Annotated in this window: 52 protein-coding genes and 2 pseudogenes (2 of these 54 cut by a window edge); 31 read left to right on the top strand and 23 right to left on the bottom strand. The window is 68.1% G+C overall.

All coding sequences use genetic code 11. The features are described from left to right. The 5 genes from amt to RT456_RS03030 all read left to right on the top strand — a co-directional run. Window positions 1-1427, top strand: the 3' portion of a protein-coding gene (gene amt, locus RT456_RS03050) for an ammonium transporter (RefSeq protein ID WP_313342314.1). The gene continues 7 nt to the left of window position 1, outside the view; the window shows 1427 of its 1434 coding nt (coding positions 8-1434); its start codon lies off the left edge, out of view; its stop codon occupies window positions 1425-1427. 198 nt (window positions 1428-1625) lie between these two features. Next, a complete protein-coding gene (locus RT456_RS03045; protein ID WP_313342311.1) occupies window positions 1626-2366 on the top strand; it encodes an N-acetylmuramoyl-L-alanine amidase in 741 nt (246 codons plus the stop codon). Between the two features lie 315 nt (window positions 2367-2681). Beyond that, the gene (locus tag RT456_RS03040; RefSeq protein WP_313342308.1) at window positions 2682-3842 is read left to right on the top strand and encodes an MltA domain-containing protein; all 1161 of its coding nucleotides are present in this window, start codon (window positions 2682-2684) and stop codon (window positions 3840-3842) included. 204 nt (window positions 3843-4046) lie between these two features. Beyond that, entirely contained in the window at window positions 4047-4982 is a 936-nt protein-coding gene (locus RT456_RS03035; RefSeq protein WP_313342305.1) for an HAD family hydrolase, read from the top strand. A 60-nt stretch (window positions 4983-5042) separates the two neighbouring features. Continuing rightward, window positions 5043-6056 (top strand): tetratricopeptide repeat protein, encoded by a 1014-nt coding sequence (locus RT456_RS03030; RefSeq protein ID WP_313342302.1) that lies wholly within the window; start codon window positions 5043-5045, stop codon window positions 6054-6056. 42 nt (window positions 6057-6098) lie between these two features. On the opposite strand, the gene RT456_RS03025 is transcribed toward RT456_RS03030, so the two are convergent. From RT456_RS03025 to RT456_RS03015, 3 genes are all read right to left on the bottom strand, one after another. Continuing rightward, window positions 6099-6518, bottom strand: a complete 420-nt coding sequence (locus RT456_RS03025) for an SDR family NAD(P)-dependent oxidoreductase (RefSeq protein WP_313342464.1) — start codon at window positions 6516-6518, stop codon at window positions 6099-6101. A gap of 119 nt (window positions 6519-6637) precedes the next feature. After that, complete coding sequence (locus tag RT456_RS03020; RefSeq protein ID WP_313342299.1) at window positions 6638-7906, bottom strand: DUF1214 domain-containing protein; 1269 nt, start codon at window positions 7904-7906, stop codon at window positions 6638-6640. Between the two features lie 234 nt (window positions 7907-8140). After that, window positions 8141-8665: a hypothetical protein gene (locus RT456_RS03015; protein ID WP_313342296.1), complete on the bottom strand. Its 525-nt coding sequence runs from the start codon at window positions 8663-8665 to the stop codon at window positions 8141-8143. A gap of 234 nt (window positions 8666-8899) precedes the next feature. Between RT456_RS03015 and RT456_RS03010 the strand changes: the two genes are divergently transcribed. The 4 genes from RT456_RS03010 (at window position 8900) to RT456_RS02995 (ending at window position 12741) form a co-directional block, all read left to right on the top strand. Beyond that, the gene (locus RT456_RS03010) at window positions 8900-9961 is read left to right on the top strand and encodes an ATP-binding protein (protein ID WP_313342293.1); all 1062 of its coding nucleotides are present in this window, start codon (window positions 8900-8902) and stop codon (window positions 9959-9961) included. Beyond that, window positions 9951-11399, top strand: coding sequence for a nitrogen regulation protein NR(I) (ntrC, locus tag RT456_RS03005; RefSeq protein ID WP_313342290.1), 1449 nt, complete (start codon window positions 9951-9953; stop codon window positions 11397-11399). Before RT456_RS03010 ends, ntrC begins: the two co-directional genes overlap by 11 nt. 92 nt (window positions 11400-11491) lie before the next feature. Continuing rightward, window positions 11492-12061 (top strand): superoxide dismutase family protein, encoded by a 570-nt coding sequence (locus RT456_RS03000; RefSeq protein WP_313342288.1) that lies wholly within the window; start codon window positions 11492-11494, stop codon window positions 12059-12061. A 53-nt stretch (window positions 12062-12114) separates the two neighbouring features. Beyond that, window positions 12115-12741, top strand: coding sequence for a superoxide dismutase family protein (locus tag RT456_RS02995; protein ID WP_313342285.1), 627 nt, complete (start codon window positions 12115-12117; stop codon window positions 12739-12741). A 121-nt stretch (window positions 12742-12862) separates the two neighbouring features. On the opposite strand, the gene RT456_RS02990 is transcribed toward RT456_RS02995, so the two are convergent. After that, the gene (locus RT456_RS02990) at window positions 12863-13750 is read right to left on the bottom strand and encodes a hypothetical protein (protein WP_313342282.1); all 888 of its coding nucleotides are present in this window, start codon (window positions 13748-13750) and stop codon (window positions 12863-12865) included. 92 nt (window positions 13751-13842) lie between these two features. On the opposite strand from RT456_RS02990, the gene RT456_RS02985 reads away from it, so the two are divergent. Then, entirely contained in the window at window positions 13843-15138 is a 1296-nt protein-coding gene (locus RT456_RS02985) for an acetyl-CoA C-acetyltransferase (RefSeq protein ID WP_313342279.1), read from the top strand. Window positions 15139-15265: 127 nt separating this feature from the next. Here RT456_RS02985 and RT456_RS02980 read toward each other — a convergent pair whose 3' ends face one another. The 3 genes from RT456_RS02980 to RT456_RS02970 all read right to left on the bottom strand — a co-directional run bounded on the left by RT456_RS02980 (window position 15266) and on the right by RT456_RS02970 (window position 18441). Continuing rightward, window positions 15266-16579 (bottom strand): heme biosynthesis HemY N-terminal domain-containing protein, encoded by a 1314-nt coding sequence (locus RT456_RS02980; protein ID WP_313342276.1) that lies wholly within the window; start codon window positions 16577-16579, stop codon window positions 15266-15268. 3 nt (window positions 16580-16582) lie between these two features. After that, the gene (locus RT456_RS02975) at window positions 16583-17557 is read right to left on the bottom strand and encodes a uroporphyrinogen-III C-methyltransferase (RefSeq protein WP_313342273.1); all 975 of its coding nucleotides are present in this window, start codon (window positions 17555-17557) and stop codon (window positions 16583-16585) included. 107 nt (window positions 17558-17664) lie between these two features. Then, window positions 17665-18441 (bottom strand): uroporphyrinogen-III synthase, encoded by a 777-nt coding sequence (locus RT456_RS02970; protein WP_313342270.1) that lies wholly within the window; start codon window positions 18439-18441, stop codon window positions 17665-17667. A 43-nt stretch (window positions 18442-18484) separates the two neighbouring features. On the opposite strand from RT456_RS02970, the gene RT456_RS02965 reads away from it, so the two are divergent. The 5 genes from RT456_RS02965 to RT456_RS02945 all read left to right on the top strand — a co-directional run bounded on the left by RT456_RS02965 (window position 18485) and on the right by RT456_RS02945 (window position 21608). Next, a complete protein-coding gene (locus tag RT456_RS02965) occupies window positions 18485-18955 on the top strand; it encodes a YiiD C-terminal domain-containing protein (protein ID WP_313342267.1) in 471 nt (156 codons plus the stop codon). 30 nt (window positions 18956-18985) lie between these two features. Then, window positions 18986-19420 carry a hypothetical protein gene (locus tag RT456_RS02960; protein WP_313342265.1) on the top strand — a complete coding sequence of 145 codons (435 nt, stop codon included), beginning with the start codon at window positions 18986-18988 and terminating at the stop codon, window positions 19418-19420. A 76-nt stretch (window positions 19421-19496) separates the two neighbouring features. Beyond that, the gene (locus RT456_RS02955) at window positions 19497-19934 is read left to right on the top strand and encodes a rhodanese-like domain-containing protein (RefSeq protein WP_313342462.1); all 438 of its coding nucleotides are present in this window, start codon (window positions 19497-19499) and stop codon (window positions 19932-19934) included. Window positions 19935-20046: 112 nt separating this feature from the next. Then, window positions 20047-20562, top strand: coding sequence for a protein-export chaperone SecB (gene secB / locus RT456_RS02950; protein ID WP_313342263.1), 516 nt, complete (start codon window positions 20047-20049; stop codon window positions 20560-20562). Window positions 20563-20582: 20 nt separating this feature from the next. After that, a complete protein-coding gene (locus tag RT456_RS02945) occupies window positions 20583-21608 on the top strand; it encodes an NAD(P)H-dependent glycerol-3-phosphate dehydrogenase (protein ID WP_313342260.1) in 1026 nt (341 codons plus the stop codon). 261 nt (window positions 21609-21869) lie between these two features. On the opposite strand, the gene RT456_RS02940 is transcribed toward RT456_RS02945, so the two are convergent. Next, window positions 21870-22442, bottom strand: coding sequence for an Ax21 family protein (locus RT456_RS02940; RefSeq protein ID WP_313342459.1), 573 nt, complete (start codon window positions 22440-22442; stop codon window positions 21870-21872). 303 nt (window positions 22443-22745) lie between these two features. Between RT456_RS02940 and RT456_RS02935 the strand changes: the two genes are divergently transcribed. Next, window positions 22746-23156 carry an XVIPCD domain-containing protein gene (locus RT456_RS02935; RefSeq protein WP_313342257.1) on the top strand — a complete coding sequence of 137 codons (411 nt, stop codon included), beginning with the start codon at window positions 22746-22748 and terminating at the stop codon, window positions 23154-23156. A gap of 9 nt (window positions 23157-23165) precedes the next feature. On the opposite strand, the gene RT456_RS02930 is transcribed toward RT456_RS02935, so the two are convergent. Beyond that, on the bottom strand, window positions 23166-23747 hold the full coding sequence (locus RT456_RS02930) for a TetR family transcriptional regulator (protein WP_313342254.1): 582 nt from the start codon (window positions 23745-23747) through the stop codon (window positions 23166-23168). Window positions 23748-23928: 181 nt separating this feature from the next. Between RT456_RS02930 and RT456_RS02925 the strand changes: the two genes are divergently transcribed. From RT456_RS02925 to RT456_RS02910, 4 genes are all read left to right on the top strand, one after another. Next, window positions 23929-25026 carry an alkene reductase gene (locus RT456_RS02925; RefSeq protein WP_313342251.1) on the top strand — a complete coding sequence of 366 codons (1098 nt, stop codon included), beginning with the start codon at window positions 23929-23931 and terminating at the stop codon, window positions 25024-25026. Window positions 25027-25081: 55 nt separating this feature from the next. Then, window positions 25082-25870, top strand: coding sequence for an SDR family oxidoreductase (locus RT456_RS02920; RefSeq protein WP_313342248.1), 789 nt, complete (start codon window positions 25082-25084; stop codon window positions 25868-25870). Window positions 25871-25931: 61 nt separating this feature from the next. Then, window positions 25932-26933 (top strand): NADP-dependent oxidoreductase, encoded by a 1002-nt coding sequence (locus tag RT456_RS02915; RefSeq protein ID WP_313342245.1) that lies wholly within the window; start codon window positions 25932-25934, stop codon window positions 26931-26933. A 137-nt stretch (window positions 26934-27070) separates the two neighbouring features. After that, the gene (locus RT456_RS02910; RefSeq protein WP_313342242.1) at window positions 27071-27481 is read left to right on the top strand and encodes a hypothetical protein; all 411 of its coding nucleotides are present in this window, start codon (window positions 27071-27073) and stop codon (window positions 27479-27481) included. Window positions 27482-27516: 35 nt separating this feature from the next. Here RT456_RS02910 and RT456_RS02905 read toward each other — a convergent pair whose 3' ends face one another. The 3 genes from RT456_RS02905 to RT456_RS02895 are packed head-to-tail and all read right to left on the bottom strand — an operon-like array spanning window position 27517 to window position 30427. Then, a complete protein-coding gene (locus tag RT456_RS02905) occupies window positions 27517-28902 on the bottom strand; it encodes an ATP-binding protein (protein ID WP_313342240.1) in 1386 nt (461 codons plus the stop codon). Next, window positions 28889-29602: a response regulator transcription factor gene (locus RT456_RS02900; protein WP_313342237.1), complete on the bottom strand. Its 714-nt coding sequence runs from the start codon at window positions 29600-29602 to the stop codon at window positions 28889-28891. The genes RT456_RS02905 and RT456_RS02900 overlap by 14 nt, the downstream gene beginning before the upstream one ends. Before the next feature lie 24 nt (window positions 29603-29626). Beyond that, the gene (locus RT456_RS02895) at window positions 29627-30427 is read right to left on the bottom strand and encodes a MipA/OmpV family protein (RefSeq protein ID WP_313342234.1); all 801 of its coding nucleotides are present in this window, start codon (window positions 30425-30427) and stop codon (window positions 29627-29629) included. A 232-nt stretch (window positions 30428-30659) separates the two neighbouring features. Here RT456_RS02895 and RT456_RS02890 point away from each other — a divergent pair, with 232 nt between their 5' ends. Both RT456_RS02890 and RT456_RS02885 read left to right on the top strand, forming a co-directional pair. Beyond that, window positions 30660-31892 (top strand): efflux RND transporter periplasmic adaptor subunit, encoded by a 1233-nt coding sequence (locus RT456_RS02890; protein ID WP_313342231.1) that lies wholly within the window; start codon window positions 30660-30662, stop codon window positions 31890-31892. Beyond that, a complete protein-coding gene (locus tag RT456_RS02885; protein ID WP_313342229.1) occupies window positions 31889-34939 on the top strand; it encodes an efflux RND transporter permease subunit in 3051 nt (1016 codons plus the stop codon). Before RT456_RS02890 ends, RT456_RS02885 begins: the two co-directional genes overlap by 4 nt. 10 nt (window positions 34940-34949) lie before the next feature. On the opposite strand, the gene RT456_RS02880 is transcribed toward RT456_RS02885, so the two are convergent. Together RT456_RS02880 and RT456_RS02875 are read right to left on the bottom strand one after the other, a co-directional pair. Further along, the gene (locus tag RT456_RS02880) at window positions 34950-35204 is read right to left on the bottom strand and encodes a hypothetical protein (RefSeq protein ID WP_313342227.1); all 255 of its coding nucleotides are present in this window, start codon (window positions 35202-35204) and stop codon (window positions 34950-34952) included. 80 nt (window positions 35205-35284) lie between these two features. Next, window positions 35285-35821, bottom strand: a complete 537-nt coding sequence (locus RT456_RS02875; RefSeq protein ID WP_313342224.1) for a carboxymuconolactone decarboxylase family protein — start codon at window positions 35819-35821, stop codon at window positions 35285-35287. Window positions 35822-35904: 83 nt separating this feature from the next. Between RT456_RS02875 and RT456_RS02870 the strand changes: the two genes are divergently transcribed. Then, window positions 35905-36789 carry an AraC family transcriptional regulator gene (locus tag RT456_RS02870; RefSeq protein WP_313342221.1) on the top strand — a complete coding sequence of 295 codons (885 nt, stop codon included), beginning with the start codon at window positions 35905-35907 and terminating at the stop codon, window positions 36787-36789. 10 nt (window positions 36790-36799) lie between these two features. Here RT456_RS02870 and RT456_RS02865 read toward each other — a convergent pair whose 3' ends face one another. From RT456_RS02865 to RT456_RS02855, 3 genes are all read right to left on the bottom strand, one after another. Further along, complete coding sequence (locus tag RT456_RS02865) at window positions 36800-37726, bottom strand: alpha/beta hydrolase (RefSeq protein ID WP_313342218.1); 927 nt, start codon at window positions 37724-37726, stop codon at window positions 36800-36802. A gap of 16 nt (window positions 37727-37742) precedes the next feature. Next, on the bottom strand, window positions 37743-38645 hold the full coding sequence (locus tag RT456_RS02860) for an alpha/beta hydrolase (RefSeq protein WP_313342215.1): 903 nt from the start codon (window positions 38643-38645) through the stop codon (window positions 37743-37745). A 67-nt stretch (window positions 38646-38712) separates the two neighbouring features. Continuing rightward, window positions 38713-39639, bottom strand: a complete 927-nt coding sequence (locus RT456_RS02855; RefSeq protein ID WP_313342456.1) for an alpha/beta hydrolase — start codon at window positions 39637-39639, stop codon at window positions 38713-38715. Between the two features lie 152 nt (window positions 39640-39791). Between RT456_RS02855 and RT456_RS02850 the strand changes: the two genes are divergently transcribed. Beyond that, on the top strand, window positions 39792-40325 hold the full coding sequence (locus RT456_RS02850) for a hypothetical protein (protein WP_313342213.1): 534 nt from the start codon (window positions 39792-39794) through the stop codon (window positions 40323-40325). Between the two features lie 12 nt (window positions 40326-40337). Here the strand turns inward: RT456_RS02850 and RT456_RS02845 are convergent, their stop codons facing one another. Next, a complete protein-coding gene (locus tag RT456_RS02845) occupies window positions 40338-40961 on the bottom strand; it encodes a response regulator transcription factor (protein ID WP_313342211.1) in 624 nt (207 codons plus the stop codon). Between the two features lie 208 nt (window positions 40962-41169). On the opposite strand from RT456_RS02845, the gene RT456_RS02840 reads away from it, so the two are divergent. Further along, window positions 41170-41811: an isochorismatase family cysteine hydrolase gene (locus RT456_RS02840; protein ID WP_313342208.1), complete on the top strand. Its 642-nt coding sequence runs from the start codon at window positions 41170-41172 to the stop codon at window positions 41809-41811. A gap of 26 nt (window positions 41812-41837) precedes the next feature. On the opposite strand, the gene RT456_RS02835 is transcribed toward RT456_RS02840, so the two are convergent. Next, window positions 41838-44885: a two-component regulator propeller domain-containing protein gene (locus RT456_RS02835; protein ID WP_313342206.1), complete on the bottom strand. Its 3048-nt coding sequence runs from the start codon at window positions 44883-44885 to the stop codon at window positions 41838-41840. A gap of 143 nt (window positions 44886-45028) precedes the next feature. Here RT456_RS02835 and RT456_RS02830 point away from each other — a divergent pair, with 143 nt between their 5' ends. From RT456_RS02830 to RT456_RS02805, 6 genes are all read left to right on the top strand, one after another. Continuing rightward, entirely contained in the window at window positions 45029-45604 is a 576-nt protein-coding gene (locus RT456_RS02830) for a hypothetical protein (protein ID WP_313342203.1), read from the top strand. 158 nt (window positions 45605-45762) lie between these two features. Continuing rightward, window positions 45763-46395, top strand: a complete 633-nt coding sequence (locus RT456_RS02825) for a TetR/AcrR family transcriptional regulator C-terminal domain-containing protein (RefSeq protein WP_313342200.1) — start codon at window positions 45763-45765, stop codon at window positions 46393-46395. A 50-nt stretch (window positions 46396-46445) separates the two neighbouring features. Continuing rightward, on the top strand, window positions 46446-47543 hold the full coding sequence (locus RT456_RS02820; protein ID WP_313342197.1) for an efflux RND transporter periplasmic adaptor subunit: 1098 nt from the start codon (window positions 46446-46448) through the stop codon (window positions 47541-47543). After that, window positions 47540-50605 carry an efflux RND transporter permease subunit gene (locus tag RT456_RS02815; protein ID WP_313342195.1) on the top strand — a complete coding sequence of 1022 codons (3066 nt, stop codon included), beginning with the start codon at window positions 47540-47542 and terminating at the stop codon, window positions 50603-50605. The genes RT456_RS02820 and RT456_RS02815 overlap by 4 nt, the downstream gene beginning before the upstream one ends. Window positions 50606-50890: 285 nt before the next feature. Continuing rightward, the gene (locus tag RT456_RS02810) at window positions 50891-53206 is read left to right on the top strand and encodes a TonB-dependent receptor (RefSeq protein ID WP_313342192.1); all 2316 of its coding nucleotides are present in this window, start codon (window positions 50891-50893) and stop codon (window positions 53204-53206) included. Window positions 53207-53223: 17 nt separating this feature from the next. After that, on the top strand, window positions 53224-55347 hold the full coding sequence (locus RT456_RS02805) for a phospholipase C, phosphocholine-specific (protein WP_313342454.1): 2124 nt from the start codon (window positions 53224-53226) through the stop codon (window positions 55345-55347). Window positions 55348-55354: 7 nt separating this feature from the next. Here the strand turns inward: RT456_RS02805 and RT456_RS02800 are convergent. The 4 genes and pseudogenes from RT456_RS02800 to RT456_RS02785 form a co-directional block, all read right to left on the bottom strand. Beyond that, window positions 55355-55477: pseudogene (locus tag RT456_RS02800) on the bottom strand (VOC family protein); the annotation flags it as partial. Further along, window positions 55475-55582 (bottom strand): annotated as a pseudogene (locus RT456_RS02795) (AraC family transcriptional regulator); the annotation flags it as partial. The pseudogenes RT456_RS02800 and RT456_RS02795, both read right to left, overlap by 3 nt. A 9-nt stretch (window positions 55583-55591) precedes the next feature. After that, window positions 55592-56176: a nicotinamide riboside transporter PnuC gene (gene pnuC, locus RT456_RS02790; RefSeq protein WP_313342190.1), complete on the bottom strand. Its 585-nt coding sequence runs from the start codon at window positions 56174-56176 to the stop codon at window positions 55592-55594. After that, window positions 56173-56216: the 3' portion of a TonB-dependent siderophore receptor gene (locus RT456_RS02785; protein WP_313342188.1), read on the bottom strand. Its footprint extends 2128 nt past the window's final position; the window shows 44 of its 2172 coding nt (coding positions 2129-2172); the start codon falls outside the window, past its right edge — the gene reads right to left on this strand; it ends in the stop codon at window positions 56173-56175. Before RT456_RS02785 ends, pnuC begins: the two co-directional genes overlap by 4 nt.

The raw sequence follows: 56216 nt of genomic DNA, 5'->3' as shown, positions 1-56216 counted from the left end.
CTTCCTTGTTCACCGGGTGGCAAGCCCGGTTCCACGCTGTGTGCCTGTTGATGCTGATCAGCGCCCTCGCCGTTGGCGCCTTCTCCGGCACGGCGCACGCGCAGGCCCAGGTCACCCCCGCACCCACCGAAAGCGTGGCCGTCGAACCGTTGCCCGCTCCAGATGCCGCACCGGCAGCCGCCGTTGAAGCCGCCGCTGCAGCCCCCAGCTTCGACCACGGTGACGTGGCCTGGATGCTCACCTCCACCCTGCTGGTGCTGTTGATGGTGGTGCCGGGCCTGGCGCTGTTCTATGGCGGCCTGGTGCGCTCCAAGAACGTGCTGTCCATTCTCAGCCAGATCCTGGTGGTGTTCTCGCTGGTGCTGATGCTGTGGGTAGCCTATGGCTACAGCGCGGTGTTCAGTGAAGGCAACGCCTTCTTCGGCTCGTTCACCGAATTCGCCTTCCTCAAGGGCTTCGCCCCCGACTCGGTCGGCAACACCCCGATCAAGGGCCTGCCGGATTACCTGTTCGTGGCCTTCCAGTCCACCTTCGCCGGCATCACCACCGCGCTGATCGTCGGTGCGTTCGCCGAGCGCATCAAGTTCAAGGCCGTGCTGCTGTTCTCGGCCCTGTGGTTCACGTTGAGCTACATCCCGATGGCGCACATCGTCTGGGGTGGCGGTTATCTGGGTGCGATGGGCGCGATCGACTTCGCCGGTGGCACCGTGGTGCACATCAATGCGGGTGTGGCCGGCCTGGTGGCGGCGTACTTCGTCGGCAAGCGCATCGGCTACGGCCAGACCGCACTCAAGCCGCACAACGTACCGTTCACCTACATCGGCGCGATGTTGCTGTGGGTGGGCTGGTTCGGCTTCAACGCCGGTTCGGCCGCCGCGGCCGACACCGTTGCCTCGCTGGCCTTCATCAACACCATCCTCGCCACCGCGGCTGCGGTGCTGGGCTGGACCTTGGTGGAAGCGGTCAGCAAGGGCAAGCCGTCCGCCCTCGGCGCAGCGTCCGGCGCGGTGGCCGGCCTTGTCGGCATCACCCCCGCGTGCGGCACGGTCGGCCCGTTGGGCGCCATCGTGATCGGCCTGGTCACCGGCGTGGTCTGCGTGTGGGGCGTTACCGGCCTCAAGCGCCTGCTCAAGGTGGATGACACCGCCGACGTGTTCGGCGTGCATGGTGTCGGCGGTATCGTCGGCGCGCTGCTCACCGGCGTGTTCAGCGCGCAGTCGCTGGGCGGCACCAAGGCCGACCTCGATATCGGCCACCAGGTCTGGGTACAGCTGGTCAGCGTGGGCTTCACCATCGTCTGGTGCGCGGTCGTCACCGTCGCGATCCTGCTGGTGGTGCGCCTGGTCTTCGGCCTGCGCGTGACCGAGGAAGCCGAGCGTACCGGCCTGGATGTCACCTCGCACGGCGAATCCGCATACGAGGCCTGATGCAGCAACGCCGACCTGCAATGCGGACCTGTAGTGCCGACTGTTAGTCGGCAACGGATAGACGGTAGTGCCGACTGTTAGTCGGCAGCCCCACCAACAAGAAACGAGAGAGAGCGTAGTAATTGGCCGGCAACCGCAAGGTTCGCCGGCCATTTTTTTGCGTTCGCACCCCGCGCCCCGATCGGCCACAATCCCCCCATGCGCCGAATCCACCCCCCGCTCGTGCTGCTCGCCACCCTCCTGCTCGCCGCCTGCGCCAGCACCGACGTGCGCAGCCCGCTCGCCACCTGGGTGCCCTCGCCGAACCACAACGCACGCAGCCCGGTCATCATCGTTCTGCACCACACCGACCAGGACAACGTGCAGCAGAGCCTGCACACCCTGCGGACCGCCAACAGCGGCGGCAAGGTGAGCTCGCATTACCTGGTCGGCTCGGATGGCCACATCTACCAGCTCGTCGCCGACAACCGCCGCGCCTGGCATGCCGGTGGCGGCCGCTGGGGCACGATCACCGACCTCAACTCCACCTCCATCGGCATCGAGATCGACAATGACGGCAACAGCCCGTTCGCTCCCGATCAGATCGCCGCCCTGATCCGCCTGCTCGACGATCTCTGCACCCGCCTGAACATCCCACGCACCCGGATCATCGCGCACGCCGACCTCGCGCCCGCGCGCAAGCAGGACCCCAGCCGCTACTTCCCGTGGCAGCAGCTGGCCGAGGCGGGCTTCGGCGTCTGGCCGCGCGCCAGCGACGGCCCGGCCCCGCCAGGCTTCGACCCGTGGCTGGCGCTCCAGGCCTTCGGCTACCCGCTCAACGACCGCGCGGCCGCCGCCGGCGCCTTCCATCGCCGCTTCCGCGCCCGCGACGATCTCCCGCCAACTCTCGACGCCGAAGACGCCCGCATCCTGCACTCGCTGCTGCAACAGGCGCGCTGAACGGGCGCCACCGACGAGACATGACCTCGGGTTCACGCGACGGCTGCCACCAATGGCCCGCAACGAACGGCCGGTGACGAACGTTTCGCAACCGGCGGCCTGCACCGACGGCTCGCACCAAATGGCTCGCACTCGACGGCTGGCACCAAACTGCTCGCACCCGACGGCCGGCATCAAATGGCTCGCACCCGACGGATCGCACCAAATGGCTCGCACTCGACGGCTCGCACCCGACTGGGTAGAGCGGACTGTTAGTCCGCTGCTTCAGCAACCGCGACCTACAATCAACCCTCGATACCGCCCAGAAGAGCACCCATGACGGCCAAGCGCATCACCCCTGCACTCAAGCACCCCGCCTTGACCCTGCTGAGCCTGATCGTCCTCACCGCGTGCAGCGTCAGCACGCCGAAGCCAGACGCGCCCACCGCCAGCCTCACCACCTACGCCAAAGCCGACTGGAATGCCCTCCCCACCGTCAGCGACAGCGACCTGCAGGCCGGCTTCAGCGCCTGGCGCAGCGCCTGCCCGCGCCTGAAGAGCGACGCCACCTGGGCGCCCACCTGCGCCGCCGCCGCCACCCTCGCCCTCACCCCCGCCGCCATCCGCCAGTTCCTGCAGGAGCGCCTCGACGTCTACGCCCTGCGTGCCGGCGGCCACCGCGCCGACGGTCTGATCACCGGCTACTACGAGCCGGTGTACTCCGGCAGCCTCACCCGCACGGCGAAGGCCACGGTACCGGTCTACGGCGTACCCGCCGACATGGTCAGCGTGCAGCTCGATGACCTGTACCCCGAACTCAAGGGCAAGCGCCTGCGCGGCCGCGTGGAAGGCCGCGTGTTGCGCCCCTACGATGCCGCCGCAACGATCACCGCCAAGGGCGTCAACGCGCCCATCCTCGCCTGGCTCAGCCACCCCATGGACCTGCAGTTCCTGCAGATCCAGGGCTCCGGTCGCATCCGCCTCGCCGATGGCCGCCAGCTGCGCATCGCCTATGCCGACCAGAACGGCCACCCCTACCGTCCGATCGGCCGCTGGCTGGTGGCGCAGGGCGAGCTGAAGAAGGAAGACGTCACCATGGACGCCATCCGCGCCTGGGCCGACGCGCATCCGCAGCGCGTGACCGAGCTGCTGGCCAGCAACCCCAGCTATGTGTTCTTCACCAAGGGGCCGGATGGCGACGAAGGCCCGCGCGGCTCGTTGAACGTTCCACTCACCGCCGGCTACAGCGTCGCCGTGGATCGCACCGTTGTTCCGCTGGGCAGCCTGCTGTGGTTGTCCACCACGCGCCCGGATGGCACGCCGGTGGTGCGCCCGGTAGCCGCACAGGACACCGGCGGCGCGATCACAGGCGAAGTACGCGCCGACCTGTACTGGGGCACCGGCGACGCAGCCGGCAAGCTGGCCGGCGACATGAAGCAGAAGGGCAATATCTGGTTGTTGTGGCCGAAGGGTGTGGCGCTGCCGGCGGGCGCTTGATCCGCCGACGACCGTAGCGCCACGCCCTGCGTGGCTGCGCTTCGTTCCGGCACCGCGACTCCACGCGCGGCGTGGCTCTACGCGCGGCAGGATCGCGGGTGGGCCAGTACAACTACTGCGTGATCTACAGTGATTCTGCGCAGGTCCGATGCGGATGATCGGGCTAGCATTTCCGCTGACGCTGTACCGCGCGGAGATCGGATCATGCAGGAAGGGCTGCTCAAAAGCTGGAACGCCGGTGCCACCCGCCAGGCCATCATCTCGTTCGTGGCGCGGGTCACACTGGAAGGCGGCCCGGACTACGTCGCGCCGGCCGCCCGCATCGCGGTGTTCGACAACGATGGCTGCCTCTGGTGCGAAAAGCCCATGCCCATCCAGGCCGATTTCCTGCTTCGCCGGATCGCCGAACAGGCCGACGCAGATCCCACCCTGCGCGATAAGCAGCCGTGGAAGGCGGTGCATGGCCGCGACCAGGGCTGGCTCGGCGATGTGATCACCAAGCACTACGAAGGCGATGACACCGAACTGAAGCAGATGGCCGCCGGCCTGCTGTCGGCCTACGTGGATGATGAGGTCGGCGAATTCGCAAAGAAGGCCGAACACTTCCTGCGCAGCGAGCAGAATCCGGTACTGAAACGGCCCTACCTCAAGACCGCGTATGCGCCCATGCGCGAGCTGCTGCACTACCTGGAGGCCAACCAGTTCACCAACTACATCGTGTCCGGTGGCGGGCGCGATTTCATGCGACCCATCACCCACGAGCTGTACGGAATTCCGCCCGAGCGCGTGGTCGGTACCACCGTCCTGCTGGAATACCGGGAGGAAGACGGCATCGGCAAGGTGGTGCACACCTCGAAACTGGACGTGTTCGACGATGGCCCCAACAAGGTGGTGCGGATCTGGAGCCGGATTGGCGCGCGGCCGATCTTCGCCGCCGGCAACTCCAATGGCGACATCCAGATGCTGCAGTTCGCCACCCAGGGCGAGGGCGCCTCGCTGGCGCTGCTGGTCACCCATGACGACCACGAGCGCGACATCGCCTATACGTCCGGCGCCCAGAAGTCGGTGGCGCTGGCGAAGGAGCGTGGCTGGCCGCTGGTCAGCGTACGCGATGACTGGGCCAAGGTGTTCGTGGATTAGCGGCGGACCCGATATCATCTCCACCAGAACATCTGGAGATGATGACGAGTGAAAAAGTCCATGGAAGGCGTGATCGGGACCTTGGGTCGCGTGGTGCTGTTCATCGGTATGGCGGTGTTCGCCTGCAGCGCCCATGCGCTCGGCGATGACGAGGCGGCCTCGCTGAAACGCGTGCAGACTGCTGCAAAAGCCGGTGATGCGAAAGCGGAGTACCAGCTGGCCAATCTGTATCTCAACGGTGCCGGTGTCGGCAGAGATGCGGCGAAGGCAGCTGCCTGGTATCGCAAGGCGGCTGACCAGGGCTACGGCCCTGCCCAATCGGAACTGGGCGCGCTGTACCTGCGCGGAATCGGCGTGCCCAAGGACGAAGCCCAGGCCATCGTCTGGGTGCGCAAGGCGGCAGAGCAGGGCGAAGTGATTGCACAGTCCGATCTGGGCATGATGTATCTCAATGGCCAAGGCGTGGAAGAAGACAACGCCCAGGCCCTGGTCTGGCTGCGCAAGGCGGCCGAGCAGGGATCTGCTGCCGGGCAGCACAACCTTGCCAGCCTGTATCAACGGGGCGGCGCAGGTCTCACCAAAGACGATGATGAAGCCAAGCGGTGGTACGGCAAGGCAGCGCTGCAGGACAGATCGCAACTCGGCGTCAGTCAGTCACGCATGGCGCTGTGCCTGTATCGTGGGGAACACGAAGTTTGGTGCACCGAGGCCCAAAGCCCCGGAGCCTTCGGCCCCGTGGAAGATCTGATAGCGGCCGCCGAGGGCGGCGACACCCAGGCGCAGACCAGGCTCGGCGACATCTATGGCAAAGGGATCGGGGTGCAGAAGGACGAGGCGACGTCGTTCAACTGGTACCGCCAGGCAGCCACGGCGGGGTACGCGCCCGCGCAGACGCGGCTGGGATACCTCTATTCCACCGGAATCGGCGTGTCCAAGGACGAAGACGCGGGCATCGCCTGGTACTGCGAGGCAGCCGCACAGGGATACCGCGGGGCCCTCACCAATCTCGAAATCATGCGCACCTTCGGGCTGTTCGATCCGGATGAGTGCCCCGCCCGGCGGGCGCTACGATGACTGCTGTAGAGCCGCGCAGGAGCTTGCCCTACCTGTGAGGCGTCACGTTGTTGGCGGGAAATCGGTCGACACGCTGAGCGTGCGCCATTGCTCGAGCGCGGCCAGGCGGTCACGGTCGGCGCTGGCGATGTGTTCCACGGCGTCACTGCCGAGTGCCAGGCGAAAAGGGGGCCGCTGCATGGCGGCCAGCTTCAGGATGACCTGGCCAGCCCGCGCGGGATCACCGGGCTGGCGCCCTTCATAGGCACGCTGCGCACGCGCACTGGCACCCACTACCGCATCATATTCGGGACGTCCTTCGTTCAAGCGGGTCGACGCACCCGCAAAATCGGTACCGAAGCCACCAGGCTCGACCACCGTGACCCGCACCCCGACCAGCGACATCTCCCGGGCCAGTGACTCTGAAAAGCCCTCGACGCCCCATTTGGCTGCGGAATAGGCCGCACGGCCGGGTGCGCCGATCCTGTCTCCCTATTCGGCGCCTCAGGAATGCATCAGGATGGAGGGCGCAGCGTAAAGGGTCCAGTTATAGGCTGTTAGATCGTGTTAGCGATGCGTGTGATCCGGCGTCGCCTCGGCGCTCAGTTCACCTGCACCATCGGCGGCGGGAACCAGCGGCCGTCCAGGATCGCCTGGTCAGGCCCATAGGTGCGGAAGGTGAGATTGTAGTTCTGCCCCTTCGGCGTGGGCAGCCAGTTGCCATCGGGCGCGCCCTGCGGCTTGGCGTTGGCGAAATACAGGGTGAGCGAACCGTCCTTGCCGTACTCCAGTGCCGATTGCTTGTTGATCAGGAAGCGGTTCTTCGGATTGGGGATCACGCGGAACTCCTTGGAGTCCACCGCGATTACCGACCAGAAATACTTCACGTGGTCGGCAGGCAGCTCGCCCTTCGGGAAGGTCAGCGTGTAGCTGTTGCCGCCATCCAGCTTCTTTCCCGTACCGTCGCTGTCGGTCTTGAAGTAGACCACCTCATCGGTGCTGTTGGCCCAGATCCCGACCATGTCGACCAGGCTGCGGTTGCGGAAGTTGCTCCCGTACTTGCCGGTGTCCTTGTCACCGCGGTTCCAGCCGTTGCGCCGCTCGCCGGCGGTAGCGAATGACTTCTCGAAGGTGGGGATGGCCTGCTGCCGCACCACGCTGTCCACCCGCGCGCGCTCGGCCGGGTCGGCGATGGCCTTCACCACGGCCCGCACCTTGGCCTGCAGCACGTCCATGCCCGGGTTGATGTCCGGTTCGCTGTCCAGTGCCACGGTTGCCGAATCGAACGCTTCAACGCCGGGCAGTTTGTCATTGGTGAACACCGGTGTTGCCGGCACCGGATCGATCTTCGGGGTGCCGGAGGTCTTCACTGAAATCCGGTGCTGCAGCGCAAGCGCCTGCTTCGGGTCCGCGCCCAGTTCCACCCGCGCGAGCACGCGCGAGGTGCGGCCCGGCAGATCGATGCGCACCGCGTCGGCAGGCACGTCCACCGTGGCGCCCTTCAGGCACACCCAGAAATCGCCGTGCGGGTGCTGCGGGAAGCTGCGTTCATTGATGTTGGCCACGGTTTCGCCCCACCCATTGAGGAACTGCACCGTGTAGTAGCGGTCGCCCATCGGCGGCACGCTGAAGACGGTGCAGCTGTTCTCGTCCACCGCCACCCAGACCTCACTGTAGGCCACATCCAGGTTGGGATTGGCCCACGCCACGCCGCCCACGTCGCGGTGCACGATCTGGTTCCACTGGAAGCCTTCCTTCTGGAAGTCCAGCTGCTCCTGCCTCAGCACCAGCAACCGCCCCAGCAGATAGATGTAGGCATCGCTGATGTCCTGCTCACTGGGCGCCGCAACCGTAGGGGCCGGAGCGGCCATTGCGGGGGCGGGTGCGCTGGCGGGCGCCGGTTCCGGTGTGGGGGTGCGCTTGCAGCCGGCGATTCCCAGAACCAGTACGGCGCACAGCAGACCAGCTCGTTCGCGGATTCCCATGGCACACCGTGGCAGTCTGTGAATGGCTGAAGTATTGCGCTGAACGCGGGCTGGCATGACCGAAAAAGTACTGGGGGATTCGTCAGTATTCTTGCCATAGGGGATGCCGCGTCCTGCGGCCTACTCGCGCATGAAGATCGCCGCCACAGCAGGATCGGCTGAGAACACGAACCGGTGTTGATATTGATCGCCGAGAGGTTCAACGCGGTGGACGGCGCCGTATCTGCGAGCGGCAGGGTCATTGACCAGGCGACGATTCCAAACGTCGTGGCTCGACTGCGAGGGCGATGTAACCGAGCCCATGCACAGGCGCAGGCCGCAGGTCAGATCCTCGACAACGCCTTCCTCCCTCACGACACGCACCAGCACATTTCGATGATGCCTCGCGAGCTGCTGCGCCTGCAGGCTTGTCTTCTGATCGCGCCTCATGTTCTCAAGCGCCTTCGCGAAGCGCACACCGTCTTCAAGCATTTCGATGGACCTGTCACCTGAGATGGCATCGTGTTCAATCAATGTCGACTCGGTGGCAAGGTAGGGAGACGCGACTCCGTCCACTGCGTGCGCTGGATAACCGAAACACTGCAGCGCCACGGCAAGAAGGGCGAACCTGGATGGCAAGTTGAGCAATGGAAGTACCTCATGCATACGGCGCGCCGGGGAGGGCAATCATCCAACCCGGCGCCGCATCATTCCCTGGTAATAGTCCTAAGTGCGTGCGCGCTCTCACGTTGTGTGCTCAACATCGCAGAATGCGTGGAGATCGCGACGGCACGCTCTGCAGGCCATCAACCGTCACCCAACGCCCATCGATTCTTTTCCATGGCCGTCCACCCACTTCTGGACCAAGCAACCACCCCCCGTTTGCACTACATTGGTGCAATGACCACCGCACCACCGTCTCCGTCCCTTGATGTGCTTGGCACCCCGGTCGCCTGGGCCGATGCCGAAGGCCGTGTCGCCGGCTGCAACCCGGCCTTTGCGCGCTGGCTCGGCGTCAGCGTGCGGCGCCTGATGGGCCAGCCGCTGGCCTCGCTGGAAGTGCAGGGGGAAGCGCTCGCCCATTTCCTGTCGCGTGGCGAACGCGACACCCTGCGCCTGCACCGGCTGGCGCTGGCCCTGCCCGGTGAGACCCCGCGTTTCGCGGAGGGCTGGCTCAGCCGGCATGCCGAAGATGGCTGGTTGCTGGAAGCCCACCCGGTCGACGAGTTTCCCGGCCTGGACCCCACCCAGGCCCTGCCCAGTGCCCTGAGCGCGGCCTTGAAAGGCCTGGCGCACGAACTGCGCAATCCACTGGCCGGACTCAAGGGCGCGGCGCAGCTGCTGGCACGGCGCAGCGCGCAGCGCGATCCTGAAGAGCGCGAGCTGATCGAGCTGATCGGCTCGGAGATCGAGCGCCTGAACGGGCTGCTGGAACAACTGCTGTCCCCCGCGCCGGCCGCGCCGCATGCATCACTGAACATTCACGCCTCGCTGGAGCGGGTGCTGCGCCTGGCCGAAAGCGAAGGCGGCTGGGCGGTGCGGCTGCAGCGCGATTACGACCCGAGCATTCCCGAGTTCCACGGCGACGCCGACCGCCTCACCCAAGCCGTGTGGAACCTGGTGCGCAATGCGATCCAGGCCGGCGCCGGTACCGTCACCCTGCGCACCCGGGTTGAGCATGGCGTGCGCATGGGCGACCTGCTGCAGCCGATGGCGCTGCGGCTGGAAATCGCCGATGACGGCCGTGGCGTGCCCGAAGAGTTGGCCGAGCACCTGTTCCTGCCGCTGGTCAGCGGCCGTGCCGAGGGCACCGGGCTGGGCCTGGCGCTGGCCCAGCAGGTGGCGCGCGAACACCGGGGCACGCTGACCTACCGCTCGCGGCCCGGCCATACCGTATTCACCGTGCTGCTGCCCATCGGGCCGGGCACGCCCGCTGCCGAGGAGACCGCACATGGCGGATGACAGCCAGGCCACCTCCCAGCGCGTCTGGGTGGTGGACGACGACCGTGCGGTGCGCTTCGTGCTGTGCACCGCGCTGCGCGATGCCGGCTACCGCGTCGAAGGGTTCGATGGCGCCGCCGCTGCGCTGGCCATGCTGGACGAACAGCCGCCACCGGACCTGCTGTTCACCGACGTGCGCATGCCGGGCGACGACGGCCTGGTGCTGCTCGACAAGCTCAAGGCCGCGCATCCGCAACTGCCGGTGATCGTGATGTCGGCCTATACCGATGTGGCGAGCACCGCTGGCGCGTTCCGCGGCGGTGCGCAGGAATTCCTGTCCAAGCCGTTCGATCTTGACGATGCCGTGGCGCTCGCGCAGCGCGTGCTGCCGGCACCGGATACCGCCGTGGCCGAGCGCAGCAGCGCCGTGGTGGAGCCCACGCCGGACCAGCGCCCGCAGCTGGTGGGCGATACCCCGGCCATGCGCGCGTTGTTCCGGGCCATCGGGCGACTGGCGCAGGCGCCGTTGTCGGTGCTGATCAACGGCGAAACCGGCACTGGCAAGGAGCTGGTGGCGCATGCGCTGCACCACGAATCACCGCGCGCGCAGGGGCCGTTCGTGGCCCTCAACACGGCAGCCATTCCGTCCGAACTGCTGGAAAGCGAACTGTTCGGCCACGAGGCCGGCGCGTTCACCGGTGCCCAGCGCCGCCACGTGGGCCGCTTCGAGCAGGCCGATGGCGGCACGCTGTTCCTCGACGAGATCGGCGACATGCCGCTGCCGCTGCAGACCCGCCTGCTGCGCGTGCTGGCCGAAGGCGAGTTCTTCCGGGTGGGGGGGCGCGAGCTGATCCGCGTCGATGTACGCGTGATCGCCGCCACCCACCAGGACCTGGAAACGCTGGTGGCGCAGGGCCGCTTCCGCGCCGACCTGCTGCACCGGCTGGACGTGGTGCGGCTGCGGCTGCCGCCGTTGCGCGAGCGCCGCGACGACGTCGCCCAGCTGGCCGATACCTTCCTGGCCGCTGCCGCGCGCAAGCTCGATACGCCGCCCAAGCGGATGACCGCGGCGGCACTGCAGGCGCTGCGCGAACACGACTGGCCGGGCAACGTGCGCGAACTGGAGAACGTGTGCTGGCGGATGGCCGCGCTGGCCGCGTCGGACACCATCGGCGTGGCCGACGTGGACAGCGCGCTGCATCGCGGCCCCGGTCCGCGCATGCGCGCACACGGCGATCCCGGCCAGTGGGAAACCCTGCTGTCTGCCTGGGCGCGGCAACGCCTGGCCGAAGGCGCCGAAGGCCTGCACGCGCAGGTGCGTGAGCGGGTCGACCAGGCGTTGCTGGAGGCCGCGCTGCAGATCACCCATGGGCGCCGGGCCGAAGCGGCCGCGCGCCTGGGCATGGGCCGCAACACCCTGACCCGCAAGCTCGGCGCCGGGCGCCGGCGCGGCGGATGAATCCCCTGTCCACGCCGCGTGGGCACCGCGTCGCGGTGCCTTTCATGGTCCGTGGACGACCGTAACGTTAGTTTGCAGACAAGGAGTTTCCGATGCGTCGTTCCCAACTCGCCCTGCTGATGCCGTCCCTGCTGGTGCTTGCCGCCTGCGGTACTGCGCCGAAGCCGGCCCCCGCGCCGGCCCCCAGCGTGCCGGTGGTCAGCACCGCGAAGATGGCCGAAGCCAATCTGGCGCCGGCCTCGGCCAGCATCGTCAGCGGACGTCTGGCGCTGGTGCCCGATGCGCGCGGCGTGCACATCACCGGCACCATCGGCGGCCTGCAGCCATTGCAGACCGCCGCGTTCCATGTACACGAGCGGGGTGACTGCGGTGCCGTTGACGCCAGCAGCGCAGGGCCGCATTTCAATCCGGCCAACCAGCCACACGGCCGCAACAGCGCCGGTGCGCATCACGCCGGCGACATGGACAACCTGCGCGCCGACGCGCAGGGCCGCGTCAGCGTGGATGTGCGCCTGCCGGGCGTCACCCTCGGCGGTGGTGCGCCGACCGATATTGCCGGCCGCGCGCTGGTCGTCCACGCCAATGCGGACGACTACCGCAGCCAGCCCGCCGGCAACGCCGGCGCCCGTATTGCCTGCGGCGTGATCCGGGTCCTGCGCTGACCGCGCACCCGCTGACCGTCGCTTCTTCCATCGCACCCTGCAAGGAGATCCACATGCGTCTGATCCATACCGCCCTGTTCGCGGCCATCGCCACCCTCGGCCTGACCGCCTGCAACAAGCCGGCCGACGCGCCTGCCGATGCCGCCACGGCCACCCCGCCCATCGCCGAAACCGCACGCACCACCGAGGCCCCGCCGGCCATGACCAGCGAAGCCCACGCCAACCACAGCGCCACGGCCGAGCTCGCGCCCACCCAGGGCAATGACGTCAAGGGCAACGTGACCTTCAGCGTCGTCGACGGCAAGGTCCACGTGAAGGGCCAGGTCAGCGGCCTGAAGCCCAACAGCGAACACGGCTTCCATATCCATGAGAAGGGCGACTGCAGCGCGCCGAACGGTGACAGCGCCGGCGGCCACTTCAACCCGGCCAAGGAAGACCACGGCAACGTGGCCACCACCCCGCACCACGGTGGCGACATGCCCAACATCAAGGCGGACGCCCAAGGCAACGCCGTGGTCGATGCCGCCGTCTCCACCAACGTCAACCTCGGCGAAGGCAACGATGCCGACATCGTCGGGCGTGGCCTGATCGTTCACGCCGACCCGGACGACTACAAGACCCAGCCGACCGGCAATGCCGGCGCACGCCTGGCCTGCGCCGTGATCAAAGCCGCGCCCTGATCATCGTTCAGCCACGCAGGGCGTGGCGCTACGGTGGGTTCGCAGAATGAAGAACGCCGGCATCGCCGGCGTTTTTCATTCATCGGTAGAGCCACGCCCTGCGTGGCTGCGCGACGGCAGATCAGCGGGTCAACAATTCCCGCGCGTCCTGCCCGGCTTCGCAATGCACGAACAGCACCGGCAAGCCGTGGGCTTCCAGCACCGCGGCCATCTGCCGCTGGCGGATCAGGTACTGGTCGTAGATGCCCTGCAGGCGATCACAGTCGCCGGTGCCGTGGTTGTAGAACGCGCACCAGCCGGCCGGGTCGAACAGTGCCATACGCACTTCGCCGTCAGCGTATCGAAGCAGCGGCTCCGGCGCGGCGTCCAGCCATTGTTCCGTCTGCGGCGCCATCAGCGCCGTCTCGATCAACGGCCACAACGCGGCCAGACCCTGGTTGTCGTACTGCATCGACATCATCGCGGCGAGGTCGTTCACCGTGAAGTAGCGGGCGTGTTCGATCTGCGCGCCGAACGCATTCTGCGCCTGCAGGGCGGTATCGGCCTGGGCCATGCCCTGGGCCAGCAGCACCTCCTCCAGCGCCTCGGCGACGGCGGCGGTGGTGGCCACTTCGGTGCCGGTCAGCAGGAACGGCACTACCCGCAGGCCGCCGCCGGTCAGGCTGGCATCGGCCTGGAAGGGCAGGGGCACCTCGCCGTCCGCACCGGCGCCGAACGCCAGCAGGCGCGGCCCTTCATTGCGGCCCGGCGCACGCATCTGCAGTTCTTCCAGGCGGCGGTGGATCGGCCAGCCCGGGCGCAGCACTTCGGCCGGGTCGAAATGGGCGCCGGCGAACACGAAGTCCAGCCCGCTGACGCCGGGGACGAGTTTTGCCAGGTCGCGGCCAATGCGGTCGGCCAGTTCACCGGCCTGTTCGGACGACAGCGCCGCATGGCGCGGGGCGTCTCCTCCAGCCAGTTCCAATGCCAGTACGCCAAGGGCATTCATGCCGGGGTCGGGTTTGCTCATGGGTTCACGGTTGGCCCATCACAGGGCGGCAGCTACACTTGCCCCCATTATGCCTGCTCCTTCGTGCAGGCCATGTTGCAGACACCCCTCCCATGCCAGGTATCTCCATGCCCAACGCTCGTCCCGTCGCCATCCTCGGTGGCGTCCGCATCCCATTCTGCCGCCAGAACACGGCCTATTCGGACGTCGGCAACCTCGGCATGTCGGTGCGCACGCTCGGCGCGCTGGTCGAACGCTTCGGCCTGCACGGCCAGCAGCTGGGCGAAGTGGCGATGGGGGCGGTGATCAAGCACTCCAGCGACTGGAACCTGGGCCGCGAAGCCACGCTGTCCTCGGGCCTGTCGCCGCTTACCCCGGGCATCACCATGCAGCGCGCCTGCGGCACCTCGCTGGATACGATCATCGCGGTGGCCAACAAGATCGCGCTGGGCCAGATCGAGTCCGGCATCGGCGGCGGTTCGGACACCACCTCCGACGTGCCGATCGTGTACGGCAAGAAGCTGCGTGCGCGCCTGCTGGCGGCCAATCGCGCCAAGACCACCGGCGACAAGATCAAGGCCATCCTCAGCGGTTTCAAACTGGGTGAGCTGAAGCCGGAATTCCCCGGCGTGGCCGAGCCGCGTACCGGCAAGAGCATGGGCGACCATTGCGAGGACATGGCCAAGGAGTGGAACATCTCGCGCGACTCGCAGGACGAGTGGGCGGTGTCGTCGCACAAGAAGCTGGCCGCCGCCTATGAGCGCGGCTTCTTCAATGACCTGATCGCGCCGTTCCGCGGCGTCGAGCGCGACAACATCCTGCGCGCCGACACCTCGCTGGAGAAGCTGGCCACGTTGAAGCCGGCCTTCGACAAGGTGTCCGGTCGCGGCACGCTGACCGCCGCCAATTCCACCCCGCTTACCGACGGCGCCTCGGCGGTGCTGCTGGCCAGCGAGGAATGGGCGCGCGCGCACGGCCACGAGCCGCTGGCCTACCTGCGCGATTCGCAGGTGGCCGCCGTCGATTTCGTGCATGGCGAAGGCCTGCTGATGGCGCCGACCATCGCCGTGCCGGAAATGCTCAAGCGCAACGGCCTGACCCTGCAGGATTTCGACCTCTACGAAATCCACGAGGCGTTCGCCGCGCAGGTGCTGTGCACGCTGCGGGCGTGGGAAAGCGAGGACTACTGCCGCAACCGCCTGGGCCTGGATGCACCGCTGGGCCGCATCGACCCCGCCAAAATCAACCTGGTGGGTTCGTCGCTGGCCACCGGCCATCCGTTCGCCGCCACCGGCGCGCGCGTGATCGCCACGGCGGCCAAGCAGCTGGCCGAACGCGGCGGTGGCCGTGCGCTGGTGTCGATCTGCACTGCCGGCGGCATGGGCGTGGTGGCCATCGTCGAGCGTTGACGGTCGGCATCGCGGATGAAAAAAAGGCCGCCCTTCGGGGCGGCCTTTTTCGTTTCGGGATTGCGACGTCTGATAGGCGGCTTCGGTGGGGTCTGAACGTCGGTTGGATGATCTGGTCGGCGTTGCGTTAGCGAAGCGGGTTGCCGAATTCATCGCGCTCGTCGTCATTGAGATCGCGCACCGGCAGCGGCTCGCTAATCAACGACTGCTCTTCGACCGTGGCACGTTCGGGGACTACGGCCGTCAGCGGGGCTACCGGGCGTGCAAGCACCACGCTGTCTTCGCCGCGCTGGCGGCGCAGGGCATTGGTGTAGCACTGCGCGGCCAGGGCCGGTTCGCCGCGCGCCTGGAATACCTCGCCCAACGCTTCCCATGCTTCCGGACCTGCACCGGCGGCGATGGCGCGGTGCAGGTAATCCTCGGCCTGCACGTGCTCGCCCTGGCGTACCGCAATCCGGCCCAGCGCCAGCAGCAGTGCCGGGCTCGACGGTTGCTGGCCCAGCCAGCGCTGCAGGTTGGCATGGCGGGTGGCCAGCTTTTCCACCGGCATCTGCCCGTACAGCGTCACCAGCGATTCGTCCCAGCGCGTGTCCAGTGCCTGCTCCAGCGCCAGCAGCGCCGGTTCGTCCCAGTCCAGCGCCACGGCACGCAGTGCATAGGCAGATACCACGTCCGGGTCACTGCGCAGCGCCTTCGGCGTGGTCTCCCACTGTGCAGCCAGTGCGTTCACGTCGCCGGCTTCCAGCAGCGACTGCGCGGCCAGGCGGATTTCCAGTTCGGCCACGGCCTCATCCGGCAGCACCTTCTGCTTGCGCAGCGCACCCAGCTGCCCGTAGGCCTCATGGGCACGTTCGGCCCGTGCCAGCGCCTCGGTGCGCAGCCACAGGCCGCGCGGCGGCAGCGGCTGGATGCCGGGCGCGTCCAGCGCATTGATCGCATCCACCGGCCGCTCCTGCTGCAGCAGCCGTTCGGCCTGCACCAGCGCGTGCGAGGTGGCGTCCGCACCGGCGAGACGTTGCAGGTACTGGTCCACCGCCGCCTGGTCGTCACGCGCCTGCGCGCTGCGCACGGCGGTGACATAGGCAACGGCGCTCACTTCCTCGTCTTCGGCGGCGGTGGTCAGCAGTTTTTCCGCGCGCTGCCAGTGGCCATACTCATGCGCCTGCAGGCCTTCGATCAGGCGTGCGCGGCCCTGCTTGCGGCGGTAGCGGCCCCAGGCCCGGAACGGCGACGCGGCCAGGCTCCACAGCAGCCACAGCACCAGCAGGCCCACCAGCGCCATCAGCGCCACCTGGGGCACGGTGGAACGGTAGTCGTTGCCGCCGGCGCGGTAGATCACCTCGCCATACTGGCGCAGCGAATCGGCGCCCAGCCACTGCGCGGCGATCACGCCCAGCGCCACGGCCAGCAACAGCACCACCAAGGATTGAATCGGCTTCATCGGTTAACTCCCATCGCGCATCGCGCGCAGTTGCTGCAGGGTGCTGCCCAGTTCGGGCAGCGGCGGGCGCAGCACGCTGGTGCGCAGTTGGTGCAGTTCAGCACGCCGCTCGCGCAGAGCGGGTGAATCCGGCCACAGGCGCGGCAGCCAGATCGCCACGCGATCGAGCGCCTGCTCGAAACCGGCCTGGTCGCCGCGCTCCACCGCCGCGCGCGCCAGGGTCAGTTCCAACTGCAGTGCGTTCCACGCGGTCAGTCGCTCGGCCTGGGTGAGCGGGCCCTGGGTGCGGGTAGGGGTGATGGTCACGAACGGAGCCAGCACCTGGTGCCACCACGGCGCGGCCGCTTGGCCCGGGGCCGTTTCCACCTGCTCGGGAAGCGCTGCAAGCGCCGTGGAGAAGGCGCCCAGGCGCTGGTTGACGCCCGCGCGTGCTCCGATGCCCAGCGTGTCCACCGCATTGCGCTCCTGCATCAGGGCCTGGCGCAGGTTGAGGAACTCGCCGCCCTGCACGTCGTCCAGCGCCCCGGCCGCCAGCGCGTAGAGGCGCTTGGCCCCTTCCACGTCATCGGCGAACGCCAAGCGCTGCCCGGCCTGGCTGAGCAGCAGCTCGGCCTCCTCCAGCTGCAGGGCCTGCGCACCGTGGCGGGTACTGTCGGCCAGCCGGGATAGGTTCTCTTCGAGCAGTGCGTTGCGCTGGCTCAGCCCCAGCATTTCATCGCGCAGCACCCGGTTGGTCGCGGCGGCGTCCTGGACCCGTTGCGAGGTGGAGCGCTGGTCGCGACGCAGCGACTCCACGCTGCTGGCCAGGCCCTGCACCAGCACGTCGGCGTCGGCCTGTCGCTGGGCGCTTCGCAGCTGTTGGGCCTGCCACTGGTTCCAGCCCCAGCCGGCACCGCCCACGATCACGACCACCGCAGCAAGCGGCACTATCCAGCGCAGCGGTCGGTGGGTCGGCGGGGGCGGGGCAACGTCGTTCATCCAGTCATCCTTGTCGATCGCGCCGGTGCATTCACGAGCTGGCGATCGATCAGGCGCACAGCATCGCCGCCGCCCGCGCGGCCTGCAAGGCCGGAAGCGACCCCTGTTCAGGAAGTTGTAGCGGTGGTGATCGCGGCGTGTGCGGCGTGGACCAGCTGAAGCGGCAACGGCCCCTCGGCCAGGCTTACGTGGAGGAACCCCGCCTCGGCCGCGAGCGCACCCAGACGGGCGCTGGCGGCGACCACGTGGGCTTGGCGCAGACGCGCCTGCAGGTCCGCCGGCAACTGCGCCATCAACAGGTCAAGCGCTTCGGCGCTGCTCAGCGCCAGGACCCACGGTGGCGGCCGGTGGCGCAGCCGCTGCAGCTGGCGGGGCGGCAGGGTGAGGGCGACCCTGCGGTACACATCCACCCGCTGCAACTGCGCACCGCGCGCCTCCAGGGTGGTCGCGATGATGCCGCGGCCACCGGGCGCGGTGACCAGCGCCGCGCGCAGGCCCTGCAGCTGCGCAAGTTCCGGCAGGTCGAGCAGGCCTTCGCTGTCCATCCGGCGGGGTGACAGCACGCCGTCGGCGCCATGGCGGTGCAGTGCCGCTGCCGTGCCCGCGCCCACCGCCAGCCAGCGTCCGGCATGCGGCGCGTCCAGCGGCAGCAGGCGGGCCGCCGCATGCACCGCCGCCGGGCTGCTGAACACCACCCGGTCGGCGCGCAGCGCCTGCGCCAGCGCGGCGCGGGTGGCGTCATCGTCGCGGGCCACCAGCGCCCACGGCGACAGGGCCAGCACCTGCGCGCCCAGCGGCCGCGCCGCACGCCGCAGCGCGGCATGCTGGCCGCGTGGGCGCAGCGATACCAGGGTCCATTCCGGCACATGTGCGGAGCTGTTCATTGCGGGCATTATGCGAGGCCTTCGCCGCAACGTCGCCGTACCGATGTCCGATTCCGATTCCATGCCCGCGCACCTGGCTGCGCTCCAGCAGGTCCTTGAGCGCATGCCGCCGGTGGCCGCCATGCAGATCCGCGTGGATGGCCATGCCGACGGGGTGCTGCACCTGCGCGCGCCGCTGGCCGCCAACGTCAACGACAAGGGCAACGCCTTCGGCGGCAGCCTCGCCTCGGCGCTGACCCTGTCCGGTTGGGCGCTGGTCACCCTGCGCCTGCGCCTGGCGGGGTTCGACGCGGACGTGTACGTGGCCGACAGCCACGTGCGCTACCTGGCCCCGGTCTACGAGGACCTGCACGCCCAGGCCCAGGCCGCCGACGAGGCCGACTGGGCCACCTTCCTGGCCACCTTCGCCCAGCGCGGCAAGGCACGCATCGAAGTGGTGGCCCGCCAGCCCGGCGAGGCCGGCAAGCCGGCGGCTGAACTGACCGGACGTTTCGTCGCCTTCGCAAGACGGTAGGATGGGCGCCTTGCCGATTGGGGAATTCGCATGCGCCGTACGTTCCAGATCCTGCTGCTGACCTTGCTGGCGCTGACCAGCGTTACGGCTGTGGCCGCCGAAAAGATGTCGAAGAAGCAGCGCAAGCAGCTGGAGGAAACCCAGGTCAAGTACGACTCCACCATGCGTTGGGGCACCGTCGAAGACGCGCTGCCGTACCTGGACCCGGAGTACGCCAAGGAGCACCCGCTCACCGACCTGGAACTGCGCCGCTTCGAGCAGGTGAAGATCTCCAGCTACCGCGCCAGCGACAACGTGCCGATGCCCGATGGCCGCGTTGGCCGCAATGCCGAGGTACGCGTGATCAACAACAACACCCAGTCCGAGCGCTCGGTGCGGGTCAAGGAAATCTGGCGCTGGGATGCAGAGGGCAAGCGCTGGCTGCAGGCCAACGGCCTGCCGGACCTCTGGCAGGACCCCAACTGAGCCCCCACCGCCCCGCTGGACGCCGGTTCGCCTGCATGTGCGACAATCGGCGCCCGCTTATCGACCCGTGATCCAAGTGAATTACGAAGAGTTGCTGGCTTTTGCCGGCCGAAACCCGATGTTGTCGATGGCCTTCGTGGGCCTGACCGTAGCCATCATCGTCACCGAAGTGCGGCGCCTGCTGCGCGGCTACAGGTCGCTCAAGCCGGCAGAGCTCACCCAGCTGATGAATGCGGGGGGCGCGGTCGTGGTCGATCTGTCCTCCAGCAGCGACTTCGAAAAGGGCCACATTGCGGGCAGCCGCAACGTGCAGCCGGCCCAGTTCGGTCCGGAGCACAAGCTGGTGGTCAACGCCAAGCAGAGCCCGGTCGTGCTGGTGTGCCGCACCGGCACCGCCTCGGAAACCGCCGCCAAGGCGTTGAAGAAGGCCGGTTTCGAGCACGTCAACGTGCTCGACGGTGGCATTCCGGCCTGGCAGCAGGCCGAGCTGCCGCTGGTCAAGGGCCGCAACTGATTTTGCCCCGATTGCACGGTGCGCCTTGTGCGCGCCGCCACACGCCCCCATCGCAGGGCATGTAACAATCGTTTTTACAGCATTCATTGCATTCATTCTGGAGCAACAGGAAATGTCCGAAGAGAACACCAACGGCGCCATCGCGCCGGCCGACGCCGCCACCGGCCCCGCGTTCACCGTCGAGAAGATCTACGTCAAGGACGTTTCCTTCGAATCGCCGAACGCTCCGGCCGTGTTCAACGAAGCCGTGCAGCCCGAACTGCAGCTCAACCTCAACCAGCGCGTGCAGCGCCTGGGCGAGAGCGCGTTTGAAGTGGTGCTGGCCGTCACCCTGACCTGCAAGGCCGGCGACAAGACCGCCTACGTGGCCGAAGTGCAGCAGGCTGGCGTGTTCGGCCTGGTGGGCCTGGACCCGCAGTCGATCGACGTGCTGCTCGGCACCCAGTGCCCGAACATCCTGTTCCCGTACGTGCGTTCGCTGGTCAGCGAGCTGATCCAGGCCGGTGGCTTCCCGCCGTTCTTCCTGCAGCCGATCAACTTCGAAGGCCTGTACGCCGAAACCCTGCGCCAGCGCCAGGAACAGGGCGAGACCTCGCTCGCTGATTCCGAGCCGGCCGGCAACGCCTGATCGGCGCTGCAGTCGTACGGATGAGCAATAACGCAGACAAGATCGCCGTTCTCGGCGCCGGCTCCTGGGGCACGGCCCTGGCGAGCCTGCTTGCGCGGCACGGTCACCCGACCGTGCTGTGGGGCCGCGATGCGGCGATGGTGGACGCCATCGACCAGCGTCACGAGAACACCCGCTACCTGCCGGGCATTCCGCTGCCGGAGTCGCTGCGCGCCACCACCGACCTTGCCGCCGCCGTCAAGGACGCGCAGTGGATCCTGGTCGTGGTGCCATCGCACGCCTTCGGTGAAACCGTGCGGACGCTGGCACCGCTGCGCCCGGCCAATGCCGGCGTGGCATGGGCGACCAAGGGCTTCGAGCCCGGTTCCGGTCGTTTCCTGCATGAAGTGGCGCGCGAGGTCCTCGGCCCCGACGTGCCGCTGGCGGTGGTGACCGGTCCGTCGTTCGCCAAGGAAGTCACGCTGGGCCTGCCCACCGCGATCACCGTGCATGGTGACGACCCGGAGTTCGCCCAGCAGGTGGCCGAAGCGATGCACGGCCCCGCGTTCCGCGCCTATACCGGCGATGACATGGTGGGTGCCGAACTCGGCGGCGCGATGAAGAACGTGCTGGCCGTGGCCACCGGCGTGGCCGATGGCATGCAGCTGGGCCTCAACGCCCGTGCCGGCCTGATCACCCGCGGCCTCAACGAGATGCTGCGCCTGGCCGCTGCGATCGGGGCCAAGCCGGAAACGCTGATGGGCCTGGCGGGCCTGGGCGACCTGGTGCTGACCTGCACCGGCGACCTCTCGCGCAACCGTCGTCTCGGCCTTGCGCTGGGGCGTGGCCAGAGCCTGCAGGATGCGGTGAGAGAAATCGGCCAGGTGGTGGAATCGGTGCAGACCGCCGACGAAGTCATGCGCCAGGCACGCCGGCACGGCATCGACCTGCCCATCTCCGACCGCGTCCGCGCCGTGCTGCACGGCGAACAGACGCCGGAAGAAGGGCTGCGCGCGCTGCTCGCACGCGAGCAGAAGCCGGAATACCCGGACACGCTGTTCAAGTGACCCACGAAAAACCCCGGCACTGCCGGGGTTTTTTTGGCCGGTGGATCCGGTTGGGTGAACAAGCGACTGGGTAGAGCCGACTGTTAGTCGGCTGCGCTCCGCGTCAGCCTCCAAAACGCAAAAACCCAGCCTGGGCTGAGTCTTTGCGTGGCACACCGACGAGGTGGGAGCCAGATAAGTGAAGCCCGGCCTGAGCCGGGCTTCATGGCGTGAGGGAGAGAGAGATCACGCCATCAAACAACGTACCTTGCAGCTACCGACTTACCAGGTGAAGCGCGGGCCGACGAACCATTCCTTGTCGCCACCCTTGGCCAGCTTCACTTCGCCGCTCAGGCCCCAGTTCGGGGTGAACTTGGCCTGGGCGCCGACACGGCCGTAGAACTCGCCGTCCGGGTTGATGCCGTGCTTCTTGCTGAAATCTTCGTAGCCAGCCAGCGCGTAGCCTTCGAACATCGGGGTGAACGCGGTGCGAACGCCCACTTCGGTCGAGTAGCCGTTGAAGTCCAGGCCGTGCTTCGGATCGAACTTCTGGTACGCGACGCGGGCCACCAGGTCGGTGGTCGGCGCGATGCCGTAGTTGTAGCCGACGCCCACGCGCCACTGGTCAACGTCGGCGTTGCCGCGCTTGGTTTCCTGCGAGTTGTAATCGCCAAAGATGTGGAAGTTCGGCGCCACGGCAACCGAGCCCTTCGCGGCCCAACCGTCAGCGTCGCCACCCTTGGCATCGGTGTTCACGTAGCCGCCTTCAACGTAGTTGTACGACAGGCCATCGGCGGCCGAAGCAGCAAACGGCAGCGCAGCGATCAGGCCCAGGGCAAGCAGGGAAGTCTTCATCATCGGGAACACACCTTTATTATTTTTGGTTTTGCCGACCGTCCCCCTTGGGGAGGGGAGAGAGAAGGACGGTCGACAGGTGTGAATTATCCGTTAGGCGCTCTAATCAACCCTGAATATTGAACTGACCGGTACATGAATGAAGCGCGCGTTCAGGGAACTACTGGACGACCATCCCGCAGCCTCCGGAACACTGCCTCACATGCCGCCTGCGGCGGAGCAAACTTGCCGCGCCTCGCAGCCCCGGCTACGGTCAGCCTGCCCCAGCGACCTGTTCTACCCACGCATCCATGACGGAAGCCCATGAACGAGCAGGGTGCCATTCCCGTATCGGTTGAGACCGACACCCACCGGGGCGAATTCTTCGTCATCACCTCCAGCTTCAAGCCGGGCGACAGAGTGGACATGGCATTGAACGACGCCACCGACGCCCGGGCCGCAGGCACCACGCTGCTGGTGATGCGCTCGGGGCAGGGCGCCTCGCCAGACCCCGCGGCCAACCGGGCGCAGATGCCGACGCAGGAAGCCTTGGCCGCACCACCCGAACAGCAGTATGCGGTTGCCAACCAGAGCCGCGAATCACAGGAACAGCGCCGTGTGCAGGAACTGGCCCAGGCGCAGGAACCGCAGCGCGACACGCAGATGGTGCAGGGACCGAGGATGGCGTGGTGGCGGGTAGCGGCACCGCACACGAATGACCCGCGGTTGGTTTGAGGTGCCGCCTTACGTGTTCGATGCATCCGTCAGGCGCGCGAGTGCGTCTGCCCGACACGCATCGAGGATTTCGTCGGCCAGCGGCGCGTCGTCCGGGCAGGACCTGGACAACACCACGGCGCCCACCGCCATGGCCATCAAGGAAATCCGGCGCGCACGCGCCTCAGCGCTGGTGCTCTCATTCGGCTGGGCAGCGTCCGTGGCGGGGCGGCTCAGCTGCGCATCAATACCGGCTGCAAACGCCGCTTTGACGGAGTCTGGCTGACGCGCGGCGTCCGCGCACAGCGCGGCCATCGTGCAGCCCTGCCCGGGGTTGTCCCGATGCTCCCTCGACAGGTAATAGTCAAGAAAATCCGCCAACGAATGACCTGCTGCGGCATCTGCCGACTGCGCCAGCCCGCAGGTGGAGGATTCAGCAATCAGGTCCGTCTTCGAGGCGAAATGCTTGTAGAAGCCGCCGTGTGTAAACCCCGCGGCCCCCATCAGGTCTGCAACACCCACGCCATCGTATCCCCGCTCCCGGAACAGCGCGGAGGCGGTTTCGACGATGTGCGCCCGGTTGGCCTGCGCTTGTGCCTTGGTGACCTTCATGACCGATGCCTTGCAACGCTGTGCTGCGGAAGTACGCCACCTTATCACACTTAGATTACATGCATCATCAAACCATTGACATTTAAGATTACGATCATCATTATTGCGTCGCAGCAGCGGAAGACCGGGTTTCTGCCCCTCCGCAACAGCCCCCTCCACGATCACGACGCCCCGATACCCCATGACGAACACGACGCTCTTTCAGCCTTACCTGCTGGGGTCGCTGACCCTGGCCAACCGCATCGTGATGGCACCGCTGACGCGCAATCGTGCCGGCGCCGGCCTGGTGCCCGGCCCCCTCGCGGCGACCTACTATGCCCAGCGCGCCTCGGCCGGCCTGATCATCACGGAGGCCACCCAGATCTCGGCCCAGGCCCAGGGCTATCAGGACACGCCGGGGCTTTACACGCAGGACCAGATCGACGGTTGGCGCCAGGTCACTGAGGCTGTGCATGCCCGCGGCGGGCGCATCTTCGTGCAGCTGTGGCACGTGGGCCGCATCTCGCACGTGGATCTTCAGCCGGGCAACGCCGCGCCTGTCTCGGCGTCGGCCATCCGTGCGCAGACCAAGACCTTCGTCAACAACGGCTTTGTCGATGTGTCCGAGCCGCGTGCCCTGGAGATCGACGAGCTGCCCGCCATCGTCGATGATTTCCGCCAGGCAGCCGCCCATGCGATCACGGCCGGATTCGACGGCGTGGAGATTCACGGCGCCAACGGCTACCTGCTCGAACAGTTCATCAAGGACGGCGCCAACCAGCGCACGGACGCCTACGGCGGCTCGATCGAGAACCGCGCGCGGCTGTTGCTGGAGGTCACGGCGGCCGTGGCAGCCGAGATCGGCGCGGAGCGCACTGGCGTGCGCATCTCGCCGGTATCGCCGGCCAACGCAATTGCCACGGTCAGCGACCCGCAGCCGCAGTACGACTACATCGTCGATCAGCTCAGCGCGCTGGGGATCGTCTATCTGCACGTGGTCGAAGGCGCAACCGGTGGCCCGCGTGACGTCGCGCCCTTCGACTTCGACGGGCTGCGCGGGCGTTTCAAGGGGACGTATCTGGCCAACAACGGGTACGACCTGGAACGGGCCAGCACACACCTCGCCGAGGGCAAGGCAGACATCTTCGCCTTCGGTCGCGCCTTCATCAGCAATCCCGATCTGGTCGAACGCCTGAAGACGGGCGCGCCCTTGAATGCATTGAACCCGGACACGTTGTACGGCGGCGGCGCGGAGGGCTACACCGACTACCCCGAGTTGACCGACACGACGCAGAAGTAACCCGTCCAATCGCACCGCGCTGCACAGCCCCCAACTGACATTCAAGAGAGACACCATGAACCATCTCCCCACCGTACTCATCACCGGCGCCTCCAGCGGCATTGGCAGCGTCTACGCGGAACGTTTCGCCCGCCGTGGCCATGACCTCGTGCTGGTCGCGCGTGACAAGGCGCGGCTGGAGACGTTGGCCGCACGTCTGCGGGAGGAGAGCGGGGTAACCGTTGACCTGCTGCCGGCCGACCTCACCCGGCCCGCCGACCTGGCCACTGTCGAAGCGCGCCTGCGCGACGACGCCCGCATCGGCATCCTGATCAACAACGCGGGCATTGCCCAGTCCGGCGGCTTTACCGAGCAATCGGCCGACAGCATCGACCCGTTGGTAACGCTGAACATCCTCGCCCTGACGCGCCTGGCCGCAGCCGTTGCGCCGCGGCTGGCGAGCGCGGGCAATGGTGCGATCGTGAACATCGGCTCGGTGGTTGGGCTGGCGCCGGAGTTCGGCATGTCCGTGTATGGTGCGACCAAAGCCTACGTCCTGTTCCTGTCGCAGGGGCTAAGCCTGGAACTGTCGCCCAAGGGCGTCTACGTGCAGGCCGTGCTGCCCGCAGCCACGCGTACCGAGATCTGGGAGCGTGCCGGCATCGACATCAATACGTTGTCGGAGGTAATGGACGTCGGCGAGCTGGTCGATGCCGCCCTGGTCGGCTTTGACCGTCGCGAGACCGTGACCATACCGCCGCTGCATGTAGCCGAACGCTGGGACACGCTCGACGCCTCGCGTCAGGGTCTACTCTCGGATATCCGCCAAGCGCGCGCTGCAGAACGCTATCGCAGCGCTGATTGACGCCGTGCCCGCCCAGGCCCCCCCTCGTGATGCTCACTATTCAACCAGAGGCACACCGCCCATGAGAGCTTTCCTCATCGATCGTTATGGCAAGAAGGAGAGCGGCCGCATCGGCGACCTCCCGCAGCCCGCGCTGCGAGACGGCGATGTCCTTGTCCGTGTGCATGCTGCCAGCGTCAATGCGCTGGACAACAAGATCAGGACGGGCGAGTTCAAGATGATCCTGCCCTATCGCCTGCCGTTGATCCTTGGCAACGATATGGCGGGGACGGTGGTGAGCGTCGGGTCCGGGGTGAGCCGGTTCAAGCCGGGCGACGAAGTCTATGCACGTCCGGACGATGATCGCATCGGCACGTTCGCCGAGTTCATCGCCGTCAACGCGGGCTCCGTGGCGCTCAAGCCGAACAATCTGGACATGGTGGAGGCCGCCGCACTGCCCCTGGTTTCGCTGACGGCCTGGCAGGCCTTGGTGGAAACAGCGCAGCTGAAGCCGGGGCAGAAGGTCTTCATCCAGGCCGGTTCAGGCGGTGTTGGCACCATTGCCATCCAGCTCGCCAAACATCTGGGCGCGTTCGTTGCCACCACCACCAGCACAGCCAACGTCGCGTGGGTGAAGGCGCTGGGGGCGGATGTTGTCATCGACTACAAGCAGCAGGACTTCGCCGCCGCACTGCGCGATTACGACGTGGTGCTCAACAGCCAGGGCAACGACGAATTGGAGCGCTCGCTGACGATACTCAGGCCAGGTGGCCATCTCATCTCCATCTCCGGGCCGCCCACACCCACGTTTGCCACCGCGCGTGGGCTGCGCTGGCCGCTGAAGCAGGTACTTCGCCTGCTCAGCCGTGGCATCCGGAGCCGCGCAAAGCGGATGGGGGTGACGTACACCTTCCTGTTCATGCGGGCAGAAGGGAAGCAGCTGAGCGACATCACCTCGCTGGTCGAAGCCGGCGCGATCCGCCCGGTCATCGACCGGGTCTTCCCGTTCCAGGACACCCAAAGCGCGCTGGCGTATGTGGAAAGCGGGCGAGCGAAGGGCAAGGTGGTCGTCAAGATGGTGTAGGTTTCAATCAGAGCATCCGCTCCCACCTGGTCTGCTACCGCCGCCCAGCGGGAACGTCGCTCGAGCCTTCCGACCCATGAGGTATCTACGTGAATCAAGGAAGATCGCTACGCCAGCGCGTGGTGCAGGCGCTGCCAATGTTCGCGGTGCTCCTCGTTGCGGGTTGCACGGACATCGTGAAAAGCCGCTACGAGACACTCGCCGATGCACGTGCGGACGAGCTGTTCGGTCGGGGTTGGCTGCCGGATGTACTGCCGCCGTCAGCCGTCGACATCGTGACCGTCAACAATCTGGACATCAATGAATCCCACGGTGAATTCTCGTTCGACCCGGATGAAGCACCCGCACTGTTCCGGCAGCTGCAACGCGGCTTGCCCGGCAAGCTTCGCCCGCATGTGTCTGATGAGGTGAGATCGGCGCAGGCGCGGAAAGGCAGTTCCATTTGGTGGCTGGAACAGAACGACAGCACGTGGGTATTCATGTGCACGGCCGCCAAGGGGCACTGCGAATACAGCATGTGGTCCGACTGGACCCCGCCCGGCGTTTGAGGAACCAACGGCACCGGCCAGTGCCAGCCGTCGCGCTATTCAGTCTGTGCATCAGCCACGTGCGGCGAGCGCTGTTGCGGCACCGTCACCACGAAGCATGCGCCAGCGCTGTCGGTGTCTGGCGCGAGCGCTATCTCCCAGCCGTGCGAGAGGCAGATTTCCAGGCAGATCGCCAACCCCAGTCCAGCCCCATCGCTGTCTCTGGCATTGCCGCGCCAGAAGCGCTTGAACAGATGGGGGCGGTCGGCGTCGGCGACGCCGCTGCCGCCATCACGGACGCTGAAGCCTTCGGCGCGCAGCCCCACGTGGACCACGCTGTCGGCGGGTGAGTGATGCAGCGCGTTCTCAAGCAGGTTTTTGACCAGCACGAAGACTGCCGCTGCATCGGCCTCCACCGGCGGATGTTCGGTGTTCGTGCTTTCCACCACCACGGTGACCGCGCGTTGGGTGGCCAGGCGGTCCAGGTAGTCGACCGCATCAAGTACCACCGCACCGAGCCGCACGGGTGCGAACGCGTAGTTGTGGCCTTCGCTCACTTCGGCCAGATGCAGCAGCTGGTGCACCTGGCGCGCCATCTGCGCGGTGTCGCGCAGCAGCAGCTCGGTGTTGGGCGCCCCGCTGAGTTCGATCTCCGCCTGCAACAATGCCAGCGGCGTCTTCAGTTCATGCGCGGCCGAGGCCAGAAACTCCTGCTGTACCCGGAAACCCTGTTCCAGGCGCGCCAGAGCGGCGTTGAACGCCTCGATCATCGGCACCACCTCCGACGGTAGCCCTTCGCTGCGCAGGCGCGACCCCAGATTGCGCGGCCCGATCCGCGACGCGACGCGCGAGGCCTGGCGCAGCGGTCGCAGCATGCGGTTGACGATGATGGCGATGACCGCCATGAACGTCAGCAGCGCCAGCACCGCAACGGCCGTACCGGCACGCAGGTACAGCCGGGAGGCATGTTCCTTGAGGGTGATCACCAGCCGGTCGCTACGCGCGATGCGCAGGCCGTAGACCTGTCCGGCATGCTCAAGCCGCGCATGGGTGACCTGCAGGTGGATATCGCCCCCCGGGTTGGCAAGGGTCAGGGAGGTGGCATCGGCAGGCAGTGCCTGCAACGCCTCCAGCGCGGGGCTGGCCGGGCTGCTGGCCACGCGACCCCCGCGGCTGTCGGTGAGCAGGAAGGCCGCATCGCGGGGCATCGCGTCGTAGACGTTCCCCACCTCCGGTGGCAAGGAAAGCCGCACGGTGCCGGCCGCATCCACCTGCATGCCGGCGCGGAGTTCGGCCACTTCCTCCATCAGCTCCTCACGCACCATGTCATCGGGGGCCGCATGCCGGACCAGCAGCATGACCGCCGCCGCAGTGAGGGCGCCGGCCAGCAGCGCCAGCAGCGTGGCCAGCATCAAACGCGCGCTGAGACTACGCGGCAGCATCGGTGGGCCGCAGGGCGAAGCCAAGGTTGCGCATGTTGACCACCGACAACCCCGCATCGATGGCGGTCAGTTTTCGCCGCAACCGATGCAGCGCCACGTCCAGCGCATTGGGTGTCACGGCCTCACCCACCCCCCAGGCGGCACGCTCCAGTGCCCCCCGTCGCACTACCTGCCCCGCCGCGCGCACGAGCAGGATGATGATCTGCAGCTCGGCCGGGGCCAGGCTGACCTGTTCGTCGCCGCACTGCATGCAGCTGCTCTCGGCCAACACCTGCAGCCGATGGTGGACCAGCTGTGGGTCGCGCAGCGCTGCCGGGCGGCGCATCAGGGCGCGCACCCGCGCGCCCAGTTCCTCGATGGCGAACGGCTTGGGCAGGTAATCGTCCGCCCCCGCATCCAGTCCTTCGACGCGGTCGTGCAGCGCATCGCGCGCGGTCAGCATCAGGCACGGGATGCGGTTGCCAACCGCGCGCATGCGCCTTACCAGTTCAAGCCCATCGCCATCGGGCAGACCGCGGTCGATCACCGCCAGTGCATAGCCATGCCGGGTCAGCCCGTGCCAGGCGCTTTCCAGCGTGGCGAAGGTATCCACCGCGATGCCCGCCGCACCCAGCCCACGCTCGACCAGGCTGGCCAGTCGCGCATGGTCTTCGACCAGCGCGATCCGGTTGGGCAGGGCAGGGGGCGTTGTCTGGGACATGGCGAAGGCAGGAGTCGGTAGGGGTCAGAAGCCGCGGGTGATGCCGATGCGCAGCGCGGCCGACCCATCGGTATCGGGCTCGCTCAGCGGGCTGTCGGTGATCTCGTCGGGCAGGACGTCGTAGCTGATGCCGCCCAGCAATCGCCACTTCTCGCCCAGCGGGCGCGAGAAGGCGATGCTGACGTGCGGAACCACGGCGGCGCCGGGCTGGTAGCGCACTACGCCACGTGCAACTTCCTCGTCCAGCGTGCCATGGTAGTAGTTGACCATATCATCGGACATCCAGCGCACGCCGACGCCGGGCACCACGGTGGTGCGGCCCCACTGCAGGGCATAGGCATAGTCGGCCGAAAGCTCGTAGCCGCCGCTCGCATCGGTGACATCGGCCAGCGCGCTGAGCTTGAATTCGCCGGCCGCGCCGCTCCAGGTGGCGGCGATGCCGGCGTCCAGTGCGTCGTCGCGATCCTCCAGCAGGGCCGGGTCCACGCCGTTGGCCAGCAGTTCGCGGCGGCCGAGATCCTTGATGTCCACGCCATCGAAGCGCCCGGCCAGCACCGCATCCAGGCTGAAGGCATCGCCCTGGACCAGGTGCACGCCGCCGGTGAGACCCCGCCAGAAGATGCGCTTGCCCTCGAACGTAAGCAGCGGAACCGGGCGCACGCGCGTTCCCTCGCCGGCATAGGGGCTTTGGCGCACGGACGCGGCCACACCGATCGACCAGCGGTCATCGTCGGCCTTGGCCAGCAGGTCGCCGGTGCTGGAGGGGCTCTGTGCCACGGCCAGCGCAGGCAGCAGGAAGGGAACGGAAACAACGTACTTGAGCATGGGGGACTTCCTTGAGAGGGCGCGGCGAGCATTGCGGGCGCGGACTTACAGGCGACTTACCGCCGGCCGATGCGTCGCCTGCCGTTCAGCCAGCGGCCGCGTTCGAGCCTCGCGGCATGCAGCGCCAGTAAGAAGCAGGTAACCCGTGCCGCCGCAGACTCGGCGCCGCCCCTGCCAGGCGCGGCCGTTGTCGTCGTTCCGGCAGCACCGCCCTACCTCTCCGAGCACCTGCATGGTCCCGCATCGTCCCCCGTCCTCTCGCAGCCGTCTTCTGGCCGCCTCGCTTCCCCCCATTCCTGCGCGCGCCAGCGGTCGCAGCAGCCTGTTGTTCAAGGCGGTGCTTACTGCGGTGGCGCTGCTGGTCGCCGGTCTGGTCACGCTGCTGGTCGCGCGGTCGGCGCGCGGCGGCGCCACCGCCGGCAACGATGTGGTCCAGGCACCGCCCGCGATGACCGTCACCACGGTGCAGGTAAAGCAGCAGGACTGGGACGAGGCCCTCACCGCCTCGGGTGCCATTGCCGCCTGGCAGGAGTCGGTGGTGGGTGCGCCGCTTGCGGGCCTGCGCCTGGTCAGCGTGGAAGTCGACGTGGGGGCGGTGATCCGCAAGGGCCAGGTGCTGGCGCGTTTCGACGATGCTCTGCTGCAGGCCGACGCGCAGCGATTGCAGGCACTGTTGGCCCAGGCCGACGCCGAGTCGGCGCGCGCCCGCCGCGATGCGGAGCGGGCCCAGGCGCTGCGCCCGAGCGGGGCGCTGAGCGAGCAGTCGGTGCTGCTCACCCTGACCGAGGCAGAGAGTGCGGCCGCGGCCGTGCGCTCGGCGCGCGCGGCATTGAAGGCCAAGCAGGTGGAGATCGATTACGCGGTGGTACGGGCTGCCGATGACGGTGTCATCAGCGAACGCAGTGCAACCTTGGGTGCAGTGCCCGAGCGTGGCGAACCGCTCTTCAGGTTCATCCGGCAGCAGCGGCTGGAGTGGCGAGGTGAGCTGGGCGCGGCGCAGCTGGCCAAGGTCCGCGTCGGCCAGCGCGTGCGCCTGACGCTGCCGGACGGCAGCAGCGCCAACGCACAGCTCCGCCAGATCGCCCCGACGCTGGGCGACGCTGCACGCATGGGACGGGTATACGCCGATCTTCCTGTCGGCAGCGCCGCGCGCGCAGGCATGTATGTCCAGGGAGAGATCGGCCTGGCACGCTCGCCCGCGCAGGTGGTACCGGCATCGGCACTGGTCGTCCGCGATGGCCGCAGCCTGGTGTTTACGGTAAACGCCGATGGGGGCGCCGGGCATGTCAGCGCACGCACGGTCACGGTGGCGCGCCGTCGCCAGCGCCAGGTTGACGTGGGCGGAAGTCTTGAACCGGGTGCCTGGGTCGTCGACCAGGGGGCCGGGTTCCTCGCCGAGGGTGACCGCGTCCAGATCGTCGCGGGGCGCGCCGCTACCGCGCCGGTCGCAGCAGGCACACGATGAACCTTGCGACCTGGTCCATCCGCAATCCCGCCCCCGTGCTTCTGCTGTTCGCCCTGCTGGTGGTCGCCGGCGCGATCGGTTTTGCTCGGCTGCCGATCCAGAACCTGCCCGAGATCGAATTGCCCACGGTCAACGTGGCGCTGGCCCAACCCGGTGTGGCGCCGGCGCAGCTGGAGACGGCCGTGGCCCGGCCGGTCGAGAATGCCATCGCGGCGGTGGTCGGTCTGCGTCACCTGCGCACGCAGGTGAGCAATGGGGTGGTTCACATCTCGGCCGAATTCGAGATCGGCACGCCGTTGTCCGATGCGCTGGATGACGTCAAGGCGGCCGTCGACAGCACCCGCGCGGCGCTGCCCGACGACGTACTGCCGCCGGCGGTAAGCGCGGACGTGGTGGGCAGCAGCCCGATCCTGACCTACGCGGTGGAATCGGCGACGCTGGCACCCGAGCCGCTCTCGTGGTTCGTCGACGATACGTTGGACAAGGCCCTGCGCGGTGTGCCCGGCGTTGGACGCGTCGAGCGGCTCGGCGGCGTGCAGCGCGAGATCCGGGTAGAGGTGGAACCACTGCAACTGGACGCGCTGGCGGTGACCGCCAGCGATGTCTCACGGGCGTTGGGCGCCGTGCAACGCCAAGCGTCAGCCGCTGGTGTGCGGCTGGGCGGCGGCGAGCAGGCGCTGCGGACGCTGGCGACGGTGAACGAGTCCGCTGCGCTGGCCGATCTGATGCTGCCGCTGCCCGACGGGCGGCATCTGCGGCTGGGCGAGCTGGCTACGGTCACCGACGGGGTGCGTGATCGTGACCAGGCGGCGCTGCTGGACGGAACCGAGGTAGTGGGCTTCCACGTGTACCGCGCCCGCGGCAGCGACGAAACCCGCACCGCCGAGCAGGTGGCGGCGATGCTCGAAACCCTGGCCACGTCCCACCCGGGGCTGGTGTTCACCCCGGTGGCCAACCGGGTGGCCTACACCTTGGAGCAGTACCACGGTTCGATGCAGATGCTGTTGGAAGGCGCGGTGCTGGCGGTGCTGGTCGTGGCCTGGTTCCTGCGCGACTGGCGCGCGACCGCCGTGGCGGCAATGGCGTTGCCGCTGTCCATCCTGCCCACCTTCGCCGTGATGCCCTGGCTGGGCTTCTCGCTCAACACGCTGACGCTGCTGGCACTCGCGGTGGTCGCCGGCATCCTGGTGGACGATGCGATCGTGGAGATCGAGAACATCGAAACCCATCGACGCCGAGGCAAATCGATCACGGTGGCCACCGCCGATGCGGTGAACGAGATTGCCTTGGCGGTCCTGGCCACCACGCTCACGCTGGTGGTGGTGTTCCTGCCTACGGCATTGATGCCGGGCATCGCGGGACTGCTGTTCGCCCAGTTCGGTTGGACGACGGTCATTGCCGTGCTGGCGTCGCTGCTCGTCGCGCGCCTGCTGACGCCGCTGCTGGCCGTGCACTGGCTGCGCGCGCTGCCGCCGCGCCCGCGCCCCGAGGGCCGGGTGATGCCGCGCTATCTAGCGGCCGTGCGCTGGGTTCTCAGCCACCGCCGGACCACGCTGGCCGGGGCGCTTGCCTTCCTGGTGGGGTCGTTCGCGCTGCTGCCGCTGCTGCCCACCGGCTTCATGCCCGCCGCCGACCTGGGCTACGTTGAGGTGGCACTGGAATTGCCGCCGGGTGTTGCGCTGGCCGACGCGGTGCAGGCGGCCGAGCAGGTGCGCCACGCGGTGGCCGGCACGCCGGGTGTGGCGCAGGTATTCACCCGCGTAGGCGAAGCGGGTGGCGAGGACGGAGCGTCACCGGAGGTGCGCCGCGCGCTGCTCACGTTGAGCCTGGCACCGCGCCGACAGCGGGCGTCTCAGCAGGCGATGGAAGCGAAGCTCCGCGAGCGCCTGGCGTCCGTGCCCGGCATGCGTTTCAGCGTGGGCGGCGGCAGCCTCGGCACCGCGCTCACGCTGATCCTCGCCGGGGACGATGCGCAGCTGCTGCAGGCTACGGCGCAGACCCTGGAACAGCAGATGCGGGGGATTCCGGGCCTGGCCAACGTCACCTCGACGGCCAGCCTGGAACAACCCGAACTGACCATTCGACCCGACGCGCACCGTGCCGCGGAACGCGGGGTGTCCACCACGGCGATCGCCGATACGCTGCGGATAGCACTCGGCGGCGATGTCGACGCGGACCTGCCGCGGCTGGACCTGGACACGCGCCAGTTATTGATCCGGGTGCAGGTGCCGCTGCGCGTCCGCGAGGATCTGGACGCCATCGGGCGCCTGCGTGTGCCGGCGCGCGACGGCACGGTGCCGCTGGCGAGCATCGCCCACCTGGGCATGGAAAGCGGACCGAGCCAGATCGACCGGTTCGACCGCCAGCGCTACGTCACGCTGGGCGCCGGCCTGGCCGGCATGCCACTGGGCGATGCGGACGCAGCGGTTGCGGCACTGCCGATCAGCCGCGCCATGCCGGCGGGCGTAAGGCCGATCGAAGCCGGTGATTCGGAACTGGCGGCCGAGCTTGCCAGCGGCTTCCTGATCGCCATCGCAGCTGGGCTGGCCTGCATGTTCTGTGTGCTGGTCCTGCTGTTGAAGGACGCGTTCCAGCCGCTGACGATTCTGTCGGCCGTGCCGCTGTCGCTGGGCGGCGCGCTGCTGGCGCTGCTGGTGACCGGCAGTGCCTTGGATGTGCCGGCCATGATCGGGCTGGTGATGCTGATGGGCATCGTCACCAAGAACGCGATCCTGCTGGTGGACCACGCGGTCAAGGCGATGCGCCATGGCGGCCTGCACCGCGACGCGGCGCTGGTGGAGGCGTGCAGCCACCGCGCACGACCGATCATCATGACCTCGTTGGCGATGGTGGCAGGGATGCTGCCGATCGCGCTGGGACTGGGCGCGGATGCCAGCTTCCGGCAACCGATGGCGATCACCGTCATCGGTGGCCTGGTCACCTCCACCCTGCTCAGCCTGCTGGTCGTGCCGGTGCTGTTTACCTGCATCGATGATGCGCGGGTCTGGCTGCAGCGCCGGGGCAACAGACGTGGCGAACCCGGATGAAACGGACGGGTCAGGACAGGTCCACGAACCCGCTGCGCAGTACACCGTCAACGCTCACGATGGCATCCAGCCGTAGCAGGCGCCCGTTGTCCAGCTGCATGTACTCCACCGCATCGCGCGCCTGCAGATCGGCAATACGTGCAGAGACGGTCTCGTGCTGGCCGGCGCCGGTGTCGAACACGATGACGACGCGCCGGCCAACGGTGGCCGTTGCCTCCAGCACGTCATGGAACTCGCAGTTGATGGGAACGTAGGTTCGGTTCATGGCGCGGTCTCCTGAAGAATGGCGGGCGTGGCGCATCGAGGGACCGGCCGGGTCAGCCCGGCCAGCCCTGTCGGCGTTGTTCAACGCAGTTTCACGCCGGGGAAGTCCACCGGTACCGCGAACGCCACGTTGATGTAGTTGGTGAACAGGTTCAACGCGACATGCGCCAGGATCTCGACGATTTCCTCGTCGCTGAAGCCCACCGCGCGCAGCTGGGTTACGTCGGCATCCTTGATCTGGCCGCGGCCTTTCACGACCTGCAATGCGAAGTGCAGCGCCGCAGCGGTCTTCGGGTCGTCGGACGCACCGCCCTGCGCTTCGCTCATCTCCTGGCTGCTCGCGCCGGCTTTGCGGCCCAGTGCCGTATGCGCGGCCAGGCAGTACTCGCAGGCGTTGCGGTTGGCGATGGCCACGGCAATCTTCTCGCCCAGGGCGGTCGGAATGACGCCCCCGCCAAGGGCGCCGAAGGAACCCCACATGCTCTTCAGGGCGGCGGTGGAGTTGGCCACAGCGCGGAACATGTTGGGGGTGGCACCGAAGGCCGCATGGATCTGGCCGAGCAGCGCCTGGCGTTCGCCGGTGGTGTCCTGGGTGTTGATCAGGGGGATACGGGACATGACTTGGATTCCTTCGGAATGCCGGCGCGGGGTGGCCGGTTGATGGGCATAATAGGAGCCCGTTCGGGACGTTTGGTGTCTTTATGTCGCAGATAGGTGTCAATTCGTCCAGTTTCTCGATTGACCGGCTGACGCCCGTGCTGGAGCACTTCCGCGTTCAGGCCACCCTGTTCCACGCGGGTCCGCTGTGCGGTCACCAGACGTTCGAGGCGCAGCCGGGCCGGGGCTTCCTGCATGTGCTGCGCCGGGGCGAAATGGACCTCCTGTACCGCGACGGCGCGCGTCTGGCGCGCACCCATCTGGCCCAACCCACGCTGCTGCTGTTCCCGCGCGCAGTGCACCACGAGTTCATCAACCCGCCAGTGGACGGCTCGGACTTCACCTGCGCCACGCTGGATTTCGATGGCGGCACGCGCAACCCGATCGTGCAGTCGCTGCCGGATGTGATCGTGCTGCCATTGGATGCCATCGATGGGCTGCAGGCGACGCTGGACCTGTTGTTCGCCGAGTCGGACCAGATGCGCTGCGGCTCGCGGCTGCTCGCCAACCGGTTGTTCGAAGTGGTGCTGATCCAGGTGCTGCGCTGGATCATCGACAACCCGGACAGAGCGCAGGTCTCGCAGGGCATGATGCTGGGCCTGTCCGAGCCGCGCCTGGCCAAGGCGCTGATGGCCGTGCACGCCGCGCCCGATGCGGACTGGACGCTGGAGCGGATGGCCGGGCAGGCCGGCATGTCGCGCAGCGCGTTCGCTGCGGCATTCAAGGCCGCCACCGGCACTACGCCGGCAGCCTATTCGCTGGATTGGAAGCTCAACGTGGCCACGTCACTGCTGCGCGCGGGACGACCGGTGAAGCAGGTTGCACTGGAGCTGGGCTTCGCCGACGCGCCGACCTTCTCGCGCGCCTTCCGCCGCCGCACCGGTACCTCGCCGCGCGGGTGGCTTGCCACGCGCGCCGAGGAACCGTGAGCGCACGGGCCTACTTGTCCAGAAACGCTACCAGCGCAGGAATGGTCTGCTCCGGCGCTTCTTCCATCAGCCAGTGGCCGGAGCCCTTGACGATCACGCCCTGGACATTCGTATCCACCAGCTTCGCCTGGTCGATCAGGAACTGGCCACCGGCCTTCTCGCCGGAGAGCACCAGCATCGGCATGTGCAGCGGGGTCTTGGCGAAGCCGGCGAAATCCTTGGCGTCCTGCTCGAAGTTCTTGAAGTACTCGAAGCCCGCGCGCATGCCGCCGGGACGCGCATATTCGGACGCGTAGAACTGGCGGTCGGCCTCGGGCACCGAATGCGTGCGGTCGGCGGCGAAGTCGTTCCAGAAGTGCTCGAAATACGTCCGTTCGCGGCCATCGACCAGCTTCAACGGCGTTTCACCGTAGAAGTGGAAATGCCACAGGTCGCGCAGCAGCCACACATGGGTCCAGTCGCCCACGCCCGGCAGGAACGCGTCCATCAGCACGACGCTCTCCACCTCGTCCGGGTACTGCGCCGCGTAGGCATACGCCACCATCAGGCCGATGTCGTGGCCGACGATCTTCACCTTCGGGTAGCCAAGCGACTTCACCAGCGCGTGGATGTCCTGCGCCAAGGTCTTCTTGTCGTAGCCACCGACCGGCTTGGACGATTGGCCGGCGCCGCGCAGGTCCGGCGCGATCACGACGTGCTGCCCGACAAGCTGCGGCATCAGCGGCCGCCACATGTGGCTGGTTTCGGCATAGCCGTGCAACAGAACCACCGGCGATTCGGTGCCTTGCCCGGCTTTCAGGTAGTGCAGGGTCACACCATTCACATCGGCGGTGTGGCTCTGGATGGCAGTGGTGTCGGCTGCCTGGGCGGTGGCGTGCACCGCCAGCAGCACCAGCAGGGCGGCAACGGTACGGAAGGGTCGCGGTAGCAGCTTCATTGGAGTCTCCATGCGGTTACGGGGATGCAGCGTCGGCAGGAAGATGGCGCTCGATCCACCGCACGAAGTCGCCGATCACGCCTTCCCGCCCCGCATCATTGAGCAGGTCATGGGCGTGATCCTTGTACAGCAGCAACGTCTTGTCGGCCGATCCCGCGTTGTCGTTGAACAGCTGGCTGCCGGCAGGCACGGTGACCTTGTCGGCCGTGCCATGCGCGATCAGGACCGGCAGCCGCAGGCTCGGAAACCCGCGCCGCAGCCGGTCGATGCCCACCAGCATCTGCGCGACGGTCAGCGCGGTCTGCTTCTCGCCGGCAATGAGCGGATCGGCATTGAGCGCGGCCACCACCTCGGGCAATCGCGAGAATTCCTTGTTGGGCAACTTCAGCACGCGCAGTTTCGGGAACGGGCCGCTGAGCCAGCGCACCAGCGCCAGCACCAGGGGTGGCGCCGGTACCTGGAACGCGTAGCTCTCGCAGATCAGCCCGGCCAGTTCGTCCTGGTGCGACAGGGTGTACGCCGAGGCGATCACGCCGCCCGCACTGTGCCCGAGCAGGAACACCGGCAGGCCCGGCTCGCGCGCACGCGCCACGTTCAACAGCGACTGTACGTCGGCCAGGTAGTCGTCGAAGTGCTCCACGTGGAAACGTTCGCCACTGGACTTGCCACGCCCGCGCAGGTCCACGGCATAGACGGCCAGGCCGATCGCCGTGAACTGGGCAGCAGCCCACTGGTAGTGACCGCTGTGCGAGTTGAAGCCGGGCACGATCGCCAGCACTGCGCGTACCTTGCCGGTGGGGCGCCAGCTGCGGATGAACAGCTCGCGCTCACCGCCGGTGATGAACTCTTCGCTGCGCGTCGGCCCGGTGTCGCGGGGGTCGGATGGCACGGCATGCAGAGCTGCAGGGGGAGCGTTCATGGCAGGTCCTCGGTAAGAAAACACGCGCTGACAACGCCGGCGCGGAAAAGTGCGCGGGGGAGGGCGCTCAGGGCGTGAGGAAGGCGAGCAGATCCTGGTTGAGCTGCTCCTTGGCGGTGTCACCCAGGCTGTGGCCACCGCCGGGATAGATCTTCAGCTGCGCGCCTTTGACCAGCGTGGCCGAGCGCAGTGCCGCCGCCTTGATCGGCACGATCTGGTCGTCGTCGCCGTGGATGATCAGGGTGGGAACATCGATCCTGCCCAGGTCGGCAGTGAAGTCGGTTTCGGAAAACGCCTTGATGCAGTCGTACGCATTCTTGTGGCCGGACTGCATGCCCTGCGTCCACCACGCGCGGATCAATCCTTCGGAGACCTTCGCGCCGGGCCGGTTGAAACCAAAGAACGGTCCCGTCGCTACGTCCAGGAAGAACTGCGCACGGTCGGCCAGGTAGGCGCTGCGGAAGCCGTCGAACACCTCGATGGGCAGGCCGTCGGGGTTGTCGGCGGTCTTGAGCATGATCGGCGGCACCGCGCCCATCAGCACCACTTTCGAGACGCGCGCGGTGCCATGCCGACCGATGTAACGCGCCACTTCGCCGCCGCCGGTGGAGTGGCCGACCATCGCCACGTTGTCCACGCCCAAGTGGTTGAACAGCGCCGCCACGTCATCGGCATAGGTATCCATGTCGTTGCCGTGCCACGGCTGGCTGGAGCGGCCGTGCCCGCGGCGGTCGTGGGCAATGCAGCGGAAGCCCTTGCTGGCCAGGAAGAACATCTGCGCCTCCCACGCATCGGCGTTGAGCGGCCAGCCGTGGCTGAAGGACACGACCGGACCGCTGCCCCAGTCCTTGTAGTAGAGGGAGGTACCGTCGGCGGTGGTGAAGTAGCTCATGGCGGCCTCGATGCGGGGGGCGTGGGGGAGGGATGAGGGTGCAGCCTCACATGCAGGTGCAGCGCCGGCATCGGGCGTTCGGGCGCGCACGCGCTCCCCCATCCGGGGGCCGCTGTATCTGCCCGTCGGCATCCTGATCGCCAGTGACCCCCACATGGGGGTACTACGGATGCCCCGACCGGCAGCGGCCAACCGCGCCGCTGGGGTTACCCTTCGCCCAGCGCGCCATGCCGGCGTGCGTTCGGGAGAACGGCATGCTTGACCGGCTGGCGGTGCTCGACACGATCCTGCAGGACCATGCGCAGGCGCTTGGCCGGGACTACCACCCCTACCGCAACCACGCCTACCGCGTGGCCAACTTCGCCTGGTGCCTGCGGCCCGGCAGCGTGCACGACCTGTACGTGCTGTCGGTGGCGGTGGCCTTCCACGACCTCGGCATCTGGACCGCGGGCACCTTCGATTACCTGGGGCCGTCCGAAGCACTGGCGCGGCAGTACCTGCTGGACCAGCAACGTCCCGAGCTGGTGCCCGTGGTGCTGGCGATGATCAGTGAACACCATCGGGTGTCCCACGTACCGGGCGACCAGGACCCCTGCATCGAGGCGTTCCGCCGTGCCGATTGGATCGACGTGTCACTCGGACTGCGCCGCTTCAACCTGCCTGCCGACGCGTTCACGCGGATCGTGAAGCAGTTCCCGCGCCTCGGCTTCCATCTGCGCCTGGTGCAGTTCTCGCTGCGCCACGGCCTGCGCCATCCGCTGCGGCCGCTGCCCATGCTGAAGCCCTAGCACCGCCGCGCGTCACTCCTCCAGGCGCACCAGCCCACGCCGCAGCGCGATGTGGATGGCCTCGGTCCGGGTGCGCGCGCCGACCTTCTCGAAGATGCGCGCCAGGTGCGATTTGACCGTCTCCGCCGAGATGCCCAGTGTGTTGGCGATGCGCTTGTTCTCCCAGCCATGGGCAAGCGCGGAGAGGATCGAGAGCTCACGTGCGGTCAGCGCCTCCTCGCCCACGTGCTGGGCGATCTCTTCGGAAATCTCCGCCGACAGGCAGCGCTTGCCCTGATCCACGCGGCGCAGTGCATCGATGAGCTCACCGCGCAGCGAGCTCTTCAGCAGGTAGCCGCAGGCACCGGCCGCCAGCGCATCACGCGCATTGGCATCGCCGCGGTAGGTGGTCAGGATCACCACGCGGGCCTGTGGGAACTCCGCGCGCAGGCGGCGGGTAAGTTCAATGCCACCCACGCCGGGCATCTGCAGATCGACCAGCGCGATATCCGGCAGCAGGCGCCGGAACTGTTCCATGCCGCTGTGCGCATCGGCCGCTTCGCCCACGACGACCATGTCCGGCTCCACCTCCAGCATGGACGCGATGCCCTGGCGGATCAGTGGGTGATCGTCGATGGTCAGGATGCGGATGGTCATGGCTAGCCCCCGGGCAGGGCACCACCGTGCATCGTGGCGCGGCCCAACGCAAGCGTGGCGCGTGTGCGTGTCCGCCATGCGACCGACGGCGCCGCCGACGCCCCCGAATGGGGGGCGCCGACGTGGCCGGAACACGCCACGACAGCCGTATGGCGTGCGCCGACACTCTCCGTGAAGGGACGTCCCTCGGCCCGGGAGCCGCCGCACCATGAGCGCCAGCGCACCTGCCTATCCTGCGGGGCATACCGCCCTGCTGTTCGTCGACCCCTACAACGACTTCCTCGCCGACGGCGGCAAACTCTGGCCGGCAGTGGCCGAGGTGGCGACCGCCGTCGACCTGCATGCCAACCTGCGCCGCATCCGCGACGCGGTGCACTGCGCGCGCTGGCCACTGTTCATCGTGCCGCACCACCGGTCCACGCCGGACGATCTGCATGCGTGGCAGCACCCGACGCCGTATCAATGCGGCGCCTCCGAAGCGCAGGTGTTCGCGCGCGACGGCTGGGGTGGCGAGTGGCACCCCGACTTCGCGCCGGAGCCGCATGACATCATCGTCAAGGAGCACTGGGGCGGCAGCGGCTTCGCCAACACCGACCTGGACCTGCTGCTGAAGCAGCACGGCATCAGCCACGTGATCGTGGTCGGCCTGATCGCCAACACCTGCATCGAAACCACCGCGCGTTTCGCCAGCGAACTGGGCTACCACGTCACCCTGGTGCGCGATGCCACGGCCGCCTTCAGCCAGGCCGCCATGCATGCCGCGCACGAGATCAACGGCCCCACCTATGCCCACGCCATCGTGAGTACGCGCGAGCTGCTTGCCCGCATTCCCTTCAGTGCCGATCCCTGACCGCATCGCGGTCGTCGTCCGTCGAGTCAGCCCGGGTCGCTGCCGCGCGTGACCCGCCAGCGCGGCAGGCGCAGCCGTACCCGGGTGCCACCGTCGGGCCGCGGCTGCACCAGCAGCGTGCCGCCGCACAGCGCGGCGCGCTCGCGCATGCCGGGCAGGCCCCAGTGCCCCTCGCTGCCACCGTGCGCAAGCACGTCATCGCCGATACCGCAGCCGTCGTCCTCGATCTCGACGACCGTGCGCAGCAATGCGTAGGTGATGCGCACGGTGATGCGTGATGGGTTGGCGTGGCGGTGTGCATTGGCGACCGCCTCGCGCACGATCCGCTGCACTTCACCCAGTTCCGGGTTGCGCCAGCGCCGTGGTTTCCCGTGCACTTCGACCGCGAAGCCGGTCTCCGCCGGCAACTCCAGCTGTGCCGGCAGTGCGCGCACGGCCGATTCCAGGTCGTCGAAACGTCCCTCCTCGCGGCGCAGTGCGCGAATGCGGTCGCGGCCCTCCACCAGGCCCGACTCCGCCTCCTCCAATGCATGTGCCAGGCCCGCATCGGCCGCCGCCGTGTCGCCCGACGCCAGCCGACGGCGCGAGGATTCAATGCGCAGCATCAGCGCCTGCACCGACTGCAGCAGGGTGTCGTGCAGGTCGCGCGCGATGCGCTCGCGTTCGCCCACCCGCGCGCGGTAGACGCGCTGCACGCGTTGGCGCGCCACGGATACCCGCCAGCGCACGAATGCCCAGATCAATGCGGCTGCCGCGGCTACCAGCGCGAGCGCGAACCATGTGGTCTGCCAGAACGCGGGCAGTACCGTGACGTTGAACGACGCCTCCTGTGCCGACCACGCGCCGGTATCGTCGCTGGCGATCAGGCGGAACCGGTAACTGCCCGGGGCCAGACGGCTGTAGATCGCCTGCCGTCCTGTGCCGGCATCCATCCAATCGTCGTCCACGCCGTCGAGCCGATAGCGGAACCCCACCCGTTCGGGAATGCGCAGCGCCGGGGCCGTGTAGTCCACGCGCAGGTCGCGGCTGCCGGCCGGCAGGCGCAGGTGCGGTGACAGCGGCACCGGTGCGTCGTCCACCTTGACCGCCAGCAGCGTCGGAGCGGGGGGCGCAGCGGCCGGGTTGCGGGTGATGTGGCGCGGGTCGATCCAGTGCACGCCGCGGTTGGTGGCGAACCAGATCCGGCCCTGCGCATCGCTCAGCACGGAGGGCACGCCGCCGGTCTGCTCCGACGTGCCGCGCAGGCCGTCGAGTACGCCGAACCGTTCGAATGCCACGGCATGGGTGGGATCGCGACGCCACTGCGCCATCTCCGCCGCTGGAATGCGGGCAAGTCCACCGCGCCCGCCCAGCCACAGTTCGCCATCGGGCAGCAGCACGATGCCGCTGGTGCGCTCGAAGGTTTCCCCCGCACGACCGAGCAGGCGCTGGAAGGTTTCGTTGCTGCGCATCGCCACACCCCTGGCGCCGCCGGCCCACAGCGTGTCGCCGTAGTTCTGCAGCACCGCAATGCGGCCGATACCCGGGCCGTCCTCCTTGAGGTCGCGGCGGCGTCCGTGTTCGAACACGCCGATGGTCTGCCCCGCATCAGTCCAGATCCGTCCGCGCGCATCCTCTGCCAGCGCCCGCGGGGTGACCCCCGGCTGCATGCCGTACTTGCTGTTCTGCACCTCCCATGTGCCGTTGTACAGGCGCAGCAGCCCGCCGTTGAGCCGGCTCACCCACAGCCCGCCGGCGCGGTCACTGGCGATCATGTTGACCACGCCATCGCCTTCCAGCTCCGGCGGCAGTGCCACACGCTCCAGGCCATTGGCACCGACCCGCGACAGCGATCCGCGGCCGCTGCCCACCCACAACGTGCCGCCGGCGTCGCGATGCATGGCGCTGACGCCTTCCATCTCCAACCCACCCAGTTCCTGCACGCGCCCGCCCCCGGGCATCGAGGGGTCGGGGCTGACCCACAGCGGGCCGCGGTCCGGGTTGCCCACCAACAGGCGACCGTCCTTGCCAAGCGCCATCGAGAACGACTGGTCGCGGCGCGGCAGGGTGACCGCCGCCAGTGCGTTGTCGCGGAACCTGTCCAGGCCGTTGGCCGTGCCGGTCCAGAGATTGCCCTCGCGATCCTCGAACAGCGTCCACACCACTTCCGAGGTCAGGCCCTGGGCGGGTCCGAAGTACTCCGGCTGCGGTGCCACCACGCCTCCCCCGGGCGCGCGCAGTGCGTGGGCGTCACGCACGCGGGCGATACCGCCCGCCGTGCTGAGCCACATGCCGCCATCGCGGTCGAAGCGCAGGCCTGCGCCTTTGAACGCCGGGTCCAGCCAGCTCACGGTCGCCCGGTCATGGCGGCGGTCGCGCTCGGCCCGTGCCAGCGGCCGCACCCCCCAATAGTCGGCCGCCCACAACGTGCCGTCGGCGGCCTGGTCGAAGAACGGAATCTGGACCGGCGTGGGGGTGGGTTGGAAGCGCGATGCGCCCGGGGCGAGGTGCACGATGCCGAACGCCTCGTTCTCCGAGTACGCCACCCAGATTCCGCCCTGGCGGTCGGCGAAGATCCGCTCCGGGCGCCAGCCCGCGTCGAAGCCCATCGGCTGCGCGGTCTTCCAGGTATCGCTGGCCGGATCGAGCCAGACCAGCGACACCGGCGTGATCGCCCACAGCCGCTTGCCGGCATCGCGCGCGAAGCCCATCACCGAGCCCAGCGGCACGTCATCGCGCTGGTAGGCGTACTGGCCCGGGTGCGGTCCACCCAGCCGGCTCATGCCGCCGTTGAAGTAACCCACCCACAGTGAGCCGTCGGGCTCGGCCAACAGGCTCAGCACGTCTTCCTCGATCAGCGGGTCGTCGCCCATGCGGGTGATGCGCTCGAAGCGCACGCCGTCGAAGCGGTACAGGCCCTGCCTTGAGCCCAGCCAGAGCAGACCGTCGGTCGTCTGCGCGATGGAGAAGATCTGTGCCGGTGCGCCGTCGTCGGGTGTCCAGCGGTCGTGGCGCAGCTGGGTCAGGGCGCGGTCGGGCGAGAGCGCATGCGCTGCTGGCACCGCACCTTCGCTGATCAGCAGACCGAGCAGCAACAGCCGGCAGAAACCGCCGAGGCTCCTGTTCGTGACGTGCGCGGATGCATGACGAACCGGAAGCCTGGGCATGGAGGCAGACCAATGGGGCAGGGTGCGCACTGCGCAGCCCGCGGCCGGGTGGGGTTTCGGCGGAGTATGCCATGCGTGGGGCGGTGCGCCGGGAGGCTTGGCAGGGCAGTGGCGCTACGCCATCATGCGCGCCCACCCCGGTACACCTCACGGATGAGCAGATGCGATTCAACTTTTATGGGTTCGAGGTCGTTCCGCAAACGACGCGGGGTCGCTGGCTGATGTTCGGCGCGATCGTGTTGAGCGTGCTGATGCTGTATCCCGGCATCAAGAAGCGTGGCGAGCAGATCGCCAGGCAGACCGAACGCGTGGCGGGTTTCGACATGCCGGCCGGCATGAAGCCGGCCTGGACCGAACACCCCAAAGAGAACACCATCGAGCTGGACCCCCGCGGCAGCATCGAAGTGGGCAAGCCCCTGCGGCGCGGCTATCGCCTTGAACCAGCGCAGGCGCAGGCGCTCATGGAGAGCTGCACCGAACGCGGCGGACAGGTCATCGACGGCAACGACGCCGCCAAGGCGTATCCCCGCCTGATGGGGCGCCTCCACGGCAATGGCCCGATCTGCATGCGCACCGACAACGCGCCGAGGCGCGCCGTGTCATTGCTTCAAGGCGACACCTTGGTCATCCAGATCGCCAACTACTGAGCGCCGGCGCTGACGCCGGGCCACGTCGGTAGCGTCACGCCCTGCGTGGCTTCGCCGTGCCCGAACGAAGCGCAGCCACGCAGGGCGTGGCGCTACTTGCAGGGTGCAACCTAACACTGTTAGATTCGCCCCCTAACACCGTTAGGTAGAAGCCCCCAGTGCGTCAACCCATCGCCCGGGACAACATCGTCGGTGCCGCCTTCAAGATCCTCGACGAGGCCGGCATGGAGGGCGTGACGCTGCGCAAGGTGGCCTGCACGCTGGGTATCCGCGCGCCGTCGCTGTACTGGCACTTCAAGAGCAAGCAGGCGCTGGTCGATGCCATGGCCGACGCCATGATCGTGGACGTGGCCCGGCACATCCCCGACGGCCAGCCGTGGCGCGAGACCCTGCTGCAGATCGCCCGCGAGTTCCGCACCGCGTTCAAGGCCCGCCGCGATGGCGCGCGGGTCTACGCGGGCACCTTCCTGGCCACCGAGAACGTGCTGCGGGTGGGCGAAGCCAGCATCGCCGCGCTGGTCGGCGCAGGCGCCTCGGTGCGCTTTGCCGCCACCGCCTCGATGGACCTGGTGTATTACGCGATGGGCTTCGTCATCGAAGAACAGTCGTGGCCCGGCGACGGCAGCATGGAGGCGCTGGGCGAGGTCTTCATGGCCCTGGCCGAGGCACGTTTTCCACAGTGCTGGGCGGCCCGTGATGTCTGGAGCGAGGTCGATTTCGACACGCGCTTCGAGCAGGGCCTGGGGCTGATGCTCGATGGCATCGCACTGCGCCTGGCCCGCGCGCCCTGATTCGTTTTCCCTTTCCTTTGTTCCCGCTGTTCCGACACGGAAGCTCATCCATGCGTGCACCTCTCCTCCGCAGCTCGCTGCTCCTGCTCACCCTCGCACTGCTCACCGCGTGCGGCGACAAAGACGACAAGGCCGCTGCCGACGCAGCCGCCACCTCGGCATTGCCTGTCTCCCTCGCCACCGCCCAGCAGCAGCCGATGGCGCGCACGGTGCTGGTCTCCGGCCCGGTCACCGCGTACGAGGAAATGCAGCTGGGCGTGGAGATCAGCGGCCAGCGCGTGACCGCGTTGCCGGTGGACGTGGGCCAGTGGGTCAAGCAGGGCCAGGTGCTGTTGCAGCTGGACCACCGCACGCTGGACAGCGAACTGGCCCAGGCCGACGCCTCGTTGCGGCAGGCACAGGCGTCGCAGGAACTGGCGCGCCTGAACTACGAACGCAGCGCCAAGCTGGCCGCCCAGCAGCTGATCAGCGAAAGCAGCCTGGATGAGCTGCGCGCGTCGCGCATCAACGCCGAGGCGCAGACCGCTACCGCCCGCGCGGCCCGCGACGCGGCCAAGCTGCGCCGCGATTTCGCCGACCTGCGCGCCCCGGCCGATGGCCTGATCTCCAAGCGGTTGGTGCAGCCGGGCCAGGTTGTCTCGGCCGGCACCGAACTGCTGCGCCTGATCCGCGACGGCCGCCTGGAATGGCGCGCCGAGCTGCCCGAAGACCAGCTCACCGGCGTCGCCGTGGGCAATACCGTGGAGCTGCCGTACGCCGATGCGGTGGTCAATGGCCGTATCCGCGCGGTCACTCCGGGCGTCGACGCGCAGACCCGCACCGGGACGATCTACGCCGACCTGCCGGAGCCGGGCACGCTCAAGCCCGGCATGTACATCGAAGGCCGCATCGTCACCGGCGAGGGCCCGGCGCTGACCATTCCGACCGCCGCGATCGTGCAGCGCGACGGCCACAGCTATGTGTTCACCGTGAACGACACGCAGCAGGCCGCGCGCCTGCGCGTGCGCACCGGCCAGGCCGTGCAGGGGCGCACCGCGATCCTGGAAGGCCTGAAGGTGGGCGACCGGGTGGTGGTGGAAGGTGCCGGGTTCCTGGGTGAGGGCGACCGCGTCCGCGTGGTGGCCGACGCCAAGGCGACCGCCAAATGAATATCTCCGCCTGGGCCATCAAGCGCCCGCTGCCGGCGCTGCTGATCTTCTTCGTGTTGTGCGTGGCGGGCCTGTGGGGCTTCTACCAGCTGCCCGTGGCGCGCTTCCCCGACATCGCCTTCCCGATGACCACCGTGACCGTCACCCAGCCGGGCGCCTCGCCCAGCCAGCTGGAGGCCGAGGTCACCCGCAAGGTCGAGGACTCGGTGGCGACGGTGAACAACGTCAAGCGCGTGATCTCCTCGGTCAGCGAAGGCGTCAGCACCACCACCATCGAATTCCAGCTGGAGGCCGACCTGGCCACCGCGCTGGATGACACCCGCGACGCGGTCACCCGCATCCGCACCGATCTGCCGCAGGACATCCAGGAACCGGTGATCTCCAAGGTGGACATCGGTGGCTCGCTGATGACCTACGCCCTGGTCGCGCCGCACATGACGCCCGACGAAGCCAGCTGGTTCGTCGACCGCGACATCTCGCGCGCCATGTACGGCGTATCGGGCGTGGCGCGGGTCACCCGCGTGGGCGGCGTGCAGCGCCAGGTGCGGGTGGACCTGGACCCCAATGCATTGATCGCGATGGGCATCACCGCTGGCGACGTATCGCAGCAGCTGGCGCGCATCCAGGTGGAGCGCGCCGGTGGCAAGGCCGAGATCGAAGGCGCACAGCAGACCATCCGTACCCTGGGCACCGTGGGGGACGCGCAGGCCCTGCGTGACTACTCCATCGCACTGCCGGACGGGCGTGCGGTGCGCCTGTCCACGCTGGCCACTGTCACCGATGGCGCCGCCGACCCGACCGAGGCGGCCCTGCTGGACGGCGAGAAGGTGGTGGCCTTCTCGATGTCGCGCACGCGTGGCTCCAGCGAGGTCAAGGTGGAAGCCGGCGTGCATGCCGCGCTGGACCAGCTCAAGGCCGCGCACCCGGGCATCGATTTCCGCCTGGTCACCACTGCCATCGACGAAACCCACCGCTCCTACGACTCGTCGATGACCATGCTCTGGGAGGGCGCGCTGCTGGCCCTGCTGGTGGTGTGGCTGTTCCTGCGTGACTGGCGGGCGACGTGGGTATCGGCGCTGGCGCTGCCGCTGTCGATCATTCCCACCTTCGCGGTGATGTACTTCTTCGGTTTCACGCTCAACATCATCACCCTGCTGGCGCTGTCGGTGGTGGTCGGCATCCTGGTGGATGACGCGATCGTGGAAATCGAGAACATCGTGCGCCACCTGCGCATGGGCAAGCCACCGCTGGAGGCAGCACGCGAAGCCGCCGGCGAAATCGGCAACGCGGTGATCGCCACCTCGCTGACCCTGGCCGCCGTGTTCGTGCCGGTGGCGTTCATGCCCGGCATCGCCGGCAAGTTCTTCCGCGAGTTCGGCTGGACCGCTGCAACTGCGGTGCTGTTCTCGTTGCTGGTGGCGCGTCTGCTCACCCCGATGATGGCCGCCTACCTGCTCAAGCCGCATGGTGAGGAGAAGCCCGAATCGAAGTTGATGGGCTGGTACCTGGGCTGGGTGGACAAAGCACTGCGCCACCGGGGCTGGACCCTGTGGCTGGCCTTCGCCATGTTCGTAGGGTCGCTGGCGCTGGTCCCGTTGATCCCGGCCACCTTCATTCCGCAGTCCGACCTGGGCCGCAGCAACCTCAATCTGGAGCTTCCACCGGGCACCCGCCTGCAGGAAACCGTGGCGGTGGCCGAACGTGCGCGTGCGCTGCTCAAGGACATGCCCGAGCTGAAGCAGGTCTACACCGCCGTCGGCGCCGTGCTCGACCTGGGCGACCCCAGCGCCACCGGCGTGGGCGAACCGCGCAAGGCGACGCTGATTCTGGATTGGGGCGTGGCCGATGACCGCGACCGCGACCAGCGCGCGCTGGAACGCGACGCGCGCGCACGCCTGGCCAACCTGCCCGGCGTGCGCGTGAGCTATGTCAGCTCCGAGCCGGGCAACCTGCTGCAGCTGGTGCTGTCCGGCGATGATCCGCAGCGCCTGCAGGAAGCGTCCACGGCGTTGGAGCGCGACCTGCGCGGCATCCAGGGGTTGGGCAGCGTGACCTCCACCGCCTCGCTGCTGCGCCCGGAAGTGCAGATCGTGCCGCATCCGGCGCGTGCGGCGGACCTTGGCGTGGCCACGCAGGACATCGCCGAAGCCGCCCGCATCGCCACCGCCGGCGATTACGAACAGCGCCTGGCCAAGCTCAACCTGCCCGACCGCCAGGTGCCGATCCGGGTCGGATTCGCCGAGGCCACGCTGGCCAACCCGGCGCTGATCGGCCAGCTGCGCGTACCGGGCCGCAACGGGCCGGTACCGCTCGCCGCCGTCGCCGATATCCAGCAGGGCAGCGGTCCCTCGCAGATCTCGCGCTACCAGCGCCAGCGCAACGTGACCCTCACCGCCGAGCTCAACGGTCGCCCACTGGGCGATGTGATGACCGAGGTACAGGCTCTGCCCAGCGTGAAGCAGCTGCCGCCGGGCGTGACCTTCCTCAACACCGGCGACGCGGAAGTGTTCGTGGAGCTGTTCATCGGCTTCATGCTGGCGATGGCCGCCGGATTGATCTGCATCTACATGGTGTTGCTGCTGCTGTTCAACCACGCGCTGATGCCGGTCACCATCCTGGCGGCGGTGCCGCTGTGTGCGGGCGGTGCGTTCGGTGCGCTGCTGATCACCCAGAACATGCTTTCGCTGCCGGCGTTGATCGGGTTGCTGATGCTGATCGGCATCGCGACCAAGAACTCGATCCTGCTGGTGGATTACGCGGTGATGGCCGAAGACGAACATGGCATGAGCCAGCACGATGCGCTGATCGACGCCTGCCGCAAACGCGCCCAGCCGATCGTCATGACCACGCTGGCGATGGGCGCGGGCATGATGCCGATCGCGTTGGGCTTCGCGGGCGACTCCAGCTTCCGCGCACCGATGGCGATTGCCGTGATCGGCGGCCTGATCACCTCCACGCTGCTGAGCCTGATCGTGATCCCGGCCGCGTTCACGGTAATGGACGACCTGGGCGAGTGGATGTCGCGCAAGTTCCGCCGCCGTTCCACGCACGGCGCACATTGACCGAACGAGACGACGAACCAACACGACGAACCAACACGACGAACGAACACGACGGGGTAGAGCGGACTGTTAGTCCGCTGCTTTCTGCGCGATGCCGAACGTGGTCGCGAACGGCAGCGGACTAACAGTCCGCTCTACCCTGTCGGGCGTCCCCGGCGCATCGCTCGCGTGGCCGACATGTCATTGCTACGTCACAGCGGGTCTCAATACTGCCGGCCGACCCCACTGCCGCGCCCATGACCGATGCCTACTGGCCGTTATCCCCGCGTCTCCCTGCTTGCCTTGATGCTCACCGCCACCGTACAGGCCATGGCCGCCGAACCGGCCCCGGCCGACGACGCGCGCACCCTGGACCAGGTACAGGTCATTGGCCAGGCCACCAGCTTCGCCAAGACCACCGTCAGCCAGGAAACGCTCAACCGCCAGCAGATCCTGGGCAGCGTCAACAACGCGCTCAATGAACTGCCCGGCGTGGTGGTGAGTGAAGCCGACGCCACCGGTTCGTCGGTGTGGGGCACGCAGATCAGCATGCGCGGCTTCGTGACCAACCGCGATACGCAGCAGATCGGCACCACCATCGACGGCCTGCCCAATGGCGGTTCCGGCTATGGCGGCGGCTCGCTGGCCAACCGCTACATCGACACGCTGGACCTGGAGACCATCGAGGTCAGCCAGGGCACGGCCGATATTTCATCACGCTCCAACGAAGCCCTCGGCGGCACGCTGAACTTCCTCACCAGCGACCCGCTGCAGGAACAGCGCCTGCGCATGGTCGCCGGTGGCGGCGACAACGACGCCCGCAAGTACTACGTGCGCTACGACACCGGCGTGCTCGGCGGCAACACGCGCGCATGGATCAGTGCCTCGTCGGCGCGCGTCAACGACTGGATCGACGGCAGCGGCCATGTCAGCAACGACCATCTCGCCGCCAAGTTCATCACCGAACTGGACCGCTGGACGCTGAGCGGCTATGCCTCGTACAACGACGCCGACGAACCCGAATACACCAGCGTCACCCCCGAAGCCTTCGCCATCAACCCCGACCGTGATGGCCTGACCGGCACGCTCACCGGCATTCCGTACCTGGACCAGAACTTCCGTTCCGGCTCGCGCGCGCTGCGCGAGAACACCTTCGGCTACCTGCGCGGGGCGTTCGACAGCGGCAACGGCTTCAAGCTCTCGCTCACCGGCTACGCGCACAAGATGGAAGGCCGCGGCGACTGGCTGCCGCCCTACCTGGTGCAGGCGCGCAATGATGGCGCAGGCGCGCCGGAATCGGAGTATCTCGGCGGCAGCACCGTGTATGGGGGCAGCGCGCTGGGCCAGTTCTACTTCGTCAACCCCGACGGCAGCGCCGCGCAGATGCGCGCCGGCTGCGTGCCGCGTGCCGGCTTCACTGCCGAGTACGACCCCAACTGCTACGCACCGGGCGTGCAGGGTGTGCAGTCCTACCGCCATTCGCACTACGACAACGACCGCGCCGGCTTCACCGCCGACATGGAGTGGAAGCACACCCTGGGCAGCGTGGACAACACCGTGCGCGCCGGCGTGTGGCTGGAGCAGTTCGACCGCAGCGTGCGCCGCGACTGGCACCGCCTGCTCAACGTCGGCACCGACATCAGCTTCGACCACCAGCCGTACTGGGTGCAGTTCGAAGACCGCTACAAGACCGACGAGCAGATGTACTACGTTGAGGACGTGGCGCGGTTCGGTCCGTTCAGCGCCCGCCTGGGCGTCAAGCAGTTCTTCGTCGACCAGAAGCGCAACCGCGTGATCGGCAGCGCCGAGAACGTGCGCTCGGATTCGAAGTCCGACCCGCTGATCTCCGCCGGCGGAACCTGGACGCTGCCCGTGGAAGGGTTGGAACTGTTCGGTGGCTTCTCGCAGAACTTCGCGGCCATTCCGTCCGGTGTGCTGGGCGAAACCGATGCACAGCGCTTCTCGCGGGTGGAACCGGAGACGGCCGACAACATCGAGCTCGGCCTGCGCGTGAGCCGCTGGCCCTTGACCGGCTCGCTGACCCTGTACAACATCACGTTCGACAACCGCATCGTCTACCTGCCCGCGCGGTTGGCCGATGGCATCGACTACCTGGACGAGACCGATGGCGTCTACGAGAACTTTGGTGGCGTGGAAAGCACCGGCCTGGAAGCCGCGCTCGGCTATGGCTGGGACAACGGCTGGCGCATCAACGGTGCCTACACCTACAACCGCTCCAAGTACCTGGGCAGCGGCAACGTGGCGCGCGACACCGAACTCGGCATCGTCGATGGGGCGCAGGTGATCGGCCAGCCCAAGCACGTGCTGGTGGTCTCCGCCGATTGGCAGGGCGACAGCTGGAACTTCGGCCTGTCCGGGCGTTACCTGGGTGAGCGTTACTTGGACGCAGCCAACGACAACCGCCTGCCCTCGGCCACGGTGTTCAACGCCAACATCGGTTTCGACCTGCAGAGCCTGTCGCCGAAGTTGAAGGGCGTGGGCGCCAGCTTCGTGGTCAGCAACCTCACCGACCGCCGCTACCTGGCCGGTGTGGATGGCAGCGACTCGGCCTTCATCGGTGCGCCGCGCACCGTGGGCGTCTCGGTCCGGATCGACCTGTGAGCCCAGCGCGCCCGCCCGTGACCGACAGCGGCCGCCGCCGGCTGCTGCAGGCCGGGCTGGCCGGTGGCCTGGCGACGCTGATGCCGAGCATCGCGCGGGCGGCGGCGATCGCGCCGTACGCGCGCAGCCGCAGCCTGGAGGACGTGCAGCACATCGTGGTGTTCATGCAGGAGAACCGCTCCTTCGACCACTATTTCGGCACGCTGCCGGGCGTGCGCGGCTTCGGCGACCGTTTCGTGGTGCCGGCCGCACCGCTGGCGGCCGGCCAGCCACGCCGCAACGTGTGGCTGCAGCCCAATGCCGCAGGCACCCACGGCATCGCGCCGTTCCCGCTGGATACCGCCGCGCACTTCGGCTACATGCGGGTGGAAGGTACGCCGCACACCTGGCCCGACGCGCAGCGTGCGTGGGACCACGGGCGCATGGCGCACTGGCCGGCGGCCAAGCAGGACCACGCGATGGGCTATTTCCGGCGCGATGACATGCCGTTCCAGTTTGCGCTGGCCGACGCCTTCACCGTATGCGATGCCTACCACTGCGCGATGCAGGCGGGCACCAACCCGAACCGGCTGTTCCTGTGGACCGGGCACAACGATCCGCACGCACGTGGCGGCGGCCCGGCGGTGGCCAACTCGCACGACAACTTCCCGGAACTGGGTGGCAACCCAGATTCATACACCTGGACCACCTACGTCGAACGCCTGCAGCGCGCGGGTATCGACTGGCGGATCTACCAGGACATGGCCGACAACTTCACCGACAACCCGCTGGCCGGCTTCGAATCGTTCCGGCAGGCATGGCGGGGCGCCCCGGGCCATGACGCCGCCCTGCGCGAGCGCGGCGTCAGCACGCGTGGCCTGGCGCAGCTGCGCGAAGACGTGTTGAAGGGGCAGCTGCCGCAGGTGAGCTTCATCATTGCCGACGCCGCCGGCAGCGAACATCCTGGCCCGTCCAGCCCCGCACAGGGCGCCGCCTATACCGCACGCGTGCTGGACGCGCTGACCGCCGATCCGGCGGTCTGGAGCCGCACCGCGCTGCTGCTGATGTTCGACGAGAACGACGGCTTCTTCGACCACGTGCCGCCGCCGGCGCCGCCATCGGCCGATGCCGCTGCGCCCGGTGGCTGGGCCGGCGCGTCGGCAGTGCCCACCGACGGCGAGTATCACCGGCATCCGTCGCCGGGCAACGAGAAGGCCGATCCGCTCGATCTGCGCGGCCGTCCGTACGGACTCGGCCCACGCGTGCCGCTGTACGTGATTTCGCCGTGGAGCCGCGGCGGTTGGGTGGATTCACAGGTGTATGACCACACCTCGGTGATCCGCCTGATCGAACGCCGCTTCGGCGTGGCCGCACCCGAACTCTCGCCGTGGCGGCGCGCCGTGTGCGGTGACCTGACCGGTGCCTTCGATTTCACCGCGTCCGATGCGCGCCCGTTCCTGGCCTCGCTCCCCGCAACGGCGGCGGTGGCCGCCCGCGCCGCCGCGTTGCCCGGGCGTACGGTGCCGCAGCTGCCGGTGGACCTGGTGCCCGCCCAGCAGGAACCCGGCATACGCCCGGCGCGCGCGTTGCCGTACCGCCCACAGGCGGAGATCGCGCTGGATGCCGACACCACGACCGTGCAGCTGACCTTGGGCTGCGAAGGCGCAGCGGCGGTACTGCATGTCTACGACCGCCTGCGCCTGGAGGCGATTCCGCGCCGCTACACGGTGGCGCCCGGTGCGCCTCTGCAGGATCATTGGCCGATACACGCAGGGGAAGGCTACGACCTGTGGCTGCTGGGGCCGAACGGCTTCCACCGGCAGTTCCGTGGCGAGGCCAACGCCGGTGCACCGGTGCGGGCGTCAGTGAGCGGGGAGGGTGAGCAGCTGAAGCTCGAGTTGAACAACACCACGGGGACCGCGCAGGCGGTCACGCTACGTGCCGCCGTCTACGCGGGCCGCATGCCGGAACGAGAGCTGCAGCTGGCGCCGGGGCAGGCGCTGGATATTCGCTGGAATGCCGCTCCCACGGCAGGCTGGTACGACCTGGAGGTCCTGCAAGCCGGCGCGATGCAGCGCCTTGCCGGGCGCATCGAAGACGGCCGACCGGGCAGTACCGACCCGGCGCTGGGCACCGAGGCGATGCGATTCCTGCTGGATTGACCGTCGCTCAGGCACTTGCCCCGGCGCTGCGCTCGATCATCTTCCAGCCGTTGCCGGAAGGATCGCGGAAGCCGGCATCCACTGTGCCGTAGCGCGCCACCGGTTCCTGGTTGAACTCCACGCCCGCCGCGCTGACCTCGGCCAGGCGGGCGACCGGCCAGGCTTCGTGCGGCGCCTGGTCCATCCGGTCCTTCGCCCGCAGCAGGCGGCGCAGCAGTTCGGGGGTCTGGCTCATCGCCGCAGCCTAGCGCGGTTTCAGTTCCGCCCCTGCATGGCCGGCGGCCGTCCACGCGCGCAGCCCCATCACCGCCATGCCGACGAACACCAGGTACAGGCCCGCGGTCACATCCAGCGACTTGGCCAGGTACATGGCCACGTACACCACGTCGACCACGATCCACAGCCACCACGTGGCGACATGGCGCCTGGCCTGCCACCACTGCGCCACCAGGCTCAACGCCGCCAGCATCGCGTCCAGCCAGGGCAGGGCCGCGTTGGTCCAGGTGTGCATGGCCGCGCCGAGGGCGATGCCGAACACGATGCCCACCGCCAGGTCACGCAGCAGCTGGCGGCGCGGCAGCGGCGCAATGACGATCGCGCCGTCCTGTTCGGCATGCCGGTGCCAGCTCAGCCAGCCGTACAACAGGAAGCCGCCGAAGGCGACCTGCAGCAGGGTGTCCGAGTACAGCCTGGCCTCGATGAACACCACCGCGTACAGGCCCACCGCCACCAGCCCCACCGGCCAGGCGAGCATGCGTCGGCGCGCCATCAGCCACACGCCCAGCAGGCTGGCCACCACCGCCGACCATTCGAGAACGGCCGGGTTCATAGCCCGACCGTGACCGACAGGCGCGCCTGGCGCGGCGCGC

It is taken from the genome of Stenotrophomonas sp. (assembly GCF_032099025.1).
In the GTDB taxonomy this organism is placed as follows: Bacteria; Pseudomonadota; Gammaproteobacteria; order Xanthomonadales; family Xanthomonadaceae; genus Stenotrophomonas.
This window is presented reverse-complemented; position numbering and strand designations above follow the sequence as displayed.

Bases quoted from the DNA above. Each gene is read 5' to 3' on its own strand.
- RT456_RS03045 (WP_313342311.1), top strand. From the start codon at position 1,626: ATGCGCCGAATCCACCCCCCGCTCGTGCTGCTCGCCACCCTCCTGCTC.
- RT456_RS03040 (WP_313342308.1), top strand. From the start codon at position 2,682: ATGACGGCCAAGCGCATCACCCCTGCACTCAAGCACCCCGCCTTGACC.
- RT456_RS03035 (WP_313342305.1), top strand. From the start codon at position 4,047: ATGCAGGAAGGGCTGCTCAAAAGCTGGAACGCCGGTGCCACCCGCCAG.
- RT456_RS03030 (WP_313342302.1), top strand. From the start codon at position 5,043: ATGGAAGGCGTGATCGGGACCTTGGGTCGCGTGGTGCTGTTCATCGGT.
- RT456_RS03020 (WP_313342299.1), bottom strand. From the start codon at position 7,906: ATGGCCGCTCCGGCCCCTACGGTTGCGGCGCCCAGTGAGCAGGACATC.
- RT456_RS03015 (WP_313342296.1), bottom strand. From the start codon at position 8,665: ATGCATGAGGTACTTCCATTGCTCAACTTGCCATCCAGGTTCGCCCTT.
- RT456_RS03010 (WP_313342293.1), top strand. From the start codon at position 8,900: ATGACCACCGCACCACCGTCTCCGTCCCTTGATGTGCTTGGCACCCCG.
- ntrC (WP_313342290.1), top strand. From the start codon at position 9,951: ATGGCGGATGACAGCCAGGCCACCTCCCAGCGCGTCTGGGTGGTGGAC.
- RT456_RS03000 (WP_313342288.1), top strand. From the start codon at position 11,492: ATGCGTCGTTCCCAACTCGCCCTGCTGATGCCGTCCCTGCTGGTGCTT.
- RT456_RS02995 (WP_313342285.1), top strand. From the start codon at position 12,115: ATGCGTCTGATCCATACCGCCCTGTTCGCGGCCATCGCCACCCTCGGC.
- RT456_RS02990 (WP_313342282.1), bottom strand. From the start codon at position 13,750: ATGAGCAAACCCGACCCCGGCATGAATGCCCTTGGCGTACTGGCATTG.
- RT456_RS02985 (WP_313342279.1), top strand. From the start codon at position 13,843: ATGCCAGGTATCTCCATGCCCAACGCTCGTCCCGTCGCCATCCTCGGT.
- RT456_RS02980 (WP_313342276.1), bottom strand. From the start codon at position 16,579: ATGAAGCCGATTCAATCCTTGGTGGTGCTGTTGCTGGCCGTGGCGCTG.
- RT456_RS02975 (WP_313342273.1), bottom strand. From the start codon at position 17,557: ATGAACGACGTTGCCCCGCCCCCGCCGACCCACCGACCGCTGCGCTGG.
- RT456_RS02970 (WP_313342270.1), bottom strand. From the start codon at position 18,441: ATGAACAGCTCCGCACATGTGCCGGAATGGACCCTGGTATCGCTGCGC.
- RT456_RS02965 (WP_313342267.1), top strand. From the start codon at position 18,485: ATGTCCGATTCCGATTCCATGCCCGCGCACCTGGCTGCGCTCCAGCAG.
- RT456_RS02960 (WP_313342265.1), top strand. From the start codon at position 18,986: ATGCGCCGTACGTTCCAGATCCTGCTGCTGACCTTGCTGGCGCTGACC.
- secB (WP_313342263.1), top strand. From the start codon at position 20,047: ATGTCCGAAGAGAACACCAACGGCGCCATCGCGCCGGCCGACGCCGCC.
- RT456_RS02945 (WP_313342260.1), top strand. From the start codon at position 20,583: ATGAGCAATAACGCAGACAAGATCGCCGTTCTCGGCGCCGGCTCCTGG.
- RT456_RS02940 (WP_313342459.1), bottom strand. From the start codon at position 22,442: ATGAAGACTTCCCTGCTTGCCCTGGGCCTGATCGCTGCGCTGCCGTTT.
- RT456_RS02935 (WP_313342257.1), top strand. From the start codon at position 22,746: ATGAACGAGCAGGGTGCCATTCCCGTATCGGTTGAGACCGACACCCAC.
- RT456_RS02930 (WP_313342254.1), bottom strand. From the start codon at position 23,747: ATGAAGGTCACCAAGGCACAAGCGCAGGCCAACCGGGCGCACATCGTC.
- RT456_RS02925 (WP_313342251.1), top strand. From the start codon at position 23,929: ATGACGAACACGACGCTCTTTCAGCCTTACCTGCTGGGGTCGCTGACC.
- RT456_RS02920 (WP_313342248.1), top strand. From the start codon at position 25,082: ATGAACCATCTCCCCACCGTACTCATCACCGGCGCCTCCAGCGGCATT.
- RT456_RS02915 (WP_313342245.1), top strand. From the start codon at position 25,932: ATGAGAGCTTTCCTCATCGATCGTTATGGCAAGAAGGAGAGCGGCCGC.
- RT456_RS02910 (WP_313342242.1), top strand. From the start codon at position 27,071: ATGTTCGCGGTGCTCCTCGTTGCGGGTTGCACGGACATCGTGAAAAGC.
- RT456_RS02905 (WP_313342240.1), bottom strand. From the start codon at position 28,902: ATGCTGCCGCGTAGTCTCAGCGCGCGTTTGATGCTGGCCACGCTGCTG.
- RT456_RS02900 (WP_313342237.1), bottom strand. From the start codon at position 29,602: ATGTCCCAGACAACGCCCCCTGCCCTGCCCAACCGGATCGCGCTGGTC.
- RT456_RS02895 (WP_313342234.1), bottom strand. From the start codon at position 30,427: ATGCTCAAGTACGTTGTTTCCGTTCCCTTCCTGCTGCCTGCGCTGGCC.
- RT456_RS02890 (WP_313342231.1), top strand. From the start codon at position 30,660: ATGGTCCCGCATCGTCCCCCGTCCTCTCGCAGCCGTCTTCTGGCCGCC.
- RT456_RS02885 (WP_313342229.1), top strand. From the start codon at position 31,889: ATGAACCTTGCGACCTGGTCCATCCGCAATCCCGCCCCCGTGCTTCTG.
- RT456_RS02880 (WP_313342227.1), bottom strand. From the start codon at position 35,204: ATGAACCGAACCTACGTTCCCATCAACTGCGAGTTCCATGACGTGCTG.
- RT456_RS02875 (WP_313342224.1), bottom strand. From the start codon at position 35,821: ATGTCCCGTATCCCCCTGATCAACACCCAGGACACCACCGGCGAACGC.
- RT456_RS02870 (WP_313342221.1), top strand. From the start codon at position 35,905: ATGTCGCAGATAGGTGTCAATTCGTCCAGTTTCTCGATTGACCGGCTG.
- RT456_RS02865 (WP_313342218.1), bottom strand. From the start codon at position 37,726: ATGAAGCTGCTACCGCGACCCTTCCGTACCGTTGCCGCCCTGCTGGTG.
- RT456_RS02860 (WP_313342215.1), bottom strand. From the start codon at position 38,645: ATGAACGCTCCCCCTGCAGCTCTGCATGCCGTGCCATCCGACCCCCGC.
- RT456_RS02855 (WP_313342456.1), bottom strand. From the start codon at position 39,639: ATGGGGGAGCGCGTGCGCGCCCGAACGCCCGATGCCGGCGCTGCACCT.
- RT456_RS02850 (WP_313342213.1), top strand. From the start codon at position 39,792: ATGCTTGACCGGCTGGCGGTGCTCGACACGATCCTGCAGGACCATGCG.
- RT456_RS02845 (WP_313342211.1), bottom strand. From the start codon at position 40,961: ATGACCATCCGCATCCTGACCATCGACGATCACCCACTGATCCGCCAG.
- RT456_RS02840 (WP_313342208.1), top strand. From the start codon at position 41,170: ATGAGCGCCAGCGCACCTGCCTATCCTGCGGGGCATACCGCCCTGCTG.
- RT456_RS02830 (WP_313342203.1), top strand. From the start codon at position 45,029: ATGCGTGGGGCGGTGCGCCGGGAGGCTTGGCAGGGCAGTGGCGCTACG.
- RT456_RS02820 (WP_313342197.1), top strand. From the start codon at position 46,446: ATGCGTGCACCTCTCCTCCGCAGCTCGCTGCTCCTGCTCACCCTCGCA.
- RT456_RS02815 (WP_313342195.1), top strand. From the start codon at position 47,540: ATGAATATCTCCGCCTGGGCCATCAAGCGCCCGCTGCCGGCGCTGCTG.
- RT456_RS02810 (WP_313342192.1), top strand. From the start codon at position 50,891: ATGCTCACCGCCACCGTACAGGCCATGGCCGCCGAACCGGCCCCGGCC.
- pnuC (WP_313342190.1), bottom strand. From the start codon at position 56,176: ATGAACCCGGCCGTTCTCGAATGGTCGGCGGTGGTGGCCAGCCTGCTG.